Annotated in this window: 59 protein-coding genes, 1 tRNA gene and 1 pseudogene; 25 read left to right on the top strand and 36 right to left on the bottom strand. The window is 40.0% G+C overall.

Features of this window, described 5'->3' with window-relative positions:
* Positions 1–185: 185 nt before the first annotated feature.
* Both FTU12_RS12540 and FTU12_RS12535 read left to right on the top strand, forming a co-directional pair.
* Positions 186–662: a hypothetical protein gene (locus tag FTU12_RS12540; protein ID WP_180114506.1), complete on the top strand. Its 477-nt coding sequence runs from the start codon at positions 186–188 to the stop codon at positions 660–662.
* Between the two features lie 219 nt (positions 663–881).
* Positions 882–1088: a KTSC domain-containing protein gene (locus FTU12_RS12535; protein ID WP_078189026.1), complete on the top strand. Its 207-nt coding sequence runs from the start codon at positions 882–884 to the stop codon at positions 1086–1088.
* Between the two features lie 83 nt (positions 1089–1171).
* On the opposite strand, the gene FTU12_RS12530 is transcribed toward FTU12_RS12535, so the two are convergent.
* Complete coding sequence (locus FTU12_RS12530) at positions 1172–1765, bottom strand: O-methyltransferase (RefSeq protein WP_180114505.1); 594 nt, start codon at positions 1763–1765, stop codon at positions 1172–1174.
* A 57-nt stretch (positions 1766–1822) separates the two neighbouring features.
* Entirely contained in the window at positions 1823–2041 is a 219-nt protein-coding gene (locus tag FTU12_RS12525) for a DUF1653 domain-containing protein (protein WP_180114504.1), read from the bottom strand.
* Between the two features lie 283 nt (positions 2042–2324).
* On the opposite strand from FTU12_RS12525, the gene ahpF reads away from it, so the two are divergent.
* The 3 genes from ahpF to FTU12_RS12510 all read left to right on the top strand — a co-directional run bounded on the left by ahpF (position 2325) and on the right by FTU12_RS12510 (position 4828).
* Positions 2325–3890, top strand: coding sequence for an alkyl hydroperoxide reductase subunit F (gene ahpF / locus FTU12_RS12520; protein ID WP_180009476.1), 1566 nt, complete (start codon positions 2325–2327; stop codon positions 3888–3890).
* Between the two features lie 266 nt (positions 3891–4156).
* Positions 4157–4399: a hypothetical protein gene (locus FTU12_RS12515; RefSeq protein ID WP_180010281.1), complete on the top strand. Its 243-nt coding sequence runs from the start codon at positions 4157–4159 to the stop codon at positions 4397–4399.
* A gap of 234 nt (positions 4400–4633) precedes the next feature.
* The gene (locus FTU12_RS12510) at positions 4634–4828 is read left to right on the top strand and encodes a hypothetical protein (protein ID WP_180010280.1); all 195 of its coding nucleotides are present in this window, start codon (positions 4634–4636) and stop codon (positions 4826–4828) included.
* Between the two features lie 69 nt (positions 4829–4897).
* Here the strand turns inward: FTU12_RS12510 and FTU12_RS12505 are convergent, their stop codons facing one another.
* Both FTU12_RS12505 and FTU12_RS12500 read right to left on the bottom strand, forming a co-directional pair.
* Entirely contained in the window at positions 4898–5545 is a 648-nt protein-coding gene (locus FTU12_RS12505) for a LysE family transporter (protein WP_180003124.1), read from the bottom strand.
* Between the two features lie 146 nt (positions 5546–5691).
* Positions 5692–6264, bottom strand: coding sequence for an FxsA family protein (locus tag FTU12_RS12500; RefSeq protein ID WP_078192890.1), 573 nt, complete (start codon positions 6262–6264; stop codon positions 5692–5694).
* Between the two features lie 132 nt (positions 6265–6396).
* Here FTU12_RS12500 and ruvC point away from each other — a divergent pair, with 132 nt between their 5' ends.
* On the top strand, positions 6397–6942 hold the full coding sequence (gene ruvC, locus FTU12_RS12495; RefSeq protein WP_078189034.1) for a crossover junction endodeoxyribonuclease RuvC: 546 nt from the start codon (positions 6397–6399) through the stop codon (positions 6940–6942).
* A gap of 70 nt (positions 6943–7012) precedes the next feature.
* Here the strand turns inward: ruvC and FTU12_RS12490 are convergent, their stop codons facing one another.
* Positions 7013–7288 carry an acylphosphatase gene (locus FTU12_RS12490; RefSeq protein ID WP_180114529.1) on the bottom strand — a complete coding sequence of 92 codons (276 nt, stop codon included), beginning with the start codon at positions 7286–7288 and terminating at the stop codon, positions 7013–7015.
* 1 nt (position 7289) lies between these two features.
* A complete protein-coding gene (locus FTU12_RS12485) occupies positions 7290–8777 on the bottom strand; it encodes an NAD(P)H-hydrate dehydratase (protein WP_180114503.1) in 1488 nt (495 codons plus the stop codon).
* A gap of 20 nt (positions 8778–8797) precedes the next feature.
* Between FTU12_RS12485 and queG the strand changes: the two genes are divergently transcribed.
* Both queG and bioB read left to right on the top strand, forming a co-directional pair.
* Entirely contained in the window at positions 8798–9892 is a 1095-nt protein-coding gene (queG, locus tag FTU12_RS12480) for a tRNA epoxyqueuosine(34) reductase QueG (RefSeq protein ID WP_180114502.1), read from the top strand.
* Positions 9893–10169: 277 nt separating this feature from the next.
* On the top strand, positions 10170–11162 hold the full coding sequence (gene bioB, locus FTU12_RS12475; protein WP_180012144.1) for a biotin synthase BioB: 993 nt from the start codon (positions 10170–10172) through the stop codon (positions 11160–11162).
* Positions 11163–11287: 125 nt separating this feature from the next.
* Here bioB and FTU12_RS12470 read toward each other — a convergent pair whose 3' ends face one another.
* Entirely contained in the window at positions 11288–11512 is a 225-nt protein-coding gene (locus tag FTU12_RS12470) for a hypothetical protein (protein ID WP_180007368.1), read from the bottom strand.
* Between the two features lie 536 nt (positions 11513–12048).
* Positions 12049–14253 carry an OsmC domain/YcaO domain-containing protein gene (locus tag FTU12_RS12465; protein ID WP_180114501.1) on the bottom strand — a complete coding sequence of 735 codons (2205 nt, stop codon included), beginning with the start codon at positions 14251–14253 and terminating at the stop codon, positions 12049–12051.
* Positions 14254–14621: 368 nt separating this feature from the next.
* On the opposite strand from FTU12_RS12465, the gene FTU12_RS12460 reads away from it, so the two are divergent.
* From FTU12_RS12460 to FTU12_RS12450, 3 genes are all read left to right on the top strand, one after another.
* Positions 14622–14698 (top strand) — tRNA-Ile (locus FTU12_RS12460).
* A gap of 764 nt (positions 14699–15462) precedes the next feature.
* Positions 15463–16032: a 1-acyl-sn-glycerol-3-phosphate acyltransferase gene (locus FTU12_RS12455; RefSeq protein WP_168379638.1), complete on the top strand. Its 570-nt coding sequence runs from the start codon at positions 15463–15465 to the stop codon at positions 16030–16032.
* A 300-nt stretch (positions 16033–16332) separates the two neighbouring features.
* Positions 16333–17085, top strand: coding sequence for a YebC/PmpR family DNA-binding transcriptional regulator (locus FTU12_RS12450; RefSeq protein WP_111886000.1), 753 nt, complete (start codon positions 16333–16335; stop codon positions 17083–17085).
* A gap of 89 nt (positions 17086–17174) precedes the next feature.
* On the opposite strand, the gene FTU12_RS12445 is transcribed toward FTU12_RS12450, so the two are convergent.
* Together FTU12_RS12445 and FTU12_RS12440 are read right to left on the bottom strand one after the other, a co-directional pair.
* Positions 17175–17645, bottom strand: coding sequence for an Lrp/AsnC family transcriptional regulator (locus FTU12_RS12445; protein ID WP_111885999.1), 471 nt, complete (start codon positions 17643–17645; stop codon positions 17175–17177).
* Between the two features lie 321 nt (positions 17646–17966).
* The gene (locus tag FTU12_RS12440) at positions 17967–18731 is read right to left on the bottom strand and encodes a glutathione S-transferase family protein (RefSeq protein ID WP_168379640.1); all 765 of its coding nucleotides are present in this window, start codon (positions 18729–18731) and stop codon (positions 17967–17969) included.
* Positions 18732–19000: 269 nt separating this feature from the next.
* On the opposite strand from FTU12_RS12440, the gene ychF reads away from it, so the two are divergent.
* Entirely contained in the window at positions 19001–20092 is a 1092-nt protein-coding gene (gene ychF / locus FTU12_RS12435; RefSeq protein WP_078189045.1) for a redox-regulated ATPase YchF, read from the top strand.
* Positions 20093–20365: 273 nt separating this feature from the next.
* Entirely contained in the window at positions 20366–20758 is a 393-nt protein-coding gene (locus tag FTU12_RS12430; protein ID WP_257227317.1) for a hypothetical protein, read from the top strand.
* A gap of 64 nt (positions 20759–20822) precedes the next feature.
* Here FTU12_RS12430 and FTU12_RS12425 read toward each other — a convergent pair whose 3' ends face one another.
* Complete coding sequence (locus FTU12_RS12425; protein WP_180114500.1) at positions 20823–21362, bottom strand: DUF962 domain-containing protein; 540 nt, start codon at positions 21360–21362, stop codon at positions 20823–20825.
* A gap of 100 nt (positions 21363–21462) precedes the next feature.
* Here FTU12_RS12425 and FTU12_RS12420 point away from each other — a divergent pair, with 100 nt between their 5' ends.
* On the top strand, positions 21463–22170 hold the full coding sequence (locus tag FTU12_RS12420) for a Crp/Fnr family transcriptional regulator (RefSeq protein ID WP_180114499.1): 708 nt from the start codon (positions 21463–21465) through the stop codon (positions 22168–22170).
* Between the two features lie 96 nt (positions 22171–22266).
* Here the strand turns inward: FTU12_RS12420 and FTU12_RS12415 are convergent, their stop codons facing one another.
* Together FTU12_RS12415 and FTU12_RS12410 are read right to left on the bottom strand one after the other, a co-directional pair.
* Positions 22267–22425: a hypothetical protein gene (locus FTU12_RS12415; protein ID WP_227591814.1), complete on the bottom strand. Its 159-nt coding sequence runs from the start codon at positions 22423–22425 to the stop codon at positions 22267–22269.
* Positions 22426–22857: 432 nt separating this feature from the next.
* The gene (locus FTU12_RS12410) at positions 22858–23337 is read right to left on the bottom strand and encodes a hypothetical protein (RefSeq protein ID WP_180109825.1); all 480 of its coding nucleotides are present in this window, start codon (positions 23335–23337) and stop codon (positions 22858–22860) included.
* Positions 23338–23440: 103 nt separating this feature from the next.
* Between FTU12_RS12410 and FTU12_RS12405 the strand changes: the two genes are divergently transcribed.
* The 6 genes from FTU12_RS12405 to dapC all read left to right on the top strand — a co-directional run bounded on the left by FTU12_RS12405 (position 23441) and on the right by dapC (position 30544).
* Complete coding sequence (locus FTU12_RS12405) at positions 23441–24193, top strand: AzlC family ABC transporter permease (protein WP_078194362.1); 753 nt, start codon at positions 23441–23443, stop codon at positions 24191–24193.
* Positions 24190–24537: an L-valine transporter subunit YgaH gene (gene ygaH / locus FTU12_RS12400; RefSeq protein ID WP_078189050.1), complete on the top strand. Its 348-nt coding sequence runs from the start codon at positions 24190–24192 to the stop codon at positions 24535–24537. Before FTU12_RS12405 ends, ygaH begins: the two co-directional genes overlap by 4 nt.
* A 466-nt stretch (positions 24538–25003) precedes the next feature.
* The gene (locus tag FTU12_RS12395) at positions 25004–25279 is read left to right on the top strand and encodes a hypothetical protein (protein WP_180088523.1); all 276 of its coding nucleotides are present in this window, start codon (positions 25004–25006) and stop codon (positions 25277–25279) included.
* A 160-nt stretch (positions 25280–25439) separates the two neighbouring features.
* Complete coding sequence (gene purT / locus FTU12_RS12390) at positions 25440–26654, top strand: formate-dependent phosphoribosylglycinamide formyltransferase (protein ID WP_180041578.1); 1215 nt, start codon at positions 25440–25442, stop codon at positions 26652–26654.
* Positions 26655–26683: 29 nt separating this feature from the next.
* Entirely contained in the window at positions 26684–29350 is a 2667-nt protein-coding gene (glnD, locus tag FTU12_RS12385; RefSeq protein WP_180114498.1) for a [protein-PII] uridylyltransferase, read from the top strand.
* 24 nt (positions 29351–29374) lie between these two features.
* Positions 29375–30544, top strand: a complete 1170-nt coding sequence (gene dapC / locus FTU12_RS12380) for a succinyldiaminopimelate transaminase (RefSeq protein WP_180114497.1) — start codon at positions 29375–29377, stop codon at positions 30542–30544.
* A 141-nt stretch (positions 30545–30685) separates the two neighbouring features.
* Here dapC and FTU12_RS12375 read toward each other — a convergent pair whose 3' ends face one another.
* The 4 genes from FTU12_RS12375 to msrB all read right to left on the bottom strand — a co-directional run bounded on the left by FTU12_RS12375 (position 30686) and on the right by msrB (position 34724).
* Positions 30686–32875, bottom strand: a complete 2190-nt coding sequence (locus FTU12_RS12375; protein ID WP_180114496.1) for a TonB-dependent siderophore receptor — start codon at positions 32873–32875, stop codon at positions 30686–30688.
* Positions 32876–33196: 321 nt separating this feature from the next.
* Positions 33197–33706, bottom strand: coding sequence for an energy transducer TonB (locus FTU12_RS12370; RefSeq protein ID WP_180114495.1), 510 nt, complete (start codon positions 33704–33706; stop codon positions 33197–33199).
* Between the two features lie 113 nt (positions 33707–33819).
* Positions 33820–34308 carry a glutathione peroxidase gene (locus tag FTU12_RS12365; RefSeq protein ID WP_078189057.1) on the bottom strand — a complete coding sequence of 163 codons (489 nt, stop codon included), beginning with the start codon at positions 34306–34308 and terminating at the stop codon, positions 33820–33822.
* Entirely contained in the window at positions 34305–34724 is a 420-nt protein-coding gene (gene msrB / locus FTU12_RS12360) for a peptide-methionine (R)-S-oxide reductase MsrB (protein ID WP_078189058.1), read from the bottom strand. Before msrB ends, FTU12_RS12365 begins: the two co-directional genes overlap by 4 nt.
* Positions 34725–34952: 228 nt before the next feature.
* Here msrB and FTU12_RS12355 point away from each other — a divergent pair, with 228 nt between their 5' ends.
* Both FTU12_RS12355 and FTU12_RS12350 read left to right on the top strand, forming a co-directional pair.
* On the top strand, positions 34953–36383 hold the full coding sequence (locus FTU12_RS12355; protein WP_078189059.1) for a pyridoxal phosphate-dependent aminotransferase: 1431 nt from the start codon (positions 34953–34955) through the stop codon (positions 36381–36383).
* 236 nt (positions 36384–36619) lie between these two features.
* Positions 36620–37795 carry a YbfB/YjiJ family MFS transporter gene (locus tag FTU12_RS12350; RefSeq protein WP_180114494.1) on the top strand — a complete coding sequence of 392 codons (1176 nt, stop codon included), beginning with the start codon at positions 36620–36622 and terminating at the stop codon, positions 37793–37795.
* Positions 37796–38112: 317 nt separating this feature from the next.
* On the opposite strand, the gene FTU12_RS12345 is transcribed toward FTU12_RS12350, so the two are convergent.
* Positions 38113–38289, bottom strand: a complete 177-nt coding sequence (locus FTU12_RS12345) for a hypothetical protein (RefSeq protein ID WP_168379654.1) — start codon at positions 38287–38289, stop codon at positions 38113–38115.
* A 418-nt stretch (positions 38290–38707) separates the two neighbouring features.
* On the bottom strand, positions 38708–39961 hold the full coding sequence (gene icd / locus FTU12_RS12340) for an NADP-dependent isocitrate dehydrogenase (RefSeq protein WP_180004095.1): 1254 nt from the start codon (positions 39959–39961) through the stop codon (positions 38708–38710).
* 378 nt (positions 39962–40339) lie between these two features.
* On the opposite strand from icd, the gene FTU12_RS12335 reads away from it, so the two are divergent.
* Together FTU12_RS12335 and FTU12_RS12330 are read left to right on the top strand one after the other, a co-directional pair.
* Positions 40340–41557, top strand: a complete 1218-nt coding sequence (locus tag FTU12_RS12335; protein ID WP_180114493.1) for an integrase arm-type DNA-binding domain-containing protein — start codon at positions 40340–40342, stop codon at positions 41555–41557.
* Positions 41558–41829: 272 nt separating this feature from the next.
* Complete coding sequence (locus FTU12_RS12330) at positions 41830–43152, top strand: hypothetical protein (RefSeq protein WP_180114492.1); 1323 nt, start codon at positions 41830–41832, stop codon at positions 43150–43152.
* A gap of 71 nt (positions 43153–43223) precedes the next feature.
* Here FTU12_RS12330 and FTU12_RS12325 read toward each other — a convergent pair whose 3' ends face one another.
* The 13 genes from FTU12_RS12325 to FTU12_RS12265 all read right to left on the bottom strand — a co-directional run bounded on the left by FTU12_RS12325 (position 43224) and on the right by FTU12_RS12265 (position 55935).
* Positions 43224–44000, bottom strand: a complete 777-nt coding sequence (locus FTU12_RS12325; protein ID WP_180114491.1) for an N-acetylmuramoyl-L-alanine amidase — start codon at positions 43998–44000, stop codon at positions 43224–43226.
* Entirely contained in the window at positions 43984–44277 is a 294-nt protein-coding gene (locus tag FTU12_RS12320) for a phage holin family protein (RefSeq protein ID WP_180114490.1), read from the bottom strand. The genes FTU12_RS12325 and FTU12_RS12320 overlap by 17 nt, the downstream gene beginning before the upstream one ends.
* Before the next feature lie 44 nt (positions 44278–44321).
* Positions 44322–44984, bottom strand: a complete 663-nt coding sequence (locus tag FTU12_RS12315; RefSeq protein WP_180114489.1) for a leucine-rich repeat protein — start codon at positions 44982–44984, stop codon at positions 44322–44324.
* 2 nt (positions 44985–44986) lie between these two features.
* On the bottom strand, positions 44987–47980 hold the full coding sequence (locus FTU12_RS12310) for a hypothetical protein (protein WP_180114488.1): 2994 nt from the start codon (positions 47978–47980) through the stop codon (positions 44987–44989).
* Positions 47967–48155 (bottom strand): hypothetical protein, encoded by a 189-nt coding sequence (locus FTU12_RS12305; RefSeq protein WP_180114487.1) that lies wholly within the window; start codon positions 48153–48155, stop codon positions 47967–47969. The genes FTU12_RS12310 and FTU12_RS12305 overlap by 14 nt, the downstream gene beginning before the upstream one ends.
* A complete protein-coding gene (locus FTU12_RS12300) occupies positions 48152–48460 on the bottom strand; it encodes a hypothetical protein (protein ID WP_218955952.1) in 309 nt (102 codons plus the stop codon). Before FTU12_RS12300 ends, FTU12_RS12305 begins: the two co-directional genes overlap by 4 nt.
* A gap of 7 nt (positions 48461–48467) precedes the next feature.
* On the bottom strand, positions 48468–49385 hold the full coding sequence (locus tag FTU12_RS12295) for a phage BR0599 family protein (protein ID WP_180114486.1): 918 nt from the start codon (positions 49383–49385) through the stop codon (positions 48468–48470).
* On the bottom strand, positions 49382–50593 hold the full coding sequence (locus tag FTU12_RS12290) for a hypothetical protein (RefSeq protein ID WP_180114485.1): 1212 nt from the start codon (positions 50591–50593) through the stop codon (positions 49382–49384). The genes FTU12_RS12295 and FTU12_RS12290 overlap by 4 nt, the downstream gene beginning before the upstream one ends.
* Before the next feature lie 65 nt (positions 50594–50658).
* Positions 50659–51009, bottom strand: a complete 351-nt coding sequence (locus FTU12_RS12285) for a hypothetical protein (protein WP_168378333.1) — start codon at positions 51007–51009, stop codon at positions 50659–50661.
* 8 nt (positions 51010–51017) lie between these two features.
* Positions 51018–54194, bottom strand: coding sequence for a tape measure protein (locus FTU12_RS12280; RefSeq protein ID WP_180114484.1), 3177 nt, complete (start codon positions 54192–54194; stop codon positions 51018–51020).
* 60 nt (positions 54195–54254) lie between these two features.
* Complete coding sequence (locus FTU12_RS12275; protein ID WP_180114483.1) at positions 54255–54785, bottom strand: hypothetical protein; 531 nt, start codon at positions 54783–54785, stop codon at positions 54255–54257.
* A gap of 82 nt (positions 54786–54867) precedes the next feature.
* Positions 54868–55698, bottom strand: coding sequence for a BRO family protein (locus FTU12_RS12270; RefSeq protein WP_180114482.1), 831 nt, complete (start codon positions 55696–55698; stop codon positions 54868–54870).
* Between the two features lie 81 nt (positions 55699–55779).
* The gene (locus tag FTU12_RS12265) at positions 55780–55935 is read right to left on the bottom strand and encodes a hypothetical protein (RefSeq protein WP_180114481.1); all 156 of its coding nucleotides are present in this window, start codon (positions 55933–55935) and stop codon (positions 55780–55782) included.
* A gap of 117 nt (positions 55936–56052) precedes the next feature.
* On the opposite strand from FTU12_RS12265, the gene FTU12_RS12260 reads away from it, so the two are divergent.
* Positions 56053–56331: an Arc family DNA-binding protein gene (locus tag FTU12_RS12260; protein ID WP_180114480.1), complete on the top strand. Its 279-nt coding sequence runs from the start codon at positions 56053–56055 to the stop codon at positions 56329–56331.
* 12 nt (positions 56332–56343) lie between these two features.
* On the opposite strand, the gene FTU12_RS16600 is transcribed toward FTU12_RS12260, so the two are convergent.
* From FTU12_RS16600 to FTU12_RS16535, 4 genes and pseudogenes are all read right to left on the bottom strand, one after another.
* Positions 56344–56469, bottom strand: a complete 126-nt coding sequence (locus FTU12_RS16600) for a hypothetical protein (protein ID WP_306669346.1) — start codon at positions 56467–56469, stop codon at positions 56344–56346.
* A gap of 113 nt (positions 56470–56582) precedes the next feature.
* Positions 56583–56990 carry a phage tail assembly chaperone family protein, TAC gene (locus FTU12_RS12250; protein ID WP_180114479.1) on the bottom strand — a complete coding sequence of 136 codons (408 nt, stop codon included), beginning with the start codon at positions 56988–56990 and terminating at the stop codon, positions 56583–56585.
* Positions 56990–57460 carry a phage tail tube protein gene (locus FTU12_RS12245; RefSeq protein WP_180114478.1) on the bottom strand — a complete coding sequence of 157 codons (471 nt, stop codon included), beginning with the start codon at positions 57458–57460 and terminating at the stop codon, positions 56990–56992. Before FTU12_RS12245 ends, FTU12_RS12250 begins: the two co-directional genes overlap by 1 nt.
* A gap of 87 nt (positions 57461–57547) precedes the next feature.
* Positions 57548–57671 (bottom strand): annotated as a pseudogene (locus tag FTU12_RS16535) (phage antirepressor Ant); the annotation flags it as partial.

Raw genomic sequence — 57671 nt, 5'->3', positions numbered from 1 at the left:
TTTATTCATACAACTTTAACGCACTAGCACTTTCTACATATCTGTAGATATTCATCAAGTAGCTTACACAAATATAATAAAAATGCGCCTCATACCTGATGGTTTAGGCTTACATCTTTGCCAGTATTTCAGTATTTTTAACATGAATTTTAGGTCAATTGCTTATTTCAGGAAGATGTAAGCCCATGAAAAAATATTTCGTCTCGATCAGTTTAATTTTATGTTCGTTTACAACTTTTGCTGCCGTGAACTGCGAAGGTGAAATTAAAAACCAAAGTATTCGTGAAGATATTAAAGTCAAAAAAAATTGTCAGCTTGAAGGTTTAATTGTTCATGGCAATGTGATTTTAGAAAATGGTGCCAATGTTGAACTGCATGACAACTACATTAATGGCAATATTGAATCTAATAAAAATTTTACCAAGATCATTGCCAATCATAACAATATCAGTGGAAATGTCGATTTTACGACAGGGAAAAACATCCAACTCCTCAATAACCAAATTTCAGGCGACCTCAAATTAAAGAAAAATAATGGCAATATTGTGCTAAATAATAATGAAATCGCAGGTAATTTAATTTGTCTTGAAAATGCTTTTTCAATTAATGGCAGCAACAACCAAGTCAAAGGCAATAAATCAGAACAATGCCGTAGTTTTTAACTCTCCTTACACTAATATGGGAGAATGACACTTATGACATTTATTTGAACTGGCATTTTTTTTATCAAATTAGTTGATAAAGAAATGAAAAAAAATGTGAGATAAAACATTATTTTTTAACAATTCTGCAATACTCCACGCCCTGAATTTGTCTTAATTTCAAATGAGATAAACCTTTAACTGCAGTATGACTATAACAACGCAATAAGGGGGTGGCTTATGACAACAACTGTTGTAACTTCTTGGAAATACAGTTCTTCTTCACGTTACTTAAAAATATTTTATGCGAATGGTTCTGGGGATCTCTTTTATCCAGTTTCACCTTTTATTTATGATAATTTACTTCGATGTAGTGATAAAACGGCATTTGTCCACAAATATTTAGAATATGATCTACATTTTTCACGAGTAAGCTTACAGGGTTAAACCGCTACAAGCTCAGCGCTATAGCAACAGTATTTTACTAATTAAAAAAATTTCGATCAAATCAGGGCTATATGCCCTGATTTTTAGTTGCGCCAAGTCACCATAAAAAGCCCTGCACCCACATTTAATGTCGTACTGATAAAACGATCATCCGTTTCAACACGTTGGATAAATTCAGCGACCTCATTGGCATGTGACAGCACATTATCCACGATTAACACGCCACTTTGAACTTGTATCAATTCAGCTAAATATGGCCAATACGCGATATACGCATCACGTTCTGCATCCAATAAAATGAAGTCATAACGCTGATTTAACTGCTGTAAAAAATGCAGCGCATCGCCATGATGAAATTCAATGTATTCGGATAAAGCTAAATTTTCCGCATGCTGTTTAGCTTGTTCGATACGCGCTGCATCAATTTCAATGGTTTCGACTCGCCCTTGTGTAGACTGGGCAGCATCTGCCAACCACAGCGTGGAATAGCCTGTAGATGTTCCAATTTCCAAGATCTGTTTGGCTTGTTTTAAGCGAATTTGCATAGCCAAAAACAGTGCAGACTCAGGCTCAATATTTCGGTAACGCGCAAGTCGGTGATTTTGCGCAGCATCGTGAGCACTAAAGTCTGCATAGAGTTGTTGCATATAGTTTTTAAAATTTGCATCCATGCTCATGATTCTGTCCTTTTGTTATTTCTTTCATATTTAAAGATTAAAGTACTAAATATCTGCTCAGTGGGTTTCTTGGATCAGTTTAAAACGTGGAATTACTTCACCATCAATTTCAACGGTTTCCACAAACATCTCTAAGGGTCTGACCCACATTGAATAGTCGTCATACAAGCACTGATAGACCACAACTTTTTCACGCGTTTCACTATGTGTTGCAACATGAAAGACTTGATACAACTGACCTTTATAATGCTGATAAATTCCCTGTTTAACCTGCATGCCATTTCCCTAAAAAGTTCTCAATACAATAGCGTTGACTCTAGCATTCTCTCGCTTAAAGCGCGATGAATTCGTTTATTTTTCCACTATTTAACTTGTATTTCTCGATAGTGGCCCAATATTGACTGCATTCACATCGGTATATTCTTATGATTTAGAAAGAAATTTAATCAATTGATTTGTAAAACCGATTAATTTTATAAAAACAAACCGTTTCACCTATTTAATGGTTTGTTCTATCATTCTCTCATCAAATAAATTTACTCCTCTGGAGGCGTTAGCAATGTTAGATCAAAATACTTCTGCTCAATTAAAAACCTTACTTGAACGCCTTGAAGGCCCGATTGAAATCGTCGCGACTTTAAACGGCACGGACAAATCAGACAAAATTAAAGAATTGGTGACTGAAGTTGCTGCTTTATCTGATTTAGTGACTGCACGTTTTGACGGTAACAACAGCCGTGCGCCAAGCTTTGGTATTGCAAAAGCAGGTGAAACACCACGCGTATTCTTCGCAGGTCTACCGATGGGCCACGAGTTCACGTCTTTGATTCTAGCTTTGCTACAAACTTCAGGTTATGCACCGAAAGTTTCTGACGAAGTACTGAATACCATCAAAGGTCTAGGTCTTAAAACTGACTTTGATGTGTTTGTATCTTTAAGCTGCCATAACTGTCCTGATGTGGTTCAAGCACTTAACTTGATCGCAATTTACAACCCAGGTACAACTGCAACCATGATTGATGGTGCATTCTTCCAAGACGAAGTGGAAGAACGCAAAATCATGGCTGTACCAATGGTATTTCAAGACGGTGAGCACATTGGTCAAGGTCGTATGACCTTGGAAGAAATCATTGCTAAATTAGACACCAACTCTGCCGCAAAAGATGCTGAAAAGTTAAATGCCAAAGAAGCCTTTGATGTTCTTGTGATTGGTGGCGGCCCTGCGGGGAATACTTCTGCAATCTATGCAGCACGTAAAGGCATTAAAACAGGTATCGTGGCTGAACGCATGGGCGGTCAGGTCATGGATACGATGGACATTGAAAACTTCACGTCGATTCAAAAGACTCAAGGTCCTAAGTTTGCTGCTGAAATGGAAGCACATGTACGTGAGTACGGTGTGGACATTATGAACTTGCAACGTGTATCTGACATCAAAGGTGCTGACCAAACAGCTAATGGCTTAGTTGAAGTGACTTTAGAGAATGGTGCAAAACTTGAATCTAAAACAGTGATTCTTTCAACAGGTGCACGTTGGAGAGAAATGAACGTTCCGGGTGAACAAGAATACCGTACACGTGGTGTTGCATACTGCCCACACTGTGACGGTCCATTGTTTAAAGGTAAACGTGTTGCGGTGATTGGTGGTGGTAACTCAGGTGTCGAAGCGGCGATTGACCTTGCAGGTATTGTGGAACATGTAACGCTAGTTGAGTTTGATACGAAGCTTCGTGCTGACCAAGTCCTTCAAGACAAGTTAAACAGCTTACCGAATACCACTGTGATCATGAATGCATTGTCTACAGAAGTGGTCGGTGATGGTTCACAAGTCACTGCACTAAACTATAAAGATCGTGCAACAGATGAAATCAAAACGATAGAATTGGCTGGTATCTTTGTACAAATCGGTTTGTTACCAAACACTGATTTCTTAAAAGAAACAGCAGTTGAACTTTCAAACCGTGGTGAGATCGTAATTAACGAACGTAACGAAACCAATGTAAAAGGTGTATTTGCTGCCGGTGACTGTACAACAGTACCTTACAAACAAATCATCATTGCGACAGGTGAAGGCGCGAAAGCATCATTGTCTGCTTTTGATTACATCATCCGTTCTGGTCAATAATTCAGTTTAAACAGAACAGCAAAAGCCAGTTTTCGAACTGGCTTTTTTTATGACTGAAAATTCATCTCTTGTTTCATTTATAAATTAGTAATAAAACAAATATTTAACTCTCTGACGCTTTTCACTTACACAATAATGAGCAAAACAAACCGTTTAAAACTTGTACAGCAGCTTATTTGCACATTAAGATAAAACAATCATCACGGATTGGTGGTTGACAATAACAACAAGAATGTTGGTCAAATTCGACTAAATGGAGAAAAGCAATGCACTATCAATATCACTGTGCTTGTTGCAATAAAGTATTGGCTTCAAGCGATAAAGAATGTTCCGAATGTGGCTCGCATAATATCCGTAGCCCATATGGCTTTTGGATATTTTGCATACTCAGTTGTTTGGCTGTTGCCATTCTATTTAAGAGTGTCCAAGTGTATTTGCAACAGCATGATACTGAAGCTTCGACCCAACTCAACATCTTTGAAGTACTCAAGCAAGATGGTAAAAATTAAGCTTTTTTACAACAGCCAAATACAGCCGTATGAACAGGCTGGCAATGTGTAAAATTTAGCCAAGCTAAATCTAAGCACTATTATCCAGTTGCTTTAAAGTCATTCAAAGAGATAAATTAAAATGATGAAAGCCTGAATGATTTCAGGCTTTTTTATGCGCTAGCATCGCCCTGCTCACTTATCTTCACGAGGAAAATTCTTTAAACTATGGCAATAGCAATGAGGTTCTAGACGATGGTGCAGTTAATCAAAAAAGGCGGTTTGCGTGAACGCGCCAATCGTAGCCGATCATACAAAGGCTCTGAAAATACCGAAACCACCCTCAAACCGAACCGTTATCGTGATCATGCTGAAACTACCAATGTTGCACAAGATCCATCAAATATAGCACCGTCTAAAGACCAAGATCAAACCAATCCAGAGCAATAAAATTGGCACATAAAAAAAGCCAAGTTCTAATACTTGGCTTTCGCTTTGCTGACAGCAATATGTTTGCAGCTATTGAAGATTGAACATTCTAATTGCGTCGAACCACAGCCAAATCGCAAAAATTAAAAATAACGCCCCTGAAACCACATCAATATAACTACCCGAACGTTGGTAGAGTGCTTTAATTTTAGGCAAAGACATAATCATCATAAACAGACTAAACACAATAAAAGTTTGAATCGGAATGATGACAGCAAGCTGTGCTTTTAGGTTACTACTGGCTGATGAACTCAACGCCAGTGAGAACACACTACTAAAATAGATCAGTGTTTTCGGATTGGCTAAATTCGTAAATAAACCTAATAAGAAATAATTTTCAGTATTCTGCTGACTTAAGGCCTGCCCATCTTCTAAATTGGCTGTTTGATTTAAACTTTTAAGCCCGCCACTAAACATTGCCCAACCCATTTTCGCTAAGAAAAATCCACCAACAGCCATTAAAACTTGTTGTATCCATGGAAATTGCTCAACCAGAACCGTAAAGCCCAATAAGGTTAAAACGACCCACACCACAATCCCGACAGAGATCCCCGCAATAATTTTTAAGGTATTTGCACGCGTTGTTGATGCTGCACTTTTAGCAATTAATAATACATCTGGACCGGGACTCAACTGCGCAACAAAATGAAGCGCACAGATGGTGAATAACAGTGACATGCAAGCTGATTCATTTGAATTAAAACGTGAAGATTATATCGCTTGTTCAATTTTTTTGTTGGCAACACAAGGTTTATTTTTAGGCCGTATCAAAATTTACGCAAAAAAAAAGCCGAATACACATTCGGCCTTTCATACTGAGTTAATTATTTTTTATTGACATCTTTCAGTTCAATTTGTTTCGCATCTGGCGTCACTTCACGAGCTTCACCATCAATAACGGATGAATCACGACCTGATTGCTGATTTTGCATATCTTGCATTTGACGCATCATATCTGCAAATGGGTTCTGACCTTGAGCACCGCCCATGCCTCCCATATCGCCCATCATGCCACCCATCATTTTTTCCATCATGGCTTGCTGACGCTTCATCATTGTTTTCATCATGACTGCTTTCATGGCATTTTGTACAGGTGGAATCAAAATAAGTAATGCCATAATATCTGAGATTAGACCCGGTAACAGCAATAAGAAACCAGCCAAAATTTTTGGTAAATTTCCAGTTAAAGCTGGATCATTACTCATTTGACCTGCTTGCATTTGCTGCATTTGAGGCATCAGACCTGATGAATATTTACGGATAATATTCATCCCTATAAAGAAGGCCGCCACGAACCAGAAAAAGACATACCACATGCTGCCGACGAGGTCGCCCACACCGATCCAGACAAACACTTCCAGGATCAAGCCTGCTAAAATCAGAAGAAATAATTTCATGAAAATTAAACAAATCTCAGTAAATTAATTTAAGGTGTTGCGTTCAACTGCTCAATCACTATCAAGCTTTTTTGACACGCTTATGTAACAATATGGGCATTATTTTATTTTTAAAGGGCAAATAGGGCAAACATGTCATTAATTATCGGTATTGACCCTGGGTCGCGCTTAACTGGTTACGGCATCATCGAAAAGGATGGTTCTAAACTACGTTTTGTCGATGCTGGCACCATTCGTACCGAAACAACAGAAATGCCTGAACGCTTAAAACGTATCTTTGCTGGTATTGATCGTATCGTAAAGTTTCACGGGCCTACTGAAGCAGCGGTTGAACAAGTCTTTATGGCTCAAAACCCTGACTCGGCCTTAAAATTAGGTCAAGCACGCGGTGCTGCCATTGCCGCTTTAACCAATTTAGATTTACAAGTCGCTGAATATACTGCACGTCAAATCAAACAATCTGTGGTCGGCTATGGGGCTGCTGATAAAGAACAAGTCCAAATGATGGTTATGCGCATTCTGAACCTAAGCATCAAACCCCAGCAGGATGCAGCCGATGCTTTGGCTGCCGCAATTTGTCATGCACATGCATCTGGTAGTATGAGTAAAATGGCTGTACTGAATGCCTTAGGTGGCATGGCTCGTGGCCGAAGCCGTGTAAGCACTCGACGTCGGTAAATATTCGTCAAATCATATAGCTCAGTAATTCATTCTGTTTTCAAAAGCCCACTCAATCTAGTGATCAAATTTAGCGAATCATTTTAAAATTGCAATAGTCTAATTCATGCAGTGGAATTTCTTGCTGATCGATTTTAGTCACGTCTGCTCGTAAAGGCCCCACTAGACTGTGTTTCAGTATTTTATGAATGGCGTCTTCAGTTCCTATATTCAGCGCTTCAACTTCGCCCGTCGCTAGATTTTTCACATAGCCATTTAAACCGAGTGCAAGCGCTTGCTGCTCAAACCAACGACGGTAGCCAACACCCTGCACTTTACCTTGAATTCGCAATTTAACCGCATGCATTTTAGTCTTCATCTCCTGAATGATTGACCACATGATAAACCGCTTGGGCCATATCCTGTGCCTGCAAACCACGCATCCCCGACTGCGCCAATACATCACCTGCTAAAGCATGCAGACTTACGATTTCATGCAGATGAATTTGCTGATGGAATTGTACTTTTAAACTTGCAATCATCCCTGCAAGCACATCTCCCATACCGCCTGTACCCATTCCTGCATTACCTGCGGTGCAAATCCAAAGCTGATCTTCAAGTATTAAGCTGCCTGCGCCTTTAAGCACCCATTGACCTTGAAATTTTTCTTTTAAATACTGAATTGCTTGTACACGATCTGCTTCAACTTCAGCAGTAGTAATACCCAGTAATTTCGCAGCTTCACCCGGATGTGGCGTTGCATAGGTTCGTGCATTCAAATTTTTAGGTGCTTCAGCTAGAAACCATAAGGCATCTGCATCTAAAACAATTTCCAAGGTTGACTGCTGAATCAATGGAAACCATGACTGAAACTGCTGTTGTGCCCAATCGTCACGACCAAGCCCCATGCCAAAGCTAATCGCATCGACTTGATCGATCAGTTGCTGAATTGCTTCTGTAGTTAATGCATTGATATCGCGTAGCATAATATTCGGTGCGCGCGCCAAAATTGCGGTGTGATGTCGTGCATCACAAACAACCGTGACCTTACCTGCACCTGCATGGAATGCAGCCTCAGCAGCCATAATCACCGCCCCACCCATTTCAGCATGTCCACCAACAACCAAAACATGGCCATAACTGCCTTTATGACCAAAAGCTTGACGCTCAGGTAAGGCTATTTTCTGCGGAGACAAATAAGCAAGTGGCTCTAGTTCTGCATCAGTCGGTATACATGCCATCACCGCAACTTCACCTGCATATTCCTTCGCTTGACCTGTAAATAGCCCTGCTTTTAGACCCAATGCCGTAAAGGTATAATCAGCTTGAAATGCGATGGGTAAAGGCTGCCCTGTATTGGCATGTAAACCGCTTGGAATATCAATCGCAACTTTGATTCCCGTGCATGCATTCAATCGTTGAATAATGGCTTGCCACTCGTGAGAAAGTTCACGATTGAGTCCAATACCAAATAATGCGTCAACATAGACATCATAGTCACGCTGAAAATCAAAATGTGTATAGATCTTGAGCTTGTGATCTAACGCTTCTTGTACTGCAGAATGTAAATCTTTCGATGCTCCAATTTCAGCGGCATAGATATCGACTTGAAAGCCTGCTTGCTGCAGGTATTGCGCTGTAAGATAGCCATCTCCTGCGTTATTGCCCTGTCCACAACATACAGCGATATTTTTTAAATTTTGCTGCTTTAACATTGGAATGAGTTGCTGAGCAATCGACCATGCGACCTGCTGCATCAGACCATAACTGCTATTGTGCTGAGCAAACCAACGCTGCTCCCAAGCTTGAATACTTTGGCTAAGATAAACAGGGCTATGGTAAACTTGCAGACGCATTGTTTTTCCTTGTTATGATTATGGCCGCTTCAACTCCTGCACAAAAAATTCCTGTCGATCAATATGATCCAGAAACCATAAAAGCATGGATTAAAGCACAAGCCTTAAATTTAGGTTTTTCTGATTGTGTCATCGCAAAGCCAGATGCTCAAGAGGAACTCCCTCGTTTTAAAGAATATTTAGAACGTGGTTATCATGGCGATATGAAATTCCTAGAGGAAAACCTTGAAAAACGTGCCAATCCAGCACTTTTAGTCCCCGGCACCCGCAGTATCATTTGTGTCCGCATGGATTATTTGGTCGAAACCCCAAAACCACGTTATGTTCCTGATGAGCCAAATGCAGCCATCATTGCACGCTATGCACGAGGTCGTGACTACCACAAAGTCATGCGTGGTCGTTTAAAAACCTTATCGAATATCATCCGTGAAAAAATCGGAGATTTTGAATCTAGACCCTTTGCCGACTCTGCACCAGTGTTTGAAAAATCCTTAGCTGAAAATGCAGGCATGGGCTGGACAGGCAAACACACCTTACTGATCCATAAAAAATCAGGCTCATTTTTTGTATTAGGTGAGCTGTTTACATCACTCGATTTGCCTTTTGATTCTCCAGCAACCAAACATTGTGGTTCATGCACAGCCTGTATTGATATCTGTCCAACTCAGGCCATCGTTGAGCCCTATATGTTAGATGCACGTAAATGCATTGCCTACTTAACCATCGAATATAAAGGCATCATTCCTGAAGAATTACGCCGTGGCATTGGCAACCGTGTGTTTGGCTGTGATGACTGTCAGCTCATCTGTCCATGGAATAGCTTTGCGCATAAAACTCAAATTGAGGACTTTTATCCACGTCATGGTCTCGACCAAGTGAGTTTATTAGATCTATGGCAATGGGATGAAGCCACCTTTTTAAGCTGTACTGAAGGCAGTCCTATCCGACGAACAGGCTATCAAAGCTTTATGCGAAATATCGCGATAGGCTTAGGCAATGCACCATACAGTTCAAATATTGTTCAATCATTAAAAAATTCTCGCGAAAAACATGACGCGATCGTGCAAGTTCATATTGATTGGGCAATTACAGAACAAAATTCAAAAATGCTTTAATGGATTTGATTCTATATTTTCCAGATCCTTACAAAGTTTTCATTTAAGCTAAAACTTAGTGGCGCAATCAAAGAAAATCAATTTTTCAGCCTAAAATAAACATTGTAGCGATTGTGCTGACATTTAACACAACTTTGCAAGTATCCTAAATATCAAAACTTCTTTGAAAAAGTCATTTCAATGCATTTTAGCTAAATTGCAATGTTACAAAATAGTCTTGGAAGTCTGCAAATTTTACGTATGATGATCTGCATTAGGCAGAAAATATGGATTATTTATGAGCTACCGAAATGACTGGACACATCCAGAAATACAAGAGTTGTATCAACAACCATTGATGGATTTATTATTCCAAGCACAGACCATTCACCGTGAATATTTCCAAGCCAATCATATTCAAGTCAGCACCTTACTTTCGATTAAAACTGGTAAGTGCCCTGAAGACTGTAAATATTGCTCACAGTCCGCACATTATGATTCTGGATTAGAGGCTGAAAAACGTCTGGCCGTGGAAAAAGTCATCAATGAAGCGAAAGCTGCGCTTGCCTCAGGTTCTTCGCGCTTTTGTATGGGCGCTGCATGGCGCAATCCACATGAACGGGACATGCCCTATGTGCTAGAAATGGTGCGTGAAGTCAAAGCACTGGGACTTGAAACTTGTATGACCCTTGGCATGCTGAATCAATCTCAGGCAGAGCGCCTACATGAGGCAGGCTTAGATTATTACAACCATAACCTCGATACCTCTCGTGAGTATTATCCCAATGTTATTAGCACGCGTAGCTATGATGACCGTTTAACGACGCTGGATTATGTCCGCCAATCTGGAATGAAAATCTGTAGCGGCGGAATTGTGGGCTTAGGTGAAAGCCGTGATGACCGTATTGCCTTCCTGATGGAGTTGGCAACGCTGCCGATTCACCCTGAATCTGTGCCGATCAATCTCCTTGTACCTATTCAAGGTACCCCACTTGCTGATGTTGAGAAACTCGATGTCATCGAATGGATTCGCACCATTGCAGTCGCACGGATCATTATGCCAAAAAGCTATATTCGTCTCTCTGCAGGTCGTGAATCCCTGAGTGATTCAGAACAAGCTTTGGCATTTATGGCAGGTGCAAATTCACTATTCTCCGGTGAAAAACTACTGACCACACCAAACGCGGGCGAAGGCAAAGATCAGCTTTTATTTAGCAAACTCGGTTTAGTGGCTGAACAGCCCAAACCAAATGCTGCACAGCTTTCAACTGATGCCATGCAAATGGCTTAAAATAAGCCCCGAAGTTCGGGGCTTAGTTCAATTGAATGATCAGTGATAGGTATCAAAGTGCAATGCAAGAGATGGTGCGAACAAATGAAATGGCTAAATCACCATGAGTAGGGAAAATATATCGTTTACTTAACAAAGTTATGTGCTGTTATTAAAATTCCATAGCCTGCATTTAAATAATCCCCTTCACGAATAATGTCTTGACCATTAGCATGTTGAACCACCAATTGCTGCTGAATCACATCATAATGAAAAGATTCAAAGCAATCCTGATGTTGTAATAACCATGCAATGGTATCTGCCATATTGGCATCGACGGTATAACGTTCGGCTTGAAAATCTTTACTCATATCTGCATAAAAACTGTGAATGTATTTCTATTTTAATGATTTCAATATTGATCGGCATTAAAAAAGTGAGCTTTCGCTCACTTTTTTTCGGCTGAGACTCTGCATTACTTTGTCACACCGCACTTACGACATTCCTTGTGCGAACCGATTTCTTCCATTTGCTCGTATTCGTAAATATGCATGCAAAATAGTTTTCTGAATAATTGAAGCATGTTGTTAAAACTCCCGTTTATTTATTAATGTGCTTCTAAATATTTCGTCCTGAAATATTATGATCATGCCTAAACACGCCATAGCTAATTTATTATCATATTTTTCCAATGAGTCAAATATCTTTACTTTAAAATGACACAATTTCGGATAATCGGTTATTTTTAAGCCTTCCTTATATTCACCTGAGTTATAAGGATTTTTATTAATATCAACATCACAGATATAGATTAATTTTCAGCAAATTTTGCACAAAAAAAACTCCCCCTTAGGAGAGTTTTTTCAAATAGATGATCACATGAGTAACGTTATTCACAAGCCCAGATTTAAACGTTCTGACTGGCAAACTTCGCACGTGCAGCATGCAATTTTTTATAGCTATCAATCAGACGTAAATGACGATCTAAACCTTCAAGTTGCATATTGGTTTCAGTTAAACCGTAGAAGCGAAGACTGCCATCCATTGAACCAATCACTGCATCCATACGTTCGTCACCAAACATACGACGGAAATTATGTTCATAGTCATTGAGATCTAAGTCATCGTCCAATTCAACTTCTAAAACCACATTCATGCATTGATAGAACAAACCACGTTCAACTGTATTAGTGTTGTACTGAAGGAAGGTTTCGACCAACTCTTTTGCTTCTTCAAACTCTTGTAGAGCAATATAGATCAGTAGTTTGAGCTCAAGTACCGTTAATTGGCCCCATACGGTATTATCATCAAACTCAATCCCGATGAGCGTCACAATATCCGTGTAGTCATCCACTTCAAGCTCTTCTAAGCGCTCAACCAGTGACACTAACTCGTCTTCATCTAGACGATGAATATTTAAAATATCTTCACGGAAGTCCAAAGCTTTGTTGGTATTATCCCAAACCAAGTCTTCAACCAAATACACTTCAGAATAACCCGGAACCAAAATACGACATGCCGTAGCACCTAGATGCTGGTAGACCGCCATATACACTTCTTTGCCCATGTCTTCTAGAATCGCAAACATCGCTGCAGCTTCTTCTGCATTGGCATTTTCACCTTCTGCAGTGAAATCCCACTCTACAAAATCATAGTCTGATTGTGCGCTAAAGAATTTCCAAGACACCAAACCACTTGAGTCAATAAAGTGTTCTACAAAGTTATTTGGCTCAGTGACTGCATTCGAGCTAAACGTTGGTTTTGGTAGATCGTTTAGACCTTCAAAGCTTCGGCCTTGTAGAAGCTCGGTTAAGCTACGCTCTAAAGCCACTTCGAGTTTAGGGTGCGCACCAAAAGATGCAAAAACCCCACCAGTACGTGGGTTCATTAAGGTTACACACATCACAGGGTACTGACCACCAAGTGAAGCATCTTTTACCAATACAGGAAAACCTTGTTCTTCTAAGCCCTGAATACCCGCAACAATACTTGGATATTTGGCTAAAACCTCTTCTGGTACATCTGGTAGAGCCAATTCACCTTCTAAAATCTCACGTTTGACCGCACGCTCAAAGATTTCCGATAAACATTGCACTTGAGCCTCAGCCAAGGTATTCCCTGCACTCATCCCGTTTGACAAGTATAAATTTTCAATCAAGTTTGATGGGAAATACACTGTTTCACCGTCGGACTGACGGACAAATGGAAGAGAGCAAATACCGCGTGCTATATTTCCTGAATTGGTGTCATATAGATGTGTACCTAATAACTCATCTTCTGGGTTATAAATTTCACGTGTGTAGTCATCCAAAATTTCGACAGGTAACTCGCCTTCTGGGCCGGGTTGGAACCATTTTTCATCTGGGTAATGCACAAAGTCAGCATTGGCAATCTCTTCACCCCAGAACTGGTCGTTATAGAAGAAGTTGCAATTGAGACGTTCAATAAATTCACCCAAAGCCGAGGCTAATGCGCTTTCTTTGGTTGAGCCTTTACCATTGGTAAAACACATTGGCGATTGTGCATCACGAATATGTAGAGACCAAACATTCGGCACGATGTTACGCCATGACGCGATTTCAATTTTCATGCCTAAACCAGCCAAAATACCTGACATATTGGCAATGGTTTCTTCTAATGGCAGATCTTTACCCGGAATAAACGTGGTACTGTCTGACGCTAAATTTGGCATAAGTAAAGCTTGTGCATCTGCATCAATGCTTTCTACTTCTTCAATGACAAACTCAGGACCAGTTTGAATCACTTTTTTAACCGTGCAGCGGTCAATTGAACGTAAAATGCCTTGACGGTCTTTTTCAGAAATATCCGCAGGTAGTTCAACTTGAATTTTGAAAATTTGCTTATAGCGGTTTTCAGGATCAACAATATTGTTTTGAGATAAACGAATATTGTCTGTCGGAATGTCTCGCGCCGCACAATACACTTTTACAAAATACGCTGCACATAATGCTGATGACGCTAAAAAGTAGTCGAATGGTCCGGGAGCAGAGCCATCGCCTTTATAGCGAATAGGTTGGTCGGCAATTACCGTGAAGTCATCAAATTTGGCTTCTTGTCGAAGGTTATCGAGATAATTAACCTTAATTTCCATGTGGGCACCTAAATATTCTTATGTGTCAGTGCAACACATAAAAATGAAAACATAAGCCGAATAACTGTAGGACATTGACTTAAAAATGTGAGGCCAGTACCAATCTATGCGCTGTTGAGCACGGTACTGACAAGAATGGGCATTATTATAAGGTTATTTTGACTGTTTGATAACTTTTGTCGTGATTTACATCACGATAGGATTCGACACTTTGTGCATTTTGGTCGAATCCAAGCTCAACTGCTGCAACTACAGCCAATTTGTTGTGTTAGTGTGCAGCCGTGAAGAAAAAGGCTTGTCTTTTAAAAAAATCTTCGCTAGTATGCTTTGCGTCTGAACTTGTTGATAAATAACACATTCAGAATATAGGGCCTATAGCTCAGTTGGTTAGAGCAGCGGACTCATAATCCGTTGGTCCACAGTTCAAGTCTGTGTGGGCCCACCATATAAAACAACCCCTTACGTGCATTAATCGTGAGGGGTTTTTTAATGTTAAAAGCTAAGTAAAGTTTGTCTAAGCCTTTAAAAGATATGGCAGATAACCTATAGATACGTACAAAACTTCAAGTCAACTTGAGTAAGCTACGATTGGTTAATACGAGAAGTAGGTTATAAAGAAATACATTCAAGAAAAATTTAAAAGCTTAAGTTCTAGATACCCTTAAATAAAGTCACGATTTGTTATACTTAAAAGGTATTATTTTATTCATTATAAGCAAATGTTTTTTGATTCATGACATTTAGAAATACTATATATTTCACACTTTAAAAGCACAAATATTAAGACTCAACCTGTTCAGGCTTTCTTAAGTCCAAATAAAACTCAACAATTGACCAAATAACAATCAAAGCAAACATAGCAACAGCGAATAACACAGCAGTTAAATAAATCATGCTTGAGTTCTCCGTTAGAAAACGAGTTAAGACCAACAGGTTAAAAATTTTAACCTACGACAAAAGTCTAATAAGAATTTCTGACGGTGCCTAGCCATATTTAGCAAATTTTTAAGAGTATTTTTATCTATGATGATAGCTTTGCTATATATAATTTAACCGATTTATTGCTAAAAAGTATAATTCTTCAATCCCCCCTTCTTATTCCGATTTGAAATATATGCATAATTCAGATCAAAGCTCACTTAAATCCTCTTGACTCATGATCCAAACAAGCAGAAATTACACCTTTTTAAAATCACCGTACCACCGACTATGTTGAAAAAGTTTATTGGCGAATCTGCATTTAAATTGGCAGGCTGGAAATACCACGTAGAGCCTGATGTTTTAGAAAATAAACAAGTGATCGTCGGCTTTGAACACACCTCAATGATGGATGCTGTTCTTTCACTGGCCCTTTGCCAAATTTACGACATTAAAATTCACACGCTGATTAAAAAAGAACTCTTTAAAGGTCCATTTAAACCTGTTCTTGAAGCGATTGGCGGTATTCCTGTAGACCGTAAAGCGAATAAAGACATCGTGACTCAAATGGTTGAGCATTTTGAAGCCAATGAAAAATTTAATTTAGTCATTGCTCCAGAAGCGACACGAGCAGAACGTGGTGAAGCACGAAAACCAATTCGTACAGGCTTTTGGTATATTGCTAAAGCAGCAGGTGTGCCGATTGTATTAATGTATGCCAACTCAAAAACCAAACAAGGTGGTATTTTCGGTAAGATTTACCCGACTGAGCTCGATCACGATTTAGCTTTAATTAAGCAACTCTATAAAGATAAAGTAGGTTTAGATATCGTGATCCCAGAACCTAAAAATAAAGACTAAGCGCCATTCACATTTTAACGAACTACGTATTTAAAGATATAAATGTCACGTGCTCCATGCATTGTACATTTATATCTTCCTGTTATAACAGGATCAGACTCCCCCTTTTAGCCCGATTCTCATCATAAGAAAAATTACAGTACGGGCGTTTAGACATTTCGCATTATTTTCTCAAATTTGGATATTTTTTTTTCAACTACTCAATTCATGAAATCCAGTACTTTCACACAAAAAAGCCATTATGGTAGAATTTGCTCAATTTGATAGGCATAAGGCCAATCTACAAGGAGCATATTTCGCATGGCGGGTCATTCCAAGTGGGCTAATACTAAGCATCGTAAAGCAAAACAAGATGCGAGCCGCGCTAAAGTATTCACAAAATTTATCCGTGAAATCGTGACAGCTGCACGTTTAGGCGGCGGTGATGTAGCGTCTAACCCACGTTTACGTGCTGTTGTTGAAAAAGCATTAGTTGCAAACATGACACGTGACACCATTAACCGTGCGATCCAACGTGGTGTGGGCGGTGAAGAAAATACCGATCTAAAAGAAGTAACCTACGAAGGATATGGCGTTGGTGGTGTTGCGGTCATCATTGAAACAATGACGGATAACTTGAACCGTACTGTTCCTGACGTTCGTCATTGCTTCTCGAAAACTGATGGTAATTTAGGTACTGCAGGTTCAGTAGCTTATATGTTTACCAAACGTGGTGAGATTACTTTTGAAGATGTTTCTTTAGAAGATCAAATCATGGACGTCGCTTTAGAAGCGGGTGCTGAAGACATCGAAGTGGACGAAGAAGAAATTCTAGTTATCACCACACCTGAAACTTTCGGTGAGGTTCAGGATGCACTTGCAGCAGCAGGTTTAAAATCTGATAACGCCGAAGTGGTCATGAACCCTTCAACTAAAGCGTTAATTTCAGATATCGAACAAGCGAAAAAAATCATCAAAATGATTGATATGTTTGAAGATCTTGACGACGTTCAAAACGTGTATACCAACGTTGAATTCACCGATGAAGTGATGGCTGAGTTAGAAGCTCTATAGTTCAATCGAGTGAAGTATAAAACGCACCCTTCGGTGCGTTTTTTATTGCCTAGCTTTCAACTGTTTGAGTTTATATATGAGGGCTGCATTTAAACCTTATTTAATAAGCCATTACAGTTAAAAACATTATATTGTTTAATTACAAAGCTCGAATGTAATGCAACTACGTGTTCAATTTTACCAATGCGCTTGAGTAAAATTTCACTATAGTTTTCCATATCCCGTGCAACGACTTCCACAATAAAATCGGCAGACTGCCCTGTCACCAAAAATGCATTAATGACTTCTGGAATACTTTCTAATGCTTCTAAAAATTTAGCAAAAGTATCTGTATCATGTTTGCTTAAGGACACCTGTAGCAGCACATGCAAACTAAAGCCCAATTTTTGATAATTAATTTCACGTTTCAGACCACTGATAATATTGTGATCAATCAATTGTTTGATCCGACGATGAACTGAACTGACCGATAAATTCACCCGCTCTGACAGTTCATTTAAATTGACATCTTCATGGGTCAAAATTTCTAAAATTTGTTTATCAAAACGGTCTAGTTCCATCAGTCTACTCCAGCCATTTTTGAAAACAGTGCTGATGATCCTGATTCATCAAACACCTGTTGTCATTTTCAATGTTATTTTAAGTTTTAAAATCAGCATTTATGTGCAAGTTTTCTCATGTATAGCATGATTTATTAAAAATAATAAAGCTCATATGCATTATGAACATAATAATTTGCATATATATCGTGTTTAAATGAATGTTTTTTCATCACGGTTTGATTTTTTATATTACCAAGTAAGTATTAAGTGGCTTAAAAAAAGCGCGCCATTAGGCGCGCTTTTTTTAAGCAGTATGACGCAAAGTTTTATATAAAGGGCTTATACACCACGCCAATCTACCCGTGCATTCCGTTCTGTTTGGTATATGCGTTGTACATATTGACCTAAAGGCAAATCGCTCAAATAGGCTTTATAAGCTTTGAACTCTTCTGACAAGGTTTCGCCATGCTCTTTTTCCCACGGCGTTCCGACAACCTCTAATAACGGCGCTAACATTGAACACACCGCAATATCGGCTAAACCTAATCGGTCGCCCACAAAATAACGCCCACCTTGTTCAATCAGACGTTGATTTAAATCAACCACAATTTCATCCAGTCGCTCACGTGAAGCCGCAACCTTATCTGTATCTAATTGATAACCCTTAGAAACCAGTGCCTTTATAATCGGTTTTGAATATTTTTCAAACTGACGTAAATAGCCTTTTTCACCAATTAAAATATCAAGTGATTCTTCACTTTCATTTAATACATGTGCCAACCCCCAACGGCGCACATGTTGCCCTAACTCAATGGAGAGTTCATTAATTTCTAAAGCGTCTTCACGCAGTTTGACATCTGGACGGATCAGACTATGTTCGGGGTAGGTCGCATCCAAGTAAAAGGCGATTTGAGTTGAATCTGCAACCCAATGATCTTGATCACGTAAAATCGGTAATTTGTTTTGCCCTGTTTTAAGCTGTGCAAATGCACGATGTACACCCGGCATTAAATTATGAGCCACATAATCCAACTCTTTATGATCGAGTAACCAGCGCGCCTTTTCACAAAAATGTGAGAGTGGAAACTGGTAGAGAGTTCGCATAAATGCTCCAAGTTTTTGTTGTAACTGTAGTTTATAAAACCCAGTAATTTTATAGGGATACTTTAGTCACTGTGTTATTGAAACACAATGTCATTTTTGCACCTATTCTGCATCTGTAGTGCAACTTAAGCTTTATTCAGACGTGAATTCATCTCTATCTCTGCGCGATTCAATAAGATATACATTCTCCTGCCCATATCACCTGACTTTATTATGGCTTTCATGTAAAATCATCCACAATTTTTTTATAATACTTTGTGAGTTATTTCATGGGTTTTAACTGTGGTATTGTCGGCCTGCCGAACGTTGGTAAATCAACGCTTTTCAACGCATTAACCAAAGCTGCGATTGCTGCTGAAAACTTCCCATTCTGTACAATTGAGCCAAATACTGGGATTGTACCTGTACCTGACCCACGTATGGATAAACTTGCTGAAATTGTAAACCCACAACGTGTTGTCCCAACCACGATGGAATTTGTGGATATCGCAGGTCTCGTTGCTGGTGCATCTAAAGGTGAAGGCCTTGGTAACCAATTCTTAGCCAACATTCGTGAAACTGATGCTATTGCACACGTTGTACGTTGTTTTGAAGACGAAAATGTCATTCACGTAAATGGCAAAATTGACCCACTTGACGATATCGCAACGATCAACACTGAACTTGCACTTGCTGACTTAGAAGCTGTTTCTAAAGCAATTACACGTTTAGCAAAATCTGCAAAAGGTGGCGATAAAGAAGCGATTGCGACTAAAGCGGTTTTAGACAAAATTTTACCTTTACTCGATGAAGGTAAACCTGCACGTGCAGCAGACCTTGATGAAGATGAACGCAAATTGGTTCGTGGTTATGGTTTCTTAACCCTTAAACCAACCATGTATATTGCCAACGTTGCAGAAGATGGTTTCGAAAATAACCCTCACTTAGAAGCAGTGCAAAAATTAGCTGCTGAAGAAAATGCAATTGTGGTTCCCCTTTGCAACCAAATCGAAGCAGAAATTTCATTACTTGAAGATGAAGATCGTGCTGAATTCCTTGAAGCTTTAGGCATGGAAGAACCTGGTCTAAACGTAGTTATTCGTGCAGGTTATGGCTTACTTGGTCTTCAAACATACTTCACAGCTGGTGTACAAGAAGTTCGTGCTTGGACAGTAAAAATTGGTGCAACTGCACCTCAAGCTGCAGGTGTGATTCACACTGACTTCGAAAAAGGCTTTATTCGTGCTGAATGTGTTGCCTACAACGACTTCGTTCAATACAACGGTGAAGCCGGCGCTAAAGAAGCAGGTAAATGGCGTTTAGAAGGTAAAACATACATCGTTCAAGATGGCGATGTTTTACACTTCCGTTTTAACGTATAAGATAGCACCCATAAAAAGCCAGCAATTTGCTGGCTTTTTTAATTTTAGGCAAAAGCTCAAGCCAAAAAATATGCATATTTAAAAACTTAAAACCTGCTTAAAAACAAAATTATATCGACACGAATACATGATTTGGTTGCCGAGTCACCACAGTGCAACGACTTAAATCTCTACCGTTCTGCTATAAATTTACTCATAGGCACTAATGCCTATTTTCATAGAACAATAGCAATGAAAAAAATCAGCACAATTCTAACAGCAGGTATCTTTACAATGCTTAGTGCAACTGCGTTTGCATGTCCACAAGGCACCACACTTACAGGTGGTACAGGTGCAAACCATAAAGGTGGTACTTGTGTTTCCATTGCTAAAGATGCAAAACATCAGGAACGTACTGCTACACATGCAGCACAAGTTGCGCAGCATGATGCAAAAATCGCTCGACACGATGCAAAACAAGCCAGCCAATTGGCTCAGAGTAAAGTGAAACATAATCAAAAATTAGCAAAACATGATGCAGCTCAAGCAGAGCATCTTGCAACACAAGCAAAATCAGAAGCTAAAACTTCAGCCCATGCTGCCAAAGCAGCAAATACTGACGCAAAAGCAAAAATCGCTGCACAAAAGGTGGCAGTGGAACAACATAAAACTGCTGTGAAATCCTAAACAGTTGAGAATCAACACATCGCAAAAAAAAGCCGGAATTATCCGGCTTTTTTATTCAAATCATTTATGGGTGAGCAATATGTAATGCTTTTGCATCCATCTCTGCGCGCTGTCTTCTTGCTTCTGTCAGCATGCGTTGTTCAAGCTCTTTACGAAAGCCTAGTAGAAACACAAACTCAGCTAGAACAAATAAAGGCCCTATTGCCAAGCCAATGACATCATCCATAAACGCAGGCTTTTTCTTTTCATAATAATGACCGATAAACTGGATGATCCAACCCACTACAAAGATCCCCACACTCCAGATCAACCATGACATAAGGCTCATTTTTGCGATCATTAAGGCTAAAGGATACGTGACGGCAAATACCAATAGCATGATCAAACCGAAAATTTTATCTAAACTCAGGTAATAAATTACACTAGCAATAATCAACAACAATGCAAGGGTCAGTTCAACACCTGAAATCACCAGCCCTGCCCGTGCGGTTAGACACATAATCGAAAATACAATAAGCGGAATACCCACAAAATGCGTTAGCACATTTTTTCGATCTAAATGATATGCTGCATATTGGCTTAACAGTCTTTCAAGTTTGCTCATTAACTTACTCCTTGTTCATTCACTCATTTCACTATATAAAAAATGCATCAATAAAGTTGTCAGCTAATAGACAAGTTGGACCATAAAATAAGGATATGCTGTGCTGGACGCTCAATATGTGCATCAACTCAATAAAAATGTGTGGTATTCAGGCTTAAATATTTCCTTCCAAGACTTTATCTGCCGCCATGCCCTGACCTTAACTTTCGAAAAAGACGCACGTGTTTTTTTATCAGGACAGCATTTTAATGGTATGTATGCGGTCTTAGAAGGCGCAGTTCGCTTAGGCTATATTGATATTCATGGCAAAGAAGCGATTGCCGCCATTGCTGAGCCGATTATGTGGTTTGGCGAAATATCCTTGGTTGACCAATTACCACGTTCTCACGATGCCATCTGTACCAAAAAGTCCACCTTATTACACTTACCGGCTCAAGCAATTCAGCAATTATTACAACAACACCCTGAGTTTTGGTTTCATTTTGCCCAGCTCACCAGTCAAAAACTTCGCTATGCCTTTATGGAACTCATAGCCTTACAAACGCAAAGTTTAAGTCAACGTCTCGCACAGCGTCTGCTGTTTATTTTAAATGGATATGGAAATCATTTGGAAATTGAGCAACACACCATACATATCTCGCAGGAACAACTCGCGCAACTGATGAATTGCTCAAGACAATCCGTTAATCAGGAGCTTCAGCAGTTGGAAAAAATGCAGGTGCTTCGTGTTGCGTTTAAACAAATTGAAATTTTAGATCTAGCGCAGTTACATCAGATTGCTCATGCACTTCCTGTGCATGATGTCTGACATTTGTGATTTAAATAAGTGCATTTAATTGCACCAGAATGATTCTTTATCATTATTTTGCTTTTATTTGTGGCACTTCGCTTTATCGAGTTTTGATCACGACAATAATTGGCAAACATTTACACTGTCAAAACCATTTGTACATGCTGCAACTTCTTGAGTTGATGCTTCTGATTTATCTTCAGTCGCTGCTTGTACATTGACCGCTGTAGTCAAAACAGCCAAAACCGATAACTTCATTAATGTTTTTTTCATCTTAATCACCTATTCAACGTCTTTAATTTAACTTACATACTTCATCTTTTACGTAGTAATTTTTACATACTTTATCAAATAATGATAATTTTAATTTTTTATCACATTATCCATACTTTATATTATTAATATTTTAAAGATATTAATTAAAGAGAAGGTCAGACGACTGGCGTTCTAAAATGGGGGATTTTTATCAATAAATTTTTCTCAAAAGATATTTTTACTATTCATTATCAATGCTTTATCTATTTAACTTCAGAAAAAACCATGCAATTTGGAATTTAGCTCAATACTACGGCAGCGCACTGATTTAATTTTTATAAGAAATAGCGATGCTTTTAGGAGGATTTTCCAATCCTCTCTTATAGATTTATTCTTGTTTTTTGATATTTTCCAAAAAAAAAGCAGTGAAACTTCACTGCTTTGATCAAGTTAAACGCCTATTTTTTTCGGATCGGTATTTCCGAGTTCAGGGTTTTCAATCGCACCTTTGCATTGATTTTTATCACGCTCATAATCAGCTTGCTTCTGTGCAACAGTCGAACTCTGATCAATACTTTCTCGTGCCCAAATTTCCAGACTTGTCAAAGCCTTACGGCACAGTGCATATTTCCCTTCAGTCACAGAATCGGTCATTTTGACATTGATACGCCATTCCGTACTCAACTTACGCGCCGGAACTCGAACTTTCTCTTCCATCTGATCGACTTGCTTTGCATAAACAATCGGATCAACTTTATTGATAAACGCCCAAGCTTTGGCAGCATACTCCGTTGCATCATTGGTTAATTTGGGTGCTGCTTTAATTTCGACTTGAGCTTGTTCAGCTCCATCATTACCGCAGGCCTGCAACAACACCGTGCTGCTCAATAATGAAACAATCAGTATCCCACGCATCTTTAACCTCTGCATATCCGGCTCATTTCAGCAAACATATTCGGCAATATGCTAGTGAATTCGCGTACAATACTCAATCATCATTTGACCTGTTGTTCAACTCTTTCAAAGGTGTGTCGTGTCTGAGCACAAACTTCCTACAGTTCAGCCTGCGGGTTTTTGGCAAGGTGCTAAAGATAGTCAAGCCATTATCTTTACCTATCTTCCTGTTTCTTTTGCATTTGGGGTGTCCGCGACTCAATTTGGTTTCACTGCGTGGGAAGCCTTATTTTTATCATGCTCTATGTATGCAGGTGCCAGTCAGTTTCTCGTCGTTGCTTTACTTGGAAGTGGAACATCCATTTGGATGACTGCTCTTACTGTAATTGCCCTCGATATCCGCCATTTACTTTATGGCCCTGCCTTACAAAACCTGATTCAAGATCGACTTAACTTAAAGAAAACGGCAGTTTGGGCTTGGGGTTTAACCGACGAAGTTTTCGCATCAGGCATGATCAAACTGTCGCAACGTCGTCAAGAATGGTCAGAATCTTGGATGTTAGGACTCAGCTTATTTAGTTGGCTGTCTTGGGCAACAGGCTCATTTTTAGGCGGTTTATTTGCTGATCAAGTCAGCAACCTTCCACAATTTTTACAAGCCGCACTCGACTTTCTACTGCCTGCATTGTTTTTAAGCTTTTTACTTGCCGCATTTGAGAAAAAACATACATTTGTGGTCACGGTTACAATTATTGTTTCTGCGATTGCCTGCTACTTTATTGACTTGTCTGCCGCGATTTTTATCGGTATTTCTTCTGGTATTTTTGCCGGTTTATTCAAACATTATGTTTTAAAAAAACCTGATCCTGAGCATATGGGTGAAGCATCATGAATCTAGAAATTATCCTGGTCGGGATCTTGGTCGGAATTGCGAATTTTGCATCACGGTTTGGGCCATTTTTTGTAATTCAGAAATTTCAGCAAGGTTCACAGCAGCGTGGTTCTTTATGGCTCAAAATCGCTTTGGGCTCGATTGGTATCGCTGCAATTAGTTCAATGTTGGTGGTTGCAACCTTACCGCCTCTGCTTGAAACACCAAACAAAAGCTTTGCCATGTTGGTTGGATTTGCTGTGCTTGCAGGCTTGTATTTCAAGTTTAAAAAAATTGTACCTGCTACGCTCACTGCGGCCCTGACTTATGGCTTAGTCTATACCTATATACCTTTTCATCTCTAAAGCCGAGTCTGCGACAATCCAAATAAAAACTTCAAGCACAAGCTACTTTAGCCTGTGCTTTTTAATTAGCAATAATTATGAGATAGTCAGCGTATAACATAAAAAAATCTATATAAAACCAATAGATGGCAAAGTACCATGCTATTCAAGACAAAATTTATATTCATTCTAGACAACCATATGAATTGAGTTGGGGACTGCAAAAGCCCATCGAAGCGTAAATTTTTAATGCTTTATTCAAAGTCAGCTGTTCAGTGGTAATTTCTACGCTGTACATTGCCAACCTGCTGATCAGATCCGCGCCATTTATATCGAAAAAAATCAGCAAAAGACGATTGTGGGTTTATACAATGGCACACAGCAGATTCTGCATTTACACCCGCGTCGCCAGATGTTTCCGCACATATCTATGCCCCATCTGTTCAGTAATTTTCTGCAGCTGACCGGTTTTTTATTGATTTTTCTAATGTGTATTTTCAGCTTTAGTTCATGGCTCAATTCATCATTTCAGCTTCTGTCAGTGGCTGCAGACGTACTCTATTTCACTGCCGTTTTAGTTGGCTTGATATTGATTTTATGCATATGCGCCGCACTACTGCTCGGATTGCTGTACTGGCCCAACTTCCGCCAAACCACTGTGCAGCTTCGTGCGCTGCAATGTGCAAATTTGGATATTGAGCCATTCCGTGCATGTGTAAAAAATGTAGGCGTATTTAAAGTGAATTTAACTAAAAACAACTAATTACCACTTTTTAAAGATTTTAACAGATAAATAATTACACGAACGCTCCCCCATAAAGATATAAAAAAAATTGTTGGACAATATCATTTATTTATGTGAACACTCGCTTATCTCTCGAACAAGTTCTGCTATGCTTAAATTCCCATAAAATCAAGCATGGATGATTTACATGAGCGTCACTATTGGTACTCCACTTCAGTCTTCAGCGTATAAAGTCTTACTGTTAGGTTCTGGTGAACTCGGTAAGGAAGTTGTGATTTCATTGCAACGTTTGGGTGTAGAAGTTCATGCTGCCGATCGTTATGACCATGCTCCTGCCATGCAAGTTGCACATTTTTCTCATACTTTAAATATGGCAGATCCCGAGGCACTTAAAGCCTTAATTTCTCAAGTGAAGCCTCATTTGATTGTCCCTGAAATTGAAGCCATTGCGACTCAAGTTTTGGTCGAGATTGAAGAACAAAAGATTGCCACTGTCATTCCTTCTGCAAAAGCTGTCAACCTGACGATGAATCGTGAAGGGATTCGCCGTCTAGCTGCCGAAGAGCTTGGACTCCCGACTTCAGCCTACCGATTTGCCAATACCCTTGAAGCGTTCCGTGCAGCATGCGATGACATTGGCTATCCAAACTTTGTTAAACCTGTCATGTCGTCTTCGGGTAAAGGACAGTCACGTGTAAAAAGCTTTGATGAAGTCGATGCTGCTTGGGAATATGCACAAACAGGTGGACGTGTAAATCAAGGCACCGTGATCGTGGAATCACAAATTGACTTTGACTTTGAAATCACCCTGCTGACTGTTCGTGCTAAAAATGCAGAAACAGGTGAAATAGAAACATCATTTTGCGACCCAATTGGCCACCGCCAAGACTCTGGTGACTATGTTGAAAGTTGGCAGCCACAACTTATGACTGCTCTTGCATTAGAGGAAGCCAAGCGTATTGCCAATAAAGTAACCATTGCATTAGGTGGATGTGGCATTTTTGGGGTGGAACTGTTTGTCAAAGGCGATAAAGTATGGTTTAGTGAGGTATCACCTCGTCCACACGATACAGGCCTTGTCACTCTTGCATCGCAATTCCAAAGCGAATTCGAACTGCATGCACGTGCCATTCTTGGTCTGCCTGTGAATACTGCTCGACACAGTACTGCTGCGAGCGCAGTCATCTATGCAGGCGTGGATGATACCAATTTATCATTTACTGGCTTAAATCTTGCTTTGGCTAATCCAGACACCGATTTACGCCTCTTTGGTAAACCAGAAGGCTTTAAACGTCGCCGTATGGGCGTAGCAACAGCACGCGCTGAAACCACAGATCACGCGCGTGAACTTGCTCAACATGCTGCACAACAAGTCAGTGTTCAACAAAACTAAGTTTGTAACACCTTAACGGACCACTGTTCATGATCAATACGCTTCCTCTGCTGAATTACATTAAAAGTAACCACGACATTCAGGCGATTAACCAATGGCGCTCAGATGTTGAAAATCAGCTACAGGAATGCTTTGAAAATGGACAGTCGATTCGTGATGTGATTTTGGCGCGATCGAATCTAATCGATGAAGCTTTAAAGTTCTTATGGACACATGCTGAACTCGACCAAACCGATCTCGGTTTGTTTGCTGTAGGTGGCTATGGTCGCCGTGAAATGCTGCCATACTCCGACGTCGATATCATGATTTTGTCTGAGGATGAAATCAGCCCAGAACAAGAAAAACTCATCTCCAGCTTTATTTCAACACTTTGGGATGTTGGTAATTTCAAACCGGGCATCAGTGTACGTACTATTAACGATTGTGTTGCTCAAGCCACCAATGATTTAACCGTGGCAACAGCGCTGATCGAAGCACGTTTGATTGTGGGCAATGAACACCTAGCCAAATGGCCACGCCGTATCGTGTCACAGACATGGACGGATAAAACCTTCTATGATGCCAAAATGCAAGAGCAAGCCAAACGCTATGCTCAACATAACAATACCGAAAGCAACTTAGAACCCGATATTAAAAATGCGCCCGGTGGTATCCGCGACATCAACCAAATCGGTTGGATTGCAAAGCGTCATTTCCGTGTCAATCGCATCTATGACCTTGTACATCTAGGTTTTATTTCAGAGTTTGAACTTGGCGTTCTTGAAGAAACAGAAAGCTTTCTTTGGGAAATCCGTCATCATTTACATCGCTTAACCAAGCGCGACGAAAACCGCTTACTGTTTGATTATCAACGTGACATTGCCGCTAAATTTGGCTATCAGCGTGAAGAAGGCAAATCACAGAATTATCCAATCGAACAGTTCATGAAACGTTACTACCGTAGCGCTCAGCAAGTGACGACTTTAAATGAAATGCTCTTGGCTTATTTCAATGAATCGGTCATCACACCGCGCTTGCCTGACTATGAACGTAAGATTGAAGAAATCAATGCCAACTTCAAATTAGTTGATGGCAAATTGGCGGTGCAGCATCATAAAATTTTCTCTGAAAATCCAAGTGCTATTTTAGAAATTTTCTACCTCTTGGCGAATCGTCCGGAAATTGAAGGCATTCGTGCCCGAACTTTACGTCTATTGTCTCTTGCGGCAAAACGTATTGATCAAAACTTCCGTGACAATCCTGCACATCAAGCCTTATTTATGGCGATCATTCGCTCACCATACCGTTTATACGACACCATGGTGGCGATGAAACGTTATGGCGTGCTCGGCAACTATATTCCTGCCTTTGGGCAAATCATGGGACTCATGCAATACGACTTGTTCCATATTTATACTGTCGATGCCCACACACTTTTATTACTACGTAATTTAAACCGTTTTAAAGAGCCTGAATTCGCCAAGGACTTCCCTGTCGTTAGCTCTGTGTTCCAACGACTGGCGCGCCGTGACATTGTGTATTTAGCGGCAATTTTCCATGATATCGCCAAAGGTCGTGGTGGTGACCACAGTGAACTTGGTGCAGCGGATGCAATTGATTTCTGCCGTACCCATGGGTTTACTGAACGTGAATGCAACCTTGTCGCATGGTTGATTCAAAACCATCTCCTGATGTCTGTCACTTCTCAGAAAAAGGACATTTCCGATCCAGATGTGGTGAAAGAATTTGCTGAGAAAATGGGCGATATGGAGCATCTCGACTATCTCTATACCTTGACAGTTGCCGATATTAACGCAACCAATCCGACGCTTTGGAATACATGGCGTGCATCACTCATGCGTCAACTGTATACACAAGCACGTGATGTGATTCGTTCAGGTTTAGGTCGTCCTGTAGACTATCCAATGCTGATTGAAGACACTAAATTTGCAGCCAGTGAACTGTTAGTCAATGATTTTGCGCTCTATGATGTAGAAACTGTTTGGCAAGAACTCGGTGATGAATATTTCCTAAAAGAATCTGCCGATGAAATCGCATGGCATACACGCGCCATTTTAAAACATGGCAATAATGCAGAACCATTGGTGATGATGCGAGCACATCGCAAATTTGCACAAGATGCGGTACAGATCTTTATTTACACCCAAGATCAGCCTAACTTGTTTGCGACCACAGTGGCTATTTTGGACAGAATGAATCTAGATGTTCAGGATGCTCGAATTATCACTGCCTCCACTGCATTTAGTTTGGATACTTATGTTGTACTTGACCGTTTTGGCACCTTATTGACAGATCCTGAACGTGAGCAAACTGTTATTGAAGCGCTCAAAAAAGCCTTGAGCCAATCTGACAAGTATCCGGGCCTGATGCAACGTCGTATTCCACGTCAACTGCGTCATTTTGATATTGAAAATACCGTGAGTATTTCTTTCAATGAAGCGCTTCAACAAAATATGGTTGAAATTGCGACACTTGACCATCCGGGCTTACTTGCTAAAGTCGGTGGTTTATTTATGATGCAAGGCCTAGATATTCACTCTGCGAAAATTGCAACGCTCGGTGAACGTGCTGAAGATATTTTCTATGTCACTAAAAAAGATGGCTCACCTATGAGCGATTCAGAAGCGGAAACGTTTGCTGCACAGTTAAAGTCAGCACTCGATGAAGCTTCGAATCAGGTTTGTAGTCATCATTAACTTAAATTGATCGGTATCCATTCCATGAACTCCAGTTTGTCATTATTGCACCCTTATCCATTTGAAAAGCTAAATAAGCTATTTCAGGATGTGAAACCCGCAGATTTGCCTTTGATTCCCCTATCGATTGGTGAGCCAAAGCATCCTGCACCGGAGTTTGTGAAACAGGCCATTATTGATAATTTTCAGCACTTATCAACTTACCCAAACAGCAAGGGTTTACCTGAGCTTCGCACGAGCATTGCAAACTGGTTAACCCGTCGCTTTAAACTGAATAGTATCAGTGCAGACACCAACGTATTGCCTGTGTCAGGTACGCGTGAAGCGATCTTCTCATTTGTACAAGCTTTGATTAAACGTGAAGATGCCCCATATGTGGTGATGCCAAATCCGTTCTACCAAATCTATGAAGGTGCAACTTTACTTGCGGGTGCAGAACCTTACTTCATCAACTGTACAGAAGAAAATAACTACCTTGGCGACTTTGACGCTGTGCCAGCTGAAGTCTGGGAAAAAACCGCTTTACTGTTTGTCTGCACGCCGGGCAACCCAACTGGCGCAGTACTGTCGAAAGAACAATTTAAAAAGCTAATTGCACTGTCTGATCAATACGGTTTTGTGATTGCTTCTGATGAATGCTATTCAGAGCTTTGGTTTGATGAAGCACCTGTTGGTCTGCTTGAAGTCTGTGCTGAAATAGGCCGTGATGATTATAAGAACTGCGTGGTATTCCACTCACTGTCTAAACGCTCTAACTTACCGGGTATGCGCTCTGGCTTTGTTGCAGGTGATGCTGCGCTTTTAAAACCTTATTTACAATACCGTACTTATCATGGTGCTGCGATGCCTGTTCAACACCAGTTGGCTTCAATTGCAGCTTGGGATGACGAAGCACACGTCGAAGAAAACCGCGTACAGTACCGTGCAAAATTCGAATTATTCCAACGCGAACTGGGTCACTTACTGCCATTACAAAAACCTGATGCAGGGTTCTACTATTGGTTAAAAGTGGATAATGATGAAACTTTTGCAAAAATGCTAATGGAAAAAGCACACGTTAAAGTGCTTCCAGGCCGTTATTTATCGCGTGATACTGCACAAGGTAATCCGGGTGAAAACCATGTCCGTTTAGCCCTTGTTGCTGATATTACCCAATGTGAAGAAGTGATTCGTCGCTTAAAAGCAGTACTTTAATTGATTTAAAGTATTTTGCTTAAAACAAAAAATGCCCCAAATTTGGGGCATTTTTATTTGAGTCATTTCTTAACAATCATTCAGAGCTAATTATTTAAGGTATTCACTTAGAAACAATCATTAAGAAATCATTGAACACTATTAGAAATCAAATGTTGCACTCAATTTAAATGTTCGAGGTTCGCTTAGTGACAAATATGTATAGTCGTTCACCGATGCTGAAGACCAATAGTCTTTATCTAAAACATTGGTTACACTAAAATTCAAACTGGTAGGTACACTCTTGATTTGGGTTTTATAGTTTGCACCCAAATCTACACGTGTCCAATCTTTAAGTTTCAATGTGTTGGCATTGTTTGCATAAGTTGAACCCGTATAGACAACGCGTCCATTTACACTAACATCTTGCTCAATCGGTAGTTTCCAATCCGCTTCAACATTGGCTTGGAACTCCGGCACACCAATCACACGGTGTCCATCAAACAAACCTTGGTATGTGCCTTTTTGCTCGGTATCAATCCAAGTTGCGCCGCCCAATATTTTGATTGAATCTGTTAATTGACCATAGGCATTAAATTCAAGCCCTTGGTGAATATTCGTCGCTTGACTGATTTGTGCAGTCCCCGAGCTATTCACTGAGGCTTTTTGGCGATCTGTATAGAAATAATTCAATGTTCCGCCAATCAAGCCATTTTCATATTTCACGCCCAGTTCTTTTTGTTTCGACACAAATGGATCGGCAATAAAGTTATTACCTTCACTATCCAAAATCGCTTCGCCTTGAACCAAAGCTTCGATGTAATTGGCATACATAGACCATTCAGGCGTTAATTTATAACTCACGCCCAATGCCGGAGTAAGCTGATTTTTATTAATATTGTATTTATAGGTTCCGTAAGAATATACGTCTTGATCAACTTCCTGATAACGCGCACCAAGCATGAGGGTTAAACGATCGTCTAACATCGAAATATTGTCGCCCAAGGCAAAACTTTTCAAGGTACTGACACCCGCTTTTGGATAAGTTCCTTCTACCCCCAACCATTTGTCAATGTTTGAGTCTGCAGTGTAAATCGGATCATAAAAATTATCATTCAAACTAGTGGCATAACCATAGCTATAGCGTTTATCTGCACGATATAAAGAACCAGAAGCGACTACTTGATGTTTTAAAGCACCTGTTTCAAATTTAGTTTTGACACCGAGTTCTGCTGAGTGATTACGATCTTTACGTGGAATCATCGATGCAGAAAGTTTTGCCGTTCCTGCTGCGGTATCACTTAATTGCTGGCTTGAGTAAACGCCGGCTTCTTCTGATTTGCGAAAACCATATGCTGCATAGGCTGTCGTTGCATCGGTTAAGTCATATTCTACTCGTACACTTCCGAATAAATCTTCTTCGTTTGAATAAGTCCATGCTTGACCATGATAATTAGCATACTGAGCAGCACTCGGAAGCTGTGTAACTGCATTGGTTAAACGCAAACTTGGTCGATTTTCTGAAAGGCGGTTATTGTTATATCCCAAATCGCCAGATAAGCGGAAACGATCTCCTTTGTAATCCGCAGCAATCAAAGCCAATCCAAGCGTTTTCTTTTCTTGGTCAATCTCGGTTCCTCCATCATGGTAAGCGGTATTGACCCGCACTCCAAATTGATCATCTGTCCCAAAGCGACGTGATACATCCGATGCCACATAGGCACCATTGAAGTTTGTACCCACCGTCACACGTGTTAAGGGATCATTACTGGCACGTTTCGGAAGTAAGTTAATCGACCCACCAATACCTGTTCCACCTGGGATTGCACCATTTAAAAATGCCGAAGCGCCTTTGAAGACTTCTACTCGCTCAAATAGTTCTGTTGGAATATATTGGCGTGGCAATATGCCATACAAGCCGTTATATGCCGTATCATCAGATGCCAATGCAAAACCACGAATAAAATAAGCTTCTTGAAAGTTCCCATAACCTTTGGCTGTACGCACAGCTGCATCAGCTTGTAGCACGTCACCAACGCTTTTCGCTTGGCGGTCTTGAATATATTGCTGGGTATAACTGGTGATATTAAATGGTGTTTCTAAATTTTTCTGATTACCGAAAATGCCCACTTTACCACCTGTCGCGACTTGCCCCCCTGCATAAGGCTTCATCAAGCCATTTGCAGAAGCATCCGCACTCACGACCACATTAATGGCTTCCAGCGTTTGAACTTCAGTACTATCGATATTGGCAGCGGGATGTTCCGTTTCAGCGACTTCATTCGCATAAACATATGTGAACCCTTGTGTAGCACACGCCATCATCACACAGAGCTGCTTCATTTTTAACATTGGGAGAGTAATCCTAGAAAATACGCACACATAATAAATGATAATGATTAGCATTTATTCTTTCATTTCATCTTTTACGATGCTTTTTATTTATTACTTTTTATTTTTTAATTGTAATTTTTTATTAAGCTCAACTTAATGAATTACACCCACCTGATTGCCGAAGAGCGATTTCATTCATCAAATACACAAGGATTAAGTAATTTAATTTCCACTCATGAAACCAATTTTCAAGCTTCATCTATCAGATGAAAACCCAAACAATGACAAATCATTCTCGGAGCTTAAAACAATGATTAACATATGCCTTCTACTACAGGCTTATTGAGGTGGATGAATAGCAAATTCATGTTCAACGGTATAACTGAGATTTTTATCGACCATCGGAATGGGTTCAAGTCGCGCAACCAATAGGGATTTTTGTACTTTTTGATCAAAGCTTTTAGAGTCTGAACTTGCGATGAGTTTTGAGCTACCAATATAGCCTGTTGCAGCAATCACGGTGAGCTGTAGTTTGACAGGATGCTTATATGTTTTCATTTCAGACGCAGACAGCACATATTGTGGTGCATTTACCCAAGAGACTTCATACATTTTCGGTTTGACATGTGGATCAATTACATCGGCAACACGCGTAGGTTGGTATTCTTCAACAGGTGTTTTTAATAATTGCAATAATGCATTGACCCGAGCATCTGTCGTGCGGTCTAGATTGCTGGCATCAACAGACGTTTTTACAACTTCAGATGCGCTCAGATTGCTATCTGCCCATGCTGTACCCACACATACGGATAAAAAAACCGTTAAAACACAAATTCGACGTTTAACCATCTGCCTAAACAATGTTATGACCTTCAAATAAAGAGCCGTCAGTATAAAACATCCAAAAAAATAAAGACGCTTTCGCGCCTTTATATCAACCTCAGTTCCACCAATGATTCACATCATTTAGACTGAGCCAAAGCTTTTTCAATATCTTCATTCAAGGTTTCAGGCTTTGTCGTGGGTGCATAGCGGTTCAAGACCTGACCATTTTTCCCTATTAAAAACTTCGTAAAATTCCACTTAATGCCATTTCCCAATACGCCTTTCGAGTTATTGGTTAAATAACGGAAAATCACATGCGCTTCAGGGCCTTTTACATTTACTTTGGCAAACATCGGGAAAGATACGCCATAGTTTTTTTGACAAAACGCGCCAATTTGATCATTCGAGCCCGGATCTTGTCCACCAAATTGGTTGCATGGAAAGCCTAAAACCTCCAAACCTTGATCTTTATATTGTTCGTAAATTTTCTCCAAACCTGCAAATTGAGGAGTGAACCCACATTTGCTGGCGGTATTTACAATTAATAAAACCTTACCTTCATAATCTGCAAAGGATTTATTACTTCCGTCCAGTAATTCTGCTTCAAACTGGTGAATAGTTGTCATGGATAAGTTTCCTCATCATTTTTTTCTTTTGTTTCTAATTCTAAGGATGCCGAATTAATACAATAACGTAATCCAGTCGGCTGTGGGCCATCAGCAAAAACATGCCCTAAATGTGCGTCACAATGATGACAAACAATTTCTGTCCTGACCATACCGTGTGTCGTATCTACATTTTCTTCCACCGCAGCAGGTTCAATCGGCTTATAAAAGCTCGGCCAACCACAACCGCTATCGTATTTTGTTTCAGAAGAAAAAAGCGGTTCCCCGCAACAACGGCATACATAAGTACCAGCTTGTTTAGTATTCCAATATTTTCCAGTGAAAGCTTGCTCCGTGCCTTTCTGACGCGTTATGCGAAACTCTTCTGGTGACAATTCTCTTTGCCATTCTCTTTCTGTTTTATTGAGTTTTCCCATGATGACGTCCCTTTATATCGTGGTATTTAAAATAGGATAATCCTATATTTACGTCATTCATTCTTAAATTTCTAGTCTTTATTCAACAATTTACAAAATCTATATAATGACCCAAAAAGCAAAAGGTAAGCAAATCTAAATCAATGGTAAGCAAAATGCCAAATTAAATGCTTTTTTGTGAGCAACTTTAGTGATAATCTTAGCGCTACTCTTGCTCAGGATTAAAAAATGTCGCAGAAAAAGAGCGTAATTTTTAAAAATCTGCTGCCCGTGATCAAACAATATCAACAGGCAGGGTTTACGCATGAAAAAATAGTTGCTTTACTCAGAGACGAACATCATCTCGATTTAGTAACGACCGAGACATTTAAAAGCTATTTATACCGTTATGCAAAAGTGACCTCCACTCTTTCCGAGAATATAAAAATGCCGAATACGTTTAACACCCCACGCGAAATTAAGAAATCGTCTAAGCTCGAGCATGTTTGCTACGACATTCGCGGACCAGTGTTGCGAGCGGCCAATGAGATGGAAGAGGCAGGCCATAAAATTATTAAATTAAATATTGGTAACCCCGCACCTTTTGGTTTTGAAGCGCCTCAAGAAATTATTAACGACGTGGCATTAAACTTGCCAAATGCAATCGGTTATACCGACTCAAAAGGCATCTTCCCTGCGCGTAAGGCGATTTGTCAGTATTATCAACAAAAAGGTATCTTAAACATGCACGTGAATGACGTGTATGTTGGTAATGGCGTATCTGAACTGATCGTGATGGCAATGCAAGGCTTGCTCGACGATGGCGACGAAATGCTAGTGCCTATGCCAGATTATCCGCTTTGGACAGCAGCAGTTAACCTTTCTGGCGGTACAGCTATTCACTATAAATGTGATGAAGAAAACTTCTGGTATCCAGATATTGCCGACATGGAAAGTAAAATCACCCCGAATACCCGCGGTATCGTGGTGATTAACCCGAACAACCCAACAGGTGCGGTTTACCCACGTCATGTGCTCGAGCAAATTGTGGCTCTTGCGAAGAAATACGACTTAATTTTATTTGCTGATGAAATTTACGACAAGATCGTTTATGACGGTATTGAGCATGTTTCTGTTGCTTCATTGGCAGGTGATCAGCTGTGTATTTCTTTCAATGGCTTATCTAAAGCATATCGAATTGCCGGTTACCGTTCAGGCTGGATGGCAATTACAGGCGATAAATCACGTGCGCTAGACTACATTGAAGGTTTAGACATGTTGGCGTCGATGCGTCTATGTGCCAACCACCAAGCGCAATATGCGATTCAAACAGCTTTAGGCGGTTATCAATCAATTAATGATCTCATCCGTCCGGGCGGCCGTTTATATGAACAACGCAACATTGCTTGGGAAATGTTGAATGATATTCCAGGTGTGTCTTGTGTGAAACCAGAGGGTGCTATGTACTGCTTCCCTAAACTGGATCCTGAAATTTACCCAATTCAAGACGATGAGAAATTCATGTTGGATTTCCTCCGTGCTGAAAAAGTACTTTTGGTTCAAGGTACGGGCTTTAACTGGCCGACACCTGATCATTTCCGTGTGGTATTCTTACCTGCTGAAAATGAACTACGTGAAGCACTGACTCGTTTAGGTCGTTTCTTGGCGAAAATGCGTTAATTCATAACTGCATTAAAATAAATAAAAAACCGTACGCCATGTACGGTTTTTTTTATTACTGCATCCTTAAATTTGATTTCTACACTGTACTCATACCGTAGCTATCTTTTTGAATAGTTAAGTTTTTAAGAATTAATTTTGAGATTAGACCTTAGTCAAATCTTTTAGGTCTGTTGATTTCTCTATAGCCTATTCATGTTATTTTTTAACCAATCATAAAAATACATGAGTACAGGATGTTCTCAAACAAAATTAAACTGAGCCTATTTCTCTGTCTAAGCATGTGCCTAGGCATCGGGATCTTACGTTTTTCCTATACCGCACTCCTCCCTTCAACCCGTGAAGCCTTTGGTTGGAGCCCAAGTTTTGCCAGCATCTTAGGCAGCGCCAATTTGCTCGGCTACTTAATCGGCGCATTTTGGGCCATGAAATTACCCCAAAATAAAAGTATGGTGAGCTACATCCAACTTGCAGCTATTGCAGGAACACTCAGTTTACTCAGTTGTGCATTTTCAGGTTTTTCAGAACTTTGGTATAGCACTTGGCGCGTTATTTCAGGGATCAGCGGCGGCTTACTAATGATCCTCTCCCCAAGTGTTGTGGCCCAATGTTCACAGCTTCAAGACCGCTTTAAAATCAACTTTATTGGTTTTAGCGGCATTGGCTTGGGAATCTTAATGGCAACGCTATTTTTGCCTTACATCCAACAAATGTCGACAAAGTGGGCTTGGTTGATTTTGTTTTCTTTTTCAGCCCTGATTTTTATTTTACTCAGCGTGCTTTTGAAGAGTTTTAAATCACAGCTCACAACACTCACCGCGATTCCAGCTGCAGAACATAAAGTTGATGGAATTTTCTATTGTCTCTTAATCGTGTATAGCACCAGTGCTTTTGCTTACGTGCCCCATTCATTATTTTGGATTGACTATTTAACTCACACCCTACACCTAAGCCCGATCGGGATCAATTTCAATTGGATTTTATATGGTCTGGGGAGTGCTTTAGGGGCATTTGCTGCTTACTGCCTAGCACAAAAACTGGGAAATATCAGCGCTCTTAAAATTTTATATAGCTGCTATGTCTTGGCGATTTTTATAGCAATTATTAATATCCATCCACTTTTTACTTTTTTGTCTTCTTTTGCGACAGGCTTGCTCAATCCAGCAGTGGTTTTTCTCACCTCTTATACCATTTTGCAAATCTATGGTAGCGCCTATAAAAAGCTATGGAGTATTGCAACCCTGTGCTTTGCATCTATTCAATTGATCGGTGGTTTAAGCTTTAGTTTTTTACAGCGAATCGGTGTTGATTATTCACAGCAATTTATTTTGGCCGCATGCGTACTTTGCATTGGAACACTACAACTCTTTTGGTTTACTCGCACAGCAAAATTGAGCAAAAATACCGTCTAGGTCGATCACAAGACATTCAACTGCATCATCATTCACACATACAAAAGTCATGCATACAAAGAAAAGACCTATATAAATAGGTCTTTTCATTTTGATAAAGAGTGAATGGGCTAAGCTTTTTTCAGCTTTTTCTTTAATTTTTTCAGAGCAGAATTATGCTTTGAAATTTTGTTCAACCTCGCTTTAATTTCCTTTTTAAGTGATTTGGTTTTCTTAGACAAATTCATCTCCTTCTCGTCTACGTATAAATCTTAAATTTAGTTCAATGAGTAAATCGTTCGGACAAATGAACTTTGACTCACAAAGTCTTTAGTCTATTAATGATGTTGTTGACGCTGATTTCGTTGATGCGGCTGTTGTTTCTGTTTCTTTTGGTCTTGTTGCTGTTGCTGTTGCTGTTGCTGTTGCTGTTGCTGTTGCTGTTGCTGTTGCTGATCATTTTGCTGCTGTTGTTGATCAGATTGTTGGTTTTGTTGATGCTGTTTACGAGACATTTCATTTCTCCTTATCATCATAAGTATCACAATGTACTGTTACTAGATGTACATCTACTAAAGGACAACAACCAATGTACCGCTAATTTTCATGGAACCAACCCGATAAATGTTTCGAATTACGTCATTGTAAAATTTATGGAGAATAATTAATTTGAAATCAATCCCCCTCTATTTTCTGCATTACCTAAGTTCACTCGAATAGCGCGGTTTTAAACTTTTAGTAACATGACAAGCATGCCAGACCATCTGATTGATTGCGTGAAGTCACCTTTTGATTGCTGTTTTTTGAATGGTATTGAGAAGCTATGATTCTGTGTTTTTAATGTTTAGTCCTAAAAAAGGACTGAATGATTCAATCCTTTTTACCTAGCCTTTTATGCATCTAGCTTTTTTACACCTAGATTAGCAAATAAAGTTAGTCCATATGCTCAATGATGGCTTGTCCAAACTCCGAACAACGCAAGAGTTTTGCACCTTGCATGAGTCGTTCAAAATCATAGGTCACTGTTTTGGCTTCAATCGCCCCCGCAATACCTTTAATAATTAGATCTGCCGCTTCAGTCCAGCCCATATTTCGCAGCATCATTTCTGCAGACAGAATAATAGACCCAGGGTTTACTTTGTCTTGACCCGCATATTTAGGTGCAGTGCCATGTGTCGCTTCATAAACTTGTACCGCGCCACCAATATTGGCACCCGGTGCAATACCAATACCGCCAACTTCAGCCGCCAAGGCATCCGAAATATAGTCACCGTTTAAATTCAGGGTAGCAATAACTGAATAATCGGTCGGACGCATGAGAATCTGCTGTAAAAAAGCGTCCGCGATCGCATCTTTAATCACGATTTCTTTGCCCGTTTTTGGATTTTTTATTTTGACCCAAGGACCACCATCTAGCAATTCACCACCAAAGCGCTCAAGTGCGACTTCATAACCCCACTCTTTAAACGCCCCTTCGGTATATTTCATGATATTACCTTTGTGCACCAAAGTGACATTCGGCTTATCATTATCAATGGCGAATTGAATAGCTTTACGTACCAAACGCTGAGAACCTTCTTTAGATACAGGCTTAATCCCGATACCGCAATTTTCCTCAAAGCGAATCTTAGTGACGCCCATTTCCTCTTTAAGAAATTTGATCATTTTCTTGGCTTCAGGCGAATCTGCTTTCCATTCGATCCCTGCGTAAATATCTTCTGAGTTCTCTCGGAAGATCACCATGTCTGTACGTTCAGGATGCTGAACAGGTGAAGGAACGCCCTTAAACCAACGTACTGGGCGCACACAGACGTAGAGATCTAATTCTTGACGTAGTGCAACATTTAGCGAACGAATGCCACCACCGACAGGCGTCGTTAACGGCCCTTTAATTGAAACCACAAATTCGCGTAAAGCCTCAAAGGTTTCTTCGGGCATATAGGTGCCATAAATTTTATTGGCTTTTTCACCACAATAGACTTCCATCCATTCTATGGCACGTTTTCCACCATAAGCTTTTTGTACTGCGGCATTCACCACGGTTTTCATCACGGGCGTGATATCAACACCTATACCATCGCCTTCAATAAACGGAATAATTGGATTATTGGGAACATTGAATGATAAGTCTGAATTTACTGTAATTTTTGTCCCATCCACTGGAACGACGATCTTCTGATAACCCATTTTTATGATCCTCCCTGAGAAGCGAGTGAAAAAATAATTGCTGTTTGATAAGACTTTTAATTGCGCTTCACGCATAATACTCTAAAGCAAATCTACCTTTTTTGAGATTTAGATGGGAAATAGCTGCATTTCCCTGTTGAATAAATCTTAACCAATTTGAATTATTGTATTTAATAGAAGTTATTTCCTATGAAAATCGTCATCTTAAACAATTCTGATAATAATAATTCGTTATAATCCTATATAGTTCGCCACGTCTGCTATTAACCTTTAAATTAGAATAATTAAAGTTCGCTACAGTTCGATAAATTCCATTTTAATTCGCATCAAAAACGGGTATCTTGACGGGTAACATTAAAATTACCCGTGTTACCCGTCATGCTTTCAGATGCAAAAGTAAAAACACTTAAACCTAAAGATAAGTCTTATCGCATTTTAGATGCTGAGCGGCTTTATATAGAGGTTCGCCCTACTGGTACGAAGATATGGCGCTTCAAATACACACTGAATGGCAAAGAGGGAACTATTAGTTTTGGTGAATATCCTGCTGTAACCCTACAGGAAGCGAGAAAACTAAAAGATGATGCACGTGCAAAATTAGCTAAAGGATTAAATCCATCACAAGAAAAGAAGAAAGAAAAATTAGAAAAACGAATTAAAGCCAGCAATACATTCAAGGCTATAGCTGAAGAATATGCAGCTGAGCAAATGAAACACAAATCCCCTGATTATGTAGAGCGATTCAAAAATTGCATGCAGATGGATGTATATAAAGAAATTGGCTCACTACCAATTAAAGACATTACATCTGCTCACATATTATCTGTGATGAAAAACACCATAAGTCGCATTAGTGCATCCCCTAAATTCGGAACAGGTGAAGCAGCAGCAAACTTAAATCGTAGATTTATCGGCCTAGTTATGCGTTATGCAATTATCACATCTCGATTGGATAATGATCCTACATACGCATTAAGAAGTGTGGTATCTCAGCCAGCAGTCGAGCATGCAAGAGCGCTTGATCCCCAGGAAAGAAAAGAACTGCGTAGAAAAATTGATAGCTATAATGGCTCTACAGTTGTCAGAAATGCTGGCTTAGCAATGCTTTACTCAATGTTAAGGACTGTTGAGATTAGGAAGTTAGAATGGTCATACATTGATTTTGAATCTAAGACTATTACGCTTCCCCGATCATCAAGACAAACGCAACAAGATCGTGTTATGAAGAAAAATAGGACTCATATCGTCCCAATTTCGTCACAGCTTTTTGACTTGCTTCAGCAGCAGTACGCATTATCGGGAGATCAAATTTATGTTTTCCCTTCACCTCAACGTCGTAATAATATGTTGTCTAGGACTACATTAAATAGAATGCTTGAATACATGGGCATGTCAGCAGTTACTGCTCATGATTTTCGTGCAACTGCTTCAACAGCTTTATATGAAAAAGGCTATAAAGAAGACTGGATTGAGCTCCAGTTAGCCCATGTAAGCGGCAATAAAACTAAAGCCTCATACAATCATGCTAAACATCTAAATGAGCGTAGAAAAATGATGCAAGATTGGGCTGATATGGTTGATGGATGGGAGGAATAAAAATGAAAACATGGCTCTACTTTTATATAGAACACACTGTAAAAAATGGGCTCTACGGAATATTTAGTGAAATTCAATAATTCATAGATACTTCGTAGAGCTAAAGTAAATAATAGCTTGTGATTAAAATAATGTAAATCTACTGAAGAGCAATCTATAATTTTAATAAATAAGTTTAACTTAATGGTTTTTTGTGTTTTGCTTAAAATTTAGATATGGTTAATTATTAAATGTCTTTATAGCTATAACTATTAGAGTTAATGCAGGCGTTTATGAAAAAAATAAATATACCTTTCCTGTTTTGTCTATTAGCCTTGTGTTCATGCACAACCCAATTACCTATTAGACAACCAATCGAATTAAATCCAAATGAGGTTTTAAACTCTCGTAAGTTTACTTTAGAGGGTAAATCTTTTTTACAAACAACTTCATTGTTTTTACCAGTTGGATCAATTATAGATTTCAGGGTTGGCGCCATGCCGTATTACTGGTTTTCTGTTAATAATAATGAAAATTCACCTACATTATATTCTCGTGATCTCACCAGTATGATTCATTTTGAGACAGGTGAAAGATCTTTAATTAAAAATCAATCGAATAAAACCATGATTAAGCGCATCTCATATGGAGACTACCAAAAAGAGGAGTTTAGCAAATTTCTTAGTCGCTTAAATGATATTGATTACGTTATTAATATAGAAATTAAGGGTAATGATCAATCAGAAGATGGGGCTGCTAGTTCAGATAAATCTGATTCTGTTCAGAATGTCATGGCTATACCTACGACAAATATTAAAACTGTAGCTAACAATATCGAAGGTAATGTTCCCTACATGCTTTTTGCCTACAACAAGAAAGATAATACTCAATTTAAAATTGTGACACCTTCAAATTTACTGGATATCCAAAAAAGTAAAAATTTTGAAAATATTGAGTTCTTTTTAGCGGCTTACCCAAGTATCTATCTATTACTCCCAGGTGATGATTTAAGAATCTATTTTCAAAAGTTAAATCAAAAGGTCTCTAACACTCCGCTAAATAGTGATAGTGATTGTCAGGGGTTCATTAGGAATCCAGATTCATTAATAACCAAATCTAAACTTCAAGGAGTTGATGGAAATTGCCCTTATTTAAAATATTGGATGGTAAATTATCTAATATCTGCTAAAGCTGTAGTATATCTCAATAAATCTGCTGTGATAAAAGATTTTAACCTTGATGCTAAAATCCCCGACAATAGCCTTTCGGAGATAAATAGATTACTGTGGAATGTTGAGTCTGGTAAAAAAGTAACTATTAACTATAGTAAAAATAATGGGATATTAAACACAACTGCTATGCAATTTTTTGAACGAAAAGTTGATATGCTTCCTTTGAGTTGGAATTGTGATGAAAAAAATAATAGTTCAGTTTGTATTCCTTCAGGCCCAGGGTTCCTAACAGATGATCAAAAACAAGACGTAGAAAGTGAGACCCCTATTTATGGTGTTTTTAATCTTCGCCCGCAACATATGGAAACAATGATAGAAGAGGCCCCTAAATTCAACTTAAACATAGATATGGTTAAAGAGGATATAAAGAGAAGTACAAAATAATATTGTGACACATCTCATGTGTGCCTTAACTCCAAACACTAGAATTAAAGGCAACTAACCCACCAAGGCCCTCACTTGAGGGCTTTTTCATGTTCGATAATTACTTGAGCAACAGCTTTCGCAGCTGACCAATACTTTGAGTTAAATGCGGCGAGTTCCGTATCATTCGAAATAAATCCAAGTTCTACAATCAAGCCGCCAGCATTGATAAATCCGAGTTTTCCGCGTGCCGACTGTGATTGATCAATCCAACCCTTATCGCCGCGTAATCGAGATCCAAAAACATCAGCAACGGCTTTAGATAACTTTTGAGCCAAGATCTTATCTTTGGGGAGGGCAATTGTCTCAATGCCATTTGCTTGGCTATTTGTAGATGCATTCATGTGGAATTCAATTGCGATCGATGCGCCCTTTGCTAGGGCAATTGCATTCGTTAGAGGAAGGTTGATAATTCCTGCACCATCGGTTTTATAAGACAGACCTGCGGCTGCAAGATAATGTGCTACAGCATTTCGGAATTGTCTCACCAACTCTGCTTCTTTATATTTGCCGTTTACAGCTCCTGGATCTGAATTACTATGCCCTGCAGTAATTGTCATAAATTGATTTACATCGTGTAGTTCAGGCTGCTTTTTCAGACGTGCAAGCACCGTAGCCACACCAATAAAGAGACCTACCCACTCTGCAATGTTTTCAGGAATCTTGTTTTTTAGTTCTTGTGGAATAACATTCCAGATATTTAAAAACTGCTCTGAGAATAAAATCAAGGCATAAAAAAAGGCGCTTAATGCGCCCACTTGTACTGACTTGAGTTTCCAAGCTTGTTTCCAGTTATCGATTAGTTTCATTTTCAATCCTGTCAATTTTCTTACTTACGAAATGCGTGCCTTTGTAGCCAACAACTGATGCAAAACCCACTGAAATGATTTCAGGAAAACCTAGCCATGTTGTCAGCGACCAAAAGCCTACTGCAAAAAATCCACACATAAACGCTTCAAGCCAATCGGCCTGCCCTCGTTTCTTAGCGGTACGAAATAAAGCCATTAAAAAAGCCATCACAAACGATGCAATGGCTGTATAAAAAGGGCTTACTGATTCAGCGACTTGTTTAGAAAAGTCGTCCATTAAATTCCCCTAATTTTGGCAATAAAAAAGCACCTGATGGTGCGTTAAATGGCTTGTATTCGACTTCCGAATGTTTTCCAGACATTCGCTGCTTTATATGCTGCCACAGATGCAGCAGGAACCTTGATTATGCAAGTTCCTTTTAAATAAGCAAAAGTGTTAGCTTCTATTGTTGGTGGTGTATTAGCTTTCACTGTAATTGTGTTGCACTGAGTTAAATCTGTGAACGCCATAGATCCAATACTACTGACCGCCTGCCCAATAACTACAGTTTTGGCGTTGGTCCAGTTTGCAAAAGCAATAACCTCAATAGTTTCAATAGTGTCACCCACTACAAGCGACTGCGCTGCAGACCATGAACCAAACGCATTATATCCCACTATTGTAGGTCCATCTGAAATAACTAGTCCCTGAGCTGCGCTTGGGATTGACCCTGTTCCTGCAACATTCATTGCATTGTCATTTATTCGACCAGACAACCCGTTTAATGTTATTACCCCAATGTTCTGAGGAAAGTCAACCATTGTGCCGCTAAACTGAAAATTGTTTATCTGTGGAATTACATCAGTTGGAGCATAAAGCTCAATAGTTTTTGTTGCCGAATCTTTTTCAGCAGTCACTGTGACTTTTTGCCCACTTGTGTATGAAGATGAAAAAGGGACTGTAAAGTCCCCATTTGCATCTGCCACCCCTGTATAAGTCGCCATTTTTATTCCTCAATTTCAATTGTAATGGTTGCGCCCGGATCAGCTTTACCGCTAATGCTTGAACCATCGAAGCGCATATTTACTTTGAGTGACTCATCCACATTTACAGAAATACTTGCAGCTGGAACTGTTGATCCGATAACTTTATCTTTTGATAATGTGGCTGTAAGAACTAAACTCACTGATTCAACAAAGAAGTTGTGCTCAAATATTTGATAAGATTTAAACCCATCACGTAGAGACCAAAGCTTCAATTTGTGTGCTTTATTTTGCAAAAGAACAGATGCTGGGATTGTGTAGCTACCCGAACTAATATTGATTGCGCTATGAATAATTCCATCTTGAACGGTGGATAATTCAAGCGAATATGTAACCCCATTTTCTAAAGTCACACCATTATCAAACCAACCAATTATTTCGCCACCCGTTTGTTGAGCGCGGTTTCGATGCGCCCAAGTCAATAAAATATCGTTAGAAATGACGTGAGTTTCTGGAAAATAATTTCCATTGAATTTCACGTTAGCTGGAGGATAAGGTCGAATTGCACGCGCATTCATTTCAATAGCAATTGAGCCCTTATTTTCAAGCATGCCAGACGGGGTTGTGGTCAGTGCTGAAACGAGAACCTCTTCACCAGCAACATATTCAGTTGAATCATAAGCAACATCATTTCCACAGAAATAAAGTTTTGTGCCTGCTCCCCATTCTTGCGGCAATGAATCAAGCGCACCACGTTTCACACTCACAACACCGGTATACGGATCAATACCTATGAACACCATCCACTCACCCGGTGTTCCAATCCAGTCACTGCCACATTTAATTAAAGTACCAATTGGCAAGCCTGAAATTGCAGCACTATCTTTTACTGTAAAGTTTGTTGATGTTCTTGAAATGATCTGATCAAGTTCAGCGACAGGCTCGTAGTTAATTGTTGCAGCACGAAGCCATTCCTCACCCTCTGTACCGTCGTGCGTCATCATGACGGCATAAAGAGAGTTCGATTGCGGTTGTTCAGCTACTACTCCGACTAAGCCGAAGTTATTTTCATAACTCAACTCCTCATCCACTTGGCGCTGACCAAGTGCCATGACTGCTAGATAATAAGGCATTTCAAAGGGCTCGTATGGACAAGCCAATGGAGGTTGCACACCAACATCAATAGGCTCATCAATGACCACATCAGACCACAAATGACTTGAATACGGTACAACTTCAACAAAATCAATCGAAACATCAGCACCCTTACCAAGATTAATCTTCATAATCCGAACTGTAATTTCACCTTGCCATTTACGCGGCCAAGCCAATTTCAATAAGTCGTATCGGTTCCACTTTCGGGCATTGTACTCAGCAGTGGTGAAAGAGCCTTTCCACACCGGTGATGACATCTGCTTCAATTTCCACTGAGACACAACCGCAGCATTACGCTGATTCATGAAATATGGAAAATCTGCATCTTCAGCATTTACACGCCCGTTTAAATTTCGGATTGATGCGTTTTCAGCAATTGAAAACGATGAGTCTTTAATTGCATCACGATTGTAATAGCTCACATTGAGTTGATTAATCCCTTCATCCGCATTTGCAACTTCAAGCGACATGCTTTTGATTTTATTGATAGCAATGGTGTGAATTTCACTTTCTTCAAACCAATCGTCACGAAATAAAACCATTTCATACAAGCCAGTTTGGCGATTTACACGCACACCCGCTTCGATGTGCCCACAAAGCTCATTGATTGCTTCAAGACATGATTTTTCAGTTATTGACCATGAAATTCCGAGACCCTCATCCCAAATTCGATCTGCGGCTTTCATGAAATTTACATTATTCACATCAGACTCTGGTTTGCTCATTGCCGTGTCATCAGTGAGAATTTCGCGTATTTTATGAATTGGATTTATGTCTCCCGAGTCAAAACTAAACCATGTTAGGTCTGCTTTTACATCAAAAGCTATATCTGTTCCCGCATAAATTGTATTACTTCCATTTGTGAGTAAAACCCCACCGGAGCAACCTATTTCGAACTTAATAAATGATGCTTTTGATAGATCAATAGCAACTTCATAAGTCTCAACTCTGTAAACACCATCTATTACAGTTGAAATTTTTCTATCATACAATAGCGCTTCCGGTGATAGCACTGTCCATTTTTTTGAGAAATTTTTAGCAGCTACTCTGAGTTGATATGTCGCTGTTGCTATCCCAACATTCGGAAAATTATTAATTTCGAAATAAGTGTAATGCTCACCACCAAAATATTCTTCTTGGTCTGTATTATATATAGAAACCCCTATCGCTAGCGCTCCAAAATATTGCATCGCTGCTGAAGTACGATCAGGCTTAGTGTTGTATTCCCCTGTTTCACTTGTTGTTATATTTTCATTATCCCAGTATGAGTACTTTTCTACTGTTTTTGTTGAAAAATAATGAAATCCTTCAGGTAGCAAGATACTTGAATCCCCGGAGTGGTGTTCTGTGCCTATCTCCGCTTTCTCATCATACCACTGCGTCCGCCCATCATTTCTAACATGAATACGCTTCACCCAAAGCAACATCTCTTTCATGTAGCCTGAGTTGCCGAGGTAAAAACCACCCTCACTGTAAGGTAATAATGAACCAGCAATACCACCAACAATTCCAGAAAAATCAATCTTAATTCCAGTGAAAGCCAAATATGATTGAAAAGGAAATGATGATGCGGGCAATCCTTTTGACTCCATATAAGACTTATAAAATGGCAATACTTCTTGATCATTTCTGCCATATTGCACATGAACAGTTCCAGCAACACCTCCTTCATTTTCACCATATAAAAAAGGCTTATTAATAATTCCTTGTGCTAAAGGATTGCCATTTTCATCAACAAAAGGCGATATCCATCCGCGCTTATCAAAGTTAATGCCAAGCACCTTTTCAATTGGATTTCCAATAAATAAAAGTAGGTTTGCGTAGTATCTATGCCCGGTGACTTGCTTTTTACTTTTGCCCATTTTCTGCCACCTTAACTACCTGCATTGCCATTGCGTCATTCGTATTAATAAAGTCCTGAGCATCACGCCCATTCTTAAGAAAATCCTGCCAATCCCAACCTTGAGCCAAAAAAAATGCTCGCGATCCGCGAGCACACATTTTAGCCTTTCGTAAATCTGAGATATAAATTTTCATTTCTTCCCACCTTTGCTTTTAATCGCTTTGGTTGTTTGCCCCCAAAGATGCGTGATATTTCCATACATGTGAGGGCTGCCTGCTATATCACTAAATGAAGTACCTTCATCTGCAATTGTTCCATCAAGCTGATTTGGCTTTTGCTGATTCTTTTTCTGCATTTTCCGCATTTGCAGATATGTATAAATGCCGACCGCGACCGATACCACAGCTGAAGCAATCAACCCAATAATTACTGGTGCTAAGGCTTTTGTGTGCTGAATCTGGGAAACATCGTAATGGGCAATAATCTGTTGTATTTCCATATTTAACTCACTTAATTAGCTGCGTCTCAAGCGGATTCTGACTTGGAATGAACGGGTGTCCGCCAAATCTAGCACCGTTGCCAAGCTTATCTTCACAAGTTTTATGGGATTGATCACAACCTGGCGCAACACGAACCACATCACCAACTTTTAATCCCACATGCTGACGATAAAGGTTTAGAGAATTTCCACCACCCGACGTAATTGTGGTGTAAACACCATCTTTCACTAACAGGCCTAAATTCAACCATCCAGCAGGATATGCTTTAGTCTCCATAACAGGAGCACCATCTTCAAAAGTTGGATTGCCTTGACCGTCTAAAACAGGTTGACCCAATTCATCTAAAACAGGGATTTGTTCAAAGACCGGATTACCCTGCTCATCGAGCACCTGTGTTGGCACCACGCTAAAACTTACAACCAAACCTGATACCGCTGTGACCATTACTTCAAATGACAGTTTCTCAAAATCCAAACCACACCAACGGTCGTAAATTGAGTTTGGACACGAAGACTGAAATTTGCGCGTCAAAATATTGCGGTTTAAGTACGATTCACCGGTTTCACATACCAATGTCAGTGTGTCTGCATCTTCATCAAATTTCGGCTGCGTCACACGGCCTTTATGCAGTACCAGCGTTTCGTTTTGATATAGCTCAAGGATTGTGACAGTTACACCACCATAAAAGATTTTCCCCGCAAATACTGCAGCAAGGTTTTCACCTTCCGCATTTAATAAGCTCATTTGCGGAAGTGTTACTTCGGTATCACACTTATCAATGCTTTCATCTTCAATCGCAGTGCGTGAAAGACCGCGAATTGGCAGATATTCAATACCTGCGTGTGTGATTACTTTACGCTGATTGGTGAAATACCACGTGCGAGTACCGTGCTTAAATTGATAGAGTTCCGCTCTCGTTTTCATGATGAAAGCTCCACGATTGGCACAGTGACTTGCGTTTTATGTGCACCTAAAAATTGAAATTCAATTTGGTCCGCATCAAGCCGATGCAGGCCTAAATAGCAAATGGTTTGGATGTTGCTGCGTTGAGCATTGATTGCTGGCGATACAGTGAGTGAACCGCCTGTTTTCGCAGTAATCGTGTGCGCTGTCCAAGTGCCATCTTTGCGTTTCACAGCAATGTGTTTGCGATCCGCCTCAAGCAAATACTTTGTGTTTGTACTGAGTGAGGTGGTGATGTTTCCAGTATTGAGAATATTCAAATGCTTTTCATACAGCGGCATCCAAAATGCCTGAAAACGCCCCATTCGACGAAACAAAAACTTGCGATATTCTGTGTATTGGTTCCAATCACTCAGTAACGACTTAAATGGTTTTAAATATCGTGGCTTAGCCCAATGCGTAAAATCCTGAAAACCGCCGACATCGCCATCAATAATGTTTTGATGTTGCGTCAGTGTCATTTCTAAAGAATTACCATCAAGTAGCAAAGGCTTGAAGTAAATATCATCACCAAGGAATTGCTCAGGCACATCAGCTTCAAATTCAGGCGAATCCTCTGCAATCACACGAAACACAACGCTCGAGTTAGACCAAAAACCGCCAGTATTGATTGACGCATCGCCATCAATAATACAGATCCGTAGCGGCATGATTGATGCATTGGTTGCTGTCACATTAGCTGCAAGTCGAAAGCCGTCCTGATACTCAGTAATCAATTCTTGAATGATTTCTTGCGTTTCAGGATCTCGAATTTCTTTTTGCACAATGATGTAACGACCCACGCTCAAGATCTCAGCAACTTGAGCACCTTCAGAACTTTCAAGCAAAATAAAACCGACTCTAAGGTCGGCTTGGTGTGCTGTCGTGTTCATGACAATGAAGTCACTATCTTCCAGATCTGGAATGAGCTGTCGAAACTGTGGCAGCGGAATACCCCACTGTTTACGCAAATTTGCATAAAGCATATGGAACATATCACCCATGGCTTTACGCATATTCACATAGTTAAAGCTCAAGATTTGACGTGGTGCATCACGGTGAATGTATCGAATTTCGCTACCATCAAACGATTCATGCACCTCGGTCTTAAACTCAAGACGTTCGGTAGAATCAAGTAGAGGGCAATTTGTTAATACGTGTACTTCGCCATATTTGGTTTGTATTTTCATTTTGTCCTCGAATTACAGGCAATAAAAAACCGCCTTGATGGGCGGCTCATATTTAAAAATTCAACTTAATTTATATACTCTAAACAGAATCTATAAACTTCACGATCATAGGTGCTATGAACTAACCTTTGTGTAAATTCTTTAAGATGAGTGTGTGTTTCAAGCAATCCTTCACGCCATTCCTGATGTAAAGGATCTGGATCATCTTCACGAATAAGAGGTAGTGCTATTGGGTATACAAACAGGTTTTCAAATACCGGCTTAAATTCAGCCTTAAATTGGTCAGCATAAGATGCAACGCCAGCACTTGAGAAATCCTTATCAATATGATTACTCATTACCAACCATGCTTTTTCACCAACCTCATCAATCTCAACATCAATGCTGGATCTTTCAAATTTAATAATATTGCTCAAATTAACCTCTACATTTTGCTTTTATTTCGTCTGTAATGATACATGAATGCTTTCTCACCATCTGGGCCATATAAGTGATCTTTGGCATCATCCTCATCCTTAACTATAATCACACGCAGATTATTTTCGATAGATTGTGATCTTTCGGGTTTATTCGCAAGATAATTCGTCAAATCCTTATTTTGCTGTGGATTCAACACACGTTCACCGCCATCGAGCAGCCAAGTACCTTCTTTCGGAATGTTATCTATACCATTGTGGGCCATACCTGTAATATTTACCGACCTAATGCTTGCAGCTTGGGCAACCTGTAATGCTGCCGCTGCCGCTCCAATTGCGGGCGCAATATACGGGCCAATATAAGGCGTCCCAACAACAGCATCATAAGCTTTTGAATAAGCAGCTGGGATGTTTAGCATTGCTTGCGCAACAGCAAAAGCTTTTTGTGCAGCAAATAATACGGCGTACGTTTTAGAGTTTTCATCAACTAGGCTTGCAAAACCTCCAAGCATACCCTCCATATAACTAGCAGTTGATTTAGCTTGAAGTTGCAACCTTGCGTTCTGATATTCTTCTTCAGTAATCAGCATCTGAGCACGTGCTTCAGCAAGTAAATCCATATCTTCTTGGTATGGCGATTTATCCAAGCCCATCATGGACTTGTAGTCTCCCCATACCTGCTCACGTTCAGCATTCGACTCCAGGCCCTGATTGAAGTTAGCCTCTTTAACAAGACTTTGCTTCATTTCAGGTGAATATTCAGCAGTATTAAGAATTTCTTCTCGTACTAATGCGTAATATTCTTTGGCGTAGTCGGATGCCGTCATCCAGTGGCGTTTGGCTTCAAGGAGTTGTTTTGATTGGCTGATTTGCAGCATCTTACGCTCGATTGCATATTGCTCATCAAGCGCTTGAAGTTTTGCCTCCCTTTGCACCTTGGTTAGTTTTGCATCTGCTAAAATCTCTTGTTCTTTAATATTAAAAGAGTACGAAAGTTTTTGGTTTTCTGTGAGCCTGTGTTCCGCAACCTCCCAAGCAAATTGCATTTCAGCAAGCTTTTTTTCCTCTGCGTAACGAGCTTCTGCTAGTACTATGTATTGACCCATTCCGTTTTTACGAAGTCTGCTTATCTCATCTGTTAGTGCCAACTTTCGCTGGTCATCAATAGATGAGTATTCAAAAACGATCCGCTTCTGTTCTTCAAGGGTTCTATTTAACTCGTTCTGGGCTTTTGTTTCCTCTCTTGCTGCTGCGGTTCTTGTTCTTGATCGCACTGCTGATGTGGCATGAGTCTTATTGTATGCCTCAACGGTTTTATTGAGCTTTTCTTGCTCTTGGTTTTTAAAAAGAATAGCTGCCGCCTCTTCTCTACTCACCTGACCGTTTTTAACAGCTAACTCCGCTAGATCGGCTGCTACTTTTGGATTATACCCTTTGGCAATCAGCGTGTTTGTGGTCCTAGCTACAACACCTGCTTGTCTTGCTTTTTCTGCAAATTCGGAAAGCGCATTGGTTGCATTGCGAATACCGCCTGCTGCTGCATCCCCACCGTTAGCAACACCGTATAAAGTAGATTCAAGTTGCGCGATTAAGCTATTTTGCTTACCCACCTCATCGCCCGCAGTTTTAACAGACCCAGCGAACAAATTAAACTCATTCTTTGCTTGCTGGGTGATGTTTTTATTGCTGTTAATCGAGCGGCTAAAATCCTCAAGCGTTATTGCACCTGACTTGTACTGCAAAGTAAGGGCAGATACTTCTCTAGCCTGCTCTCTTGTCATGTCGCTATGTCGGGCGACCTTTAAGCTGTATGTAATAAGCTTAGTTGCAGCGTTATCATATTCATCATTCAGCGCTGCGAGTTGTTCTTTTTCAACAACCAATTGTTCACGCTGCTTGACCTCGCCAAGCTCTTTGTACTTCTGGACTGCATCCGCCACTGTTTGATTGTTTGCACGTAAAGACTCGGTTGACTTATCCGTGTTGTCGCGCATGAGTAGATAGCTTGCCGCAACAGTTGCTACAGTCAAACCTAAGCCGATTGGTCCACCAAAAAGCGCCAATGCTCCACGTCCTGCGGTAGCTAAAACCCCCATTGAAAGTGTTGCTGCCTTTGCTGCGGCTGCTTTTTGATATGCTGCTGCGGCATTTGACATCATTGCAGCAGTCTGTGCATTCATTGGTCCCATGGATTGAACCATTGCAGCAGTTGCAGCTAAGTCTGCTTTGGCGCGCTCATAATCTGCTAACACCTTATTTCTGGTTGCTATGGTATTTGCAAGCATTGCTGCGTTGGTTTTGCCAAACTCAACAACCATGCGCGAACCCATAGCTACCGCAACAACCGCTCCCACTGTTGCAACAACATTCAAATTGTCAGCCAAGATGCTTAATGCGCCAGCCATTTTGCTTGTCACACCATAAGTGACGTTAATCTCACCAACAAATGCACTGAATGAATTGCGCACCTTTTGCAAACCATCAGCAAGGCTGTTTTCCATGTTATCTGCTAATGCTTGGTTCGCATCTTTAGTCACTTCAAGCGTTGTTAATAGATCGCTTAATGCAATTTTCCCTGTAGCACCTAATTGTCGAATTTCAGCTTCGGTTCTACCTGTCACCTTCGCCATATCAGCAATAACATTGTCTGCTGCTGAAACAATACTAATCCATGCATCTGCATCAATCTTGCCTTTCGCCATTGATTTATTCAAAGCATCCATCGCGCTTTGCGCTTGGTCTGCACGTGCAGCATTTGCAACAAACGCATAAGATAGCGAATCTGCAACATTCAGCGTTTGTTCTGTAGTTTTGCCCAGTGATTTCATGCCGCCTGCAAGAGACAAATACACTTCTTGCGCTTCGCTAAGGGAGCGATATGTGCCGTTGGCTGTTTCAAGTAATCGCTTCTGAACCATATCATATTCAGCGGTATCAGTAGTGGCATTTCGGATACGCGCAGCCATCTGCGTGTATTCATCTGCCATATTGATTACCGAGCCAACCGTCAAGCTAGCCAATGCAGCAGCACCCAACCCTGCAATGGCTTTTGAGGCAGATGATACGCTCGATTCAATTCGCTTAGTTTCGCGTTGTGCAGTATCACCTGCCTTTTTCATAGGCTCAGTAAAGCTGCCAATCTTGGCGATTAAATCTAAAGTTAAAGTTCCAAGTTTGGTGCTCATATAAACCTCTGGGCAATAAAAAACCCCGCATTTAGCGGGGTGTTGTGTGTTTATTGGTTATTACAGTGCTTGATACTGTTTCAACATTTCATCGTATTTTTCAGAAAAACCTGCCAAATCAACCTCACCGTCTTTGTTGTACTCGTAAGGCCATTCTTGGTATCTAGTGTGTGCGATCTTTCCTTTTTTCATCTGCTCTACAACTTTTTGTGGTGTTTGGCTCACACCTTCATAGCCATATATTGTTTGATTGCCATCTATTTTGATTGCACTCTTGGTTCTAGGGAAATGGTTTCTTCCGACAAAAACACCTAACCTACCATTAATAATGCTAACCATTAATTCACTACCATATTGATGCGCATAACATATCTTTTTGCCATCAAATATGTCTTTTTTACAAGAAACCATCCAACCGTACTCCACTTCTGCGTTAAGTTGCGGAAGGTTTTTTCTCTTTGGTTTGACAATATCGTCTTGTGAATAGCTACCACTTTCTAATACTTTTGTTAATTCAGAAATTCGCTGCTCAGAATCATCAGCATGTGCGAATCCAGCAATCAATATAGTTAAAATTAATAGCTTTTTCACACCCTCACCCCAAATTTATAATTTAGAACAAGATACTAATATTGTGAGCAAAAAGAAACCTCCCGAAGGAGGTCTATGTTTTTTATTTAAGCCTGTAATCTAATGATATGCGCTCAGCAGAGCTCAAGTGCCATTGAAAATATTCAGTTCGCTCTCGCTGCTTTTTTAAATCTTCTTTATCAATAAAGTGGTATGCAAACATTGCTCCATCAGTAAAATGGTCGTGAATAGCTGCAGCCATATTGGGGCTTATTGCTCTTATTGGTTCACCAAACTTTTTCCACCATTCGCGAATCCAGAGCATGTGCCATGCCAAACCCTGCACATTGTTGTGATAATTTTTATCTATTTGGATTAAATTATCTTGCTTGGTTGAAACACGAGCCTTTAATTCCATTGTCTCTAAATAATGAATCGATTCAGGAAAATGAATTGCCAAAAGTTCTGCATAGCGTGGGATCTTAAAATGTCGATTATGGCGACTCCACATTTCAGCATAGATTTTACGGTTTCCCTGAGAGCGACGATCTACAATCTCATGAAGTAGTGCTTGTTGTTCAGGTGAAATAGATTGGCGACTCTCAAGCTGCTTAGTAACAACTTCACGATCCAACACATCCAAAACCCATTTGCGGAATTGTTTGGCGATTGCTGTTTTGGAGAACATTGCGATTAAGTGTGCTCCGCGTAAGCTGAAAATCCGCAGCCTCAAATTGAGGCTCTGGGGATTATCAATGACTTGCGTCATAGATTGATTAAATTCATCCTGATTGCGCTCATAAACCTGAGTTACAGCATTTGCCTTTGCATACCCTAATGCTCTAGCAAGTTCGCCAGCGGTCAACCAAATCTGGCCATCTCGCTCTACTGGTGAAAAATTTACTTCGTTAAAACTTAATGCTAAACTAGTCATGTTGACTTTCCTGTAAGTTGTTGACACATAAAACCTTGTTTAATCTTGGCGGATGGCAAGGTTTTTTTGTGCCTGTTGATTTCATGCTTTCGCACTCTTGTGTTTCTCTATCAATAATTTGACCGCCTCATTCAAAAGATAAACCATTGATCTTTTATCTTCCTTTGCAATCGCCTTAAGTTCTTTGTGGAGGTCGCTATCTAACCGACCCTTCACGTAAACAATTTCTTCTTTCATGCTACCTCCAATTATTGCCACATTTTGTGGCGTTTGATAACTATAGCCACACTTTGTGGTAATGTAAATACCTACCATGAAATATTTACCACAATTTGTGGCATTGAGGTTTTTTTAATGAGTAACCAAACTGATCACACTATAGTTAGATTGCGTGTGCCGCCTGAACTAAAACAAAAAATTGAAGAGTCGGCTGAGAAAAACAATCGATCCCAAAGTGCAGAAATGGTCGCTCGCCTAGAAGAAAGTTTCAAGGAGTCTGACGACCCTAAAACTCTTGAATCCTTAGCAAAAATAGTCAAAGAGACTACCGAGGAAACTACTCGACTACATAAAGAGCTTGTCAAAATCATTGAGCAGCAAAAAATTGAGATTGAGAATCTAAAGCAAGGCTGACCTTAATCAGCCTTACTCGCCACCGTATGTTTGAAGCATGTACTCCTCAAGCGACATTTCCTGTGGTTGCTCCTCATGCGGCATAAATGACTGTGCTTTTACGTCTTTGGCTCCTTTAGAGCTTAGGTATGTAGCCATTAGGTTTCCAATGGCTTGTTCAATGCGACGACCAATAAAAAGCGAGCCTCGTTTTTTTCGATAGACTCGCCACTTTGCCAACTCAGAAACACTAATGTTTCTCTTGGCTTCCTCTATTGTGCATCCGCCGATTCCGTTGACGACGAGTTCGCACCAGAATTCATCTTCTTCAAATGTTTCATCTGCTGCTTTCCCACAAAGTCATTCACATCATCACTAGCGCGGTGCAATGCATCCATAATTTGCGGCGCTGATTTTCCAACTTCATCAAGACTGGCAAATAGCGGCTGTTGCGTGTCTTTGTTGTAGATCGTTGCAAGGATGCGCATCTTCACCAAGTCAGCCATGAGTAGCTTATCAAGGTTTTTGCCGCGAGTAATACCCACGGATTCATCATAACTAAGGCGCTTAACAAGCACATCAGATGAAAAATCCTCACCATCCATTGTAAAATCCACCTGCTTTTCAACAAGTTGAGCAGCGCTTCCTGTTGAAAAGCTTAAAATGTCTACTTTCTTCATTATGGAGTCACCGATCGTGGAGTAATTACGACTGCTGAAGTACGAACAAGGGTGAATGTATAACCAACTAAGGTGTCTTGCTCAATCGTTGGTGCGGCTGGGTTGATATAGCCTTCAAATGACCACCAAATACGATCTTTTGGTAGGTCGATACCTGCAACCGTCTCATAAGTTGGTGCAGTCTTAGAATGGCTTGAGCCTACATACCAATCCACTTTTTCACCTGAATCAGCAAGCGCAATTAGCTTTAAATGGCTTGTGTTTTCATCATCAAGATCAATTTGTAGTGAACCTTCGCCCGGATCACGCAAGCCGCGCTCATAATCTTTAGTGTCTGAATCAAGACAAGTTGATTCAATCTTTGAGAACGAATCCTCACCGAATGAAAATGCTTTTGGGCAAGTGAAGCGAACAATCGCATCATCGACAACAGCAAAAATCTGTGTCCCGTTGGATTTAATACGCGCCATGAGTAGCTACTCCTCAAATTTTTGGCATAAAAAAACCACCTTTCGGTGGCATTAGTTTGGAAATAATTAACCCCGCACTTGGCGGGGTTATTCGTCTTCATCTTCTTTAAAATCTAAGGATGGTTGCGCCTCTTTAATCAGTTCATCCAATTCTTTAAGCATGGCTGGTTTTGTTTGCTTACCATGGATTGATAGGAAGCTTGCTGCGCCT

It is taken from the genome of Acinetobacter sp. YH12063 (genome assembly GCF_013419715.1).
In the GTDB taxonomy this organism is placed as follows: Bacteria; Pseudomonadota; Gammaproteobacteria; order Pseudomonadales; family Moraxellaceae; genus Acinetobacter; species Acinetobacter amyesii.
The sequence above is the reverse complement of the archived record's forward strand: the minus strand, read 5'-3'. Positions and strand labels throughout refer to the sequence as shown.

Excerpts from the sequence above, each read along its gene's own strand:
- FTU12_RS12540 (WP_180114506.1), top strand. The coding sequence starts at position 186 with ATGAAAAAATATTTCGTCTCGATCAGTTTAATTTTATGTTCGTTTACA.
- FTU12_RS12535 (WP_078189026.1), top strand. The coding sequence starts at position 882 with ATGACAACAACTGTTGTAACTTCTTGGAAATACAGTTCTTCTTCACGT.
- FTU12_RS12530 (WP_180114505.1), bottom strand. The coding sequence starts at position 1,765 with ATGAGCATGGATGCAAATTTTAAAAACTATATGCAACAACTCTATGCA.
- FTU12_RS12525 (WP_180114504.1), bottom strand. The coding sequence starts at position 2,041 with ATGCAGGTTAAACAGGGAATTTATCAGCATTATAAAGGTCAGTTGTAT.
- ahpF (WP_180009476.1), top strand. The coding sequence starts at position 2,325 with ATGTTAGATCAAAATACTTCTGCTCAATTAAAAACCTTACTTGAACGC.
- FTU12_RS12515 (WP_180010281.1), top strand. The coding sequence starts at position 4,157 with ATGCACTATCAATATCACTGTGCTTGTTGCAATAAAGTATTGGCTTCA.
- FTU12_RS12510 (WP_180010280.1), top strand. The coding sequence starts at position 4,634 with ATGGTGCAGTTAATCAAAAAAGGCGGTTTGCGTGAACGCGCCAATCGT.
- FTU12_RS12505 (WP_180003124.1), bottom strand. The coding sequence starts at position 5,545 with ATGTCACTGTTATTCACCATCTGTGCGCTTCATTTTGTTGCGCAGTTG.
- FTU12_RS12500 (WP_078192890.1), bottom strand. The coding sequence starts at position 6,264 with ATGAAATTATTTCTTCTGATTTTAGCAGGCTTGATCCTGGAAGTGTTT.
- ruvC (WP_078189034.1), top strand. The coding sequence starts at position 6,397 with ATGTCATTAATTATCGGTATTGACCCTGGGTCGCGCTTAACTGGTTAC.
- FTU12_RS12490 (WP_180114529.1), bottom strand. The coding sequence starts at position 7,288 with ATGCATGCGGTTAAATTGCGAATTCAAGGTAAAGTGCAGGGTGTTGGC.
- FTU12_RS12485 (WP_180114503.1), bottom strand. The coding sequence starts at position 8,777 with ATGCGTCTGCAAGTTTACCATAGCCCTGTTTATCTTAGCCAAAGTATT.
- queG (WP_180114502.1), top strand. The coding sequence starts at position 8,798 with ATGGCCGCTTCAACTCCTGCACAAAAAATTCCTGTCGATCAATATGAT.
- bioB (WP_180012144.1), top strand. The coding sequence starts at position 10,170 with ATGAGCTACCGAAATGACTGGACACATCCAGAAATACAAGAGTTGTAT.
- FTU12_RS12470 (WP_180007368.1), bottom strand. The coding sequence starts at position 11,512 with ATGAGTAAAGATTTTCAAGCCGAACGTTATACCGTCGATGCCAATATG.
- FTU12_RS12465 (WP_180114501.1), bottom strand. The coding sequence starts at position 14,253 with ATGGAAATTAAGGTTAATTATCTCGATAACCTTCGACAAGAAGCCAAA.
- FTU12_RS12455 (WP_168379638.1), top strand. The coding sequence starts at position 15,463 with ATGTTGAAAAAGTTTATTGGCGAATCTGCATTTAAATTGGCAGGCTGG.
- FTU12_RS12450 (WP_111886000.1), top strand. The coding sequence starts at position 16,333 with ATGGCGGGTCATTCCAAGTGGGCTAATACTAAGCATCGTAAAGCAAAA.
- FTU12_RS12445 (WP_111885999.1), bottom strand. The coding sequence starts at position 17,645 with ATGGAACTAGACCGTTTTGATAAACAAATTTTAGAAATTTTGACCCAT.
- FTU12_RS12440 (WP_168379640.1), bottom strand. The coding sequence starts at position 18,731 with ATGCGAACTCTCTACCAGTTTCCACTCTCACATTTTTGTGAAAAGGCG.
- ychF (WP_078189045.1), top strand. The coding sequence starts at position 19,001 with ATGGGTTTTAACTGTGGTATTGTCGGCCTGCCGAACGTTGGTAAATCA.
- FTU12_RS12430 (WP_257227317.1), top strand. The coding sequence starts at position 20,366 with ATGCTTAGTGCAACTGCGTTTGCATGTCCACAAGGCACCACACTTACA.
- FTU12_RS12425 (WP_180114500.1), bottom strand. The coding sequence starts at position 21,362 with ATGAGCAAACTTGAAAGACTGTTAAGCCAATATGCAGCATATCATTTA.
- FTU12_RS12415 (WP_227591814.1), bottom strand. The coding sequence starts at position 22,425 with ATGAAAAAAACATTAATGAAGTTATCGGTTTTGGCTGTTTTGACTACA.
- FTU12_RS12410 (WP_180109825.1), bottom strand. The coding sequence starts at position 23,337 with ATGCAGAGGTTAAAGATGCGTGGGATACTGATTGTTTCATTATTGAGC.
- ygaH (WP_078189050.1), top strand. The coding sequence starts at position 24,190 with ATGAATCTAGAAATTATCCTGGTCGGGATCTTGGTCGGAATTGCGAAT.
- FTU12_RS12395 (WP_180088523.1), top strand. The coding sequence starts at position 25,004 with ATGTGTATTTTCAGCTTTAGTTCATGGCTCAATTCATCATTTCAGCTT.
- purT (WP_180041578.1), top strand. The coding sequence starts at position 25,440 with ATGATTTACATGAGCGTCACTATTGGTACTCCACTTCAGTCTTCAGCG.
- glnD (WP_180114498.1), top strand. The coding sequence starts at position 26,684 with ATGATCAATACGCTTCCTCTGCTGAATTACATTAAAAGTAACCACGAC.
- dapC (WP_180114497.1), top strand. The coding sequence starts at position 29,375 with ATGAACTCCAGTTTGTCATTATTGCACCCTTATCCATTTGAAAAGCTA.
- FTU12_RS12375 (WP_180114496.1), bottom strand. The coding sequence starts at position 32,875 with ATGTTAAAAATGAAGCAGCTCTGTGTGATGATGGCGTGTGCTACACAA.
- FTU12_RS12370 (WP_180114495.1), bottom strand. The coding sequence starts at position 33,706 with ATGGTTAAACGTCGAATTTGTGTTTTAACGGTTTTTTTATCCGTATGT.
- FTU12_RS12365 (WP_078189057.1), bottom strand. The coding sequence starts at position 34,308 with ATGACAACTATTCACCAGTTTGAAGCAGAATTACTGGACGGAAGTAAT.
- msrB (WP_078189058.1), bottom strand. The coding sequence starts at position 34,724 with ATGGGAAAACTCAATAAAACAGAAAGAGAATGGCAAAGAGAATTGTCA.
- FTU12_RS12355 (WP_078189059.1), top strand. The coding sequence starts at position 34,953 with ATGTCGCAGAAAAAGAGCGTAATTTTTAAAAATCTGCTGCCCGTGATC.
- FTU12_RS12350 (WP_180114494.1), top strand. The coding sequence starts at position 36,620 with ATGTTCTCAAACAAAATTAAACTGAGCCTATTTCTCTGTCTAAGCATG.
- FTU12_RS12345 (WP_168379654.1), bottom strand. The coding sequence starts at position 38,289 with ATGTCTCGTAAACAGCATCAACAAAACCAACAATCTGATCAACAACAG.
- icd (WP_180004095.1), bottom strand. The coding sequence starts at position 39,961 with ATGGGTTATCAGAAGATCGTCGTTCCAGTGGATGGGACAAAAATTACA.
- FTU12_RS12335 (WP_180114493.1), top strand. The coding sequence starts at position 40,340 with ATGCTTTCAGATGCAAAAGTAAAAACACTTAAACCTAAAGATAAGTCT.
- FTU12_RS12330 (WP_180114492.1), top strand. The coding sequence starts at position 41,830 with ATGAAAAAAATAAATATACCTTTCCTGTTTTGTCTATTAGCCTTGTGT.
- FTU12_RS12325 (WP_180114491.1), bottom strand. The coding sequence starts at position 44,000 with ATGAAACTAATCGATAACTGGAAACAAGCTTGGAAACTCAAGTCAGTA.
- FTU12_RS12320 (WP_180114490.1), bottom strand. The coding sequence starts at position 44,277 with ATGGACGACTTTTCTAAACAAGTCGCTGAATCAGTAAGCCCTTTTTAT.
- FTU12_RS12315 (WP_180114489.1), bottom strand. The coding sequence starts at position 44,984 with ATGGCGACTTATACAGGGGTGGCAGATGCAAATGGGGACTTTACAGTC.
- FTU12_RS12310 (WP_180114488.1), bottom strand. The coding sequence starts at position 47,980 with ATGGGCAAAAGTAAAAAGCAAGTCACCGGGCATAGATACTACGCAAAC.
- FTU12_RS12305 (WP_180114487.1), bottom strand. The coding sequence starts at position 48,155 with ATGAAAATTTATATCTCAGATTTACGAAAGGCTAAAATGTGTGCTCGC.
- FTU12_RS12300 (WP_218955952.1), bottom strand. The coding sequence starts at position 48,460 with ATGGAAATACAACAGATTATTGCCCATTACGATGTTTCCCAGATTCAG.
- FTU12_RS12295 (WP_180114486.1), bottom strand. The coding sequence starts at position 49,385 with ATGAAAACGAGAGCGGAACTCTATCAATTTAAGCACGGTACTCGCACG.
- FTU12_RS12290 (WP_180114485.1), bottom strand. The coding sequence starts at position 50,593 with ATGAAAATACAAACCAAATATGGCGAAGTACACGTATTAACAAATTGC.
- FTU12_RS12280 (WP_180114484.1), bottom strand. The coding sequence starts at position 54,194 with ATGAGCACCAAACTTGGAACTTTAACTTTAGATTTAATCGCCAAGATT.
- FTU12_RS12270 (WP_180114482.1), bottom strand. The coding sequence starts at position 55,698 with ATGACTAGTTTAGCATTAAGTTTTAACGAAGTAAATTTTTCACCAGTA.
- FTU12_RS12265 (WP_180114481.1), bottom strand. The coding sequence starts at position 55,935 with ATGAAAGAAGAAATTGTTTACGTGAAGGGTCGGTTAGATAGCGACCTC.
- FTU12_RS12260 (WP_180114480.1), top strand. The coding sequence starts at position 56,053 with ATGAGTAACCAAACTGATCACACTATAGTTAGATTGCGTGTGCCGCCT.
- FTU12_RS16600 (WP_306669346.1), bottom strand. The coding sequence starts at position 56,469 with ATGGCTACATACCTAAGCTCTAAAGGAGCCAAAGACGTAAAAGCACAG.
- FTU12_RS12250 (WP_180114479.1), bottom strand. The coding sequence starts at position 56,990 with ATGAAGAAAGTAGACATTTTAAGCTTTTCAACAGGAAGCGCTGCTCAA.
- FTU12_RS12245 (WP_180114478.1), bottom strand. The coding sequence starts at position 57,460 with ATGGCGCGTATTAAATCCAACGGGACACAGATTTTTGCTGTTGTCGAT.